Source organism: Clostridia bacterium (assembly GCA_024653205.1).
GTDB lineage: Bacteria > Bacillota > DSM-521 > Neomoorellales > SLTJ01 > JANLFO01.
This window is the reverse complement of record JANLFO010000011.1, coordinates 1-57,671: the sequence shown is the minus strand read 5'-3', so window position 1 is coordinate 57,671 and position 57,671 is coordinate 1. Positions and strand designations below refer to the sequence as shown.

Annotated in this window: 56 protein-coding genes, 5 pseudogenes and 2 riboswitches (1 of these 63 running past the window's edge); of the genes and pseudogenes, 6 read left to right on the top strand and 55 right to left on the bottom strand. The window is 65.7% G+C overall.

Annotation, left to right across the window (positions count from 1 at the left end; translation table 11 throughout):
* The 41 genes and pseudogenes from NUV99_07250 to NUV99_07050 all read right to left on the bottom strand — a co-directional run.
* Positions 1–84, bottom strand: the start of a protein-coding gene (locus NUV99_07250) for a MinD/ParA family protein (protein ID MCR4419903.1). It extends 759 nt beyond the left edge of the window; 84 of the gene's 843 nt are visible here — the first part of the coding sequence; the start codon lies at positions 82–84; its stop codon lies beyond the left edge, outside the window.
* Complete coding sequence (locus NUV99_07245) at positions 84–1,130, bottom strand: flagellar biosynthesis protein FlhF (GenBank protein ID MCR4419902.1); 1,047 nt, start codon at positions 1,128–1,130, stop codon at positions 84–86. Before NUV99_07245 ends, NUV99_07250 begins: the two co-directional genes overlap by 1 nt.
* Positions 1,127–3,190 carry a flagellar biosynthesis protein FlhA gene (gene flhA / locus NUV99_07240; GenBank protein MCR4419901.1) on the bottom strand — a complete coding sequence of 688 codons (2,064 nt, stop codon included), beginning with the start codon at positions 3,188–3,190 and terminating at the stop codon, positions 1,127–1,129. Before flhA ends, NUV99_07245 begins: the two co-directional genes overlap by 4 nt.
* An 84-nt stretch (positions 3,191–3,274) precedes the next feature.
* Positions 3,275–4,372 (bottom strand): flagellar biosynthesis protein FlhB, encoded by a 1,098-nt coding sequence (gene flhB, locus NUV99_07235; GenBank protein MCR4419900.1) that lies wholly within the window; start codon positions 4,370–4,372, stop codon positions 3,275–3,277.
* A gap of 1 nt (position 4,373) precedes the next feature.
* Positions 4,374–5,138, bottom strand: coding sequence for a flagellar biosynthetic protein FliR (gene fliR, locus NUV99_07230; protein MCR4419899.1), 765 nt, complete (start codon positions 5,136–5,138; stop codon positions 4,374–4,376).
* Positions 5,139–5,148: 10 nt separating this feature from the next.
* Positions 5,149–5,418 carry a flagellar biosynthesis protein FliQ gene (gene fliQ / locus NUV99_07225; protein ID MCR4419898.1) on the bottom strand — a complete coding sequence of 90 codons (270 nt, stop codon included), beginning with the start codon at positions 5,416–5,418 and terminating at the stop codon, positions 5,149–5,151.
* Positions 5,419–5,465: 47 nt separating this feature from the next.
* A complete protein-coding gene (fliP, locus tag NUV99_07220) occupies positions 5,466–6,218 on the bottom strand; it encodes a flagellar type III secretion system pore protein FliP (protein MCR4419897.1) in 753 nt (250 codons plus the stop codon).
* A complete protein-coding gene (gene fliO, locus NUV99_07215; protein ID MCR4419896.1) occupies positions 6,208–6,573 on the bottom strand; it encodes a flagellar biosynthetic protein FliO in 366 nt (121 codons plus the stop codon). Before fliO ends, fliP begins: the two co-directional genes overlap by 11 nt.
* A 3-nt stretch (positions 6,574–6,576) precedes the next feature.
* The gene (locus NUV99_07210; protein ID MCR4419895.1) at positions 6,577–6,915 is read right to left on the bottom strand and encodes a FliM/FliN family flagellar motor switch protein; all 339 of its coding nucleotides are present in this window, start codon (positions 6,913–6,915) and stop codon (positions 6,577–6,579) included.
* A gap of 12 nt (positions 6,916–6,927) precedes the next feature.
* Positions 6,928–7,404: a flagellar basal body-associated FliL family protein gene (locus NUV99_07205; protein ID MCR4419894.1), complete on the bottom strand. Its 477-nt coding sequence runs from the start codon at positions 7,402–7,404 to the stop codon at positions 6,928–6,930.
* Positions 7,388–8,164, bottom strand: a complete 777-nt coding sequence (locus NUV99_07200; protein MCR4419893.1) for an OmpA family protein — start codon at positions 8,162–8,164, stop codon at positions 7,388–7,390. The genes NUV99_07205 and NUV99_07200 overlap by 17 nt, the downstream gene beginning before the upstream one ends.
* Positions 8,165–8,256: 92 nt before the next feature.
* Positions 8,257–9,075 carry a MotA/TolQ/ExbB proton channel family protein gene (locus NUV99_07195; GenBank protein MCR4419892.1) on the bottom strand — a complete coding sequence of 273 codons (819 nt, stop codon included), beginning with the start codon at positions 9,073–9,075 and terminating at the stop codon, positions 8,257–8,259.
* Between the two features lie 35 nt (positions 9,076–9,110).
* Positions 9,111–9,335 (bottom strand): flagellar FlbD family protein, encoded by a 225-nt coding sequence (locus NUV99_07190; protein ID MCR4419891.1) that lies wholly within the window; start codon positions 9,333–9,335, stop codon positions 9,111–9,113.
* 62 nt (positions 9,336–9,397) lie between these two features.
* Positions 9,398–10,318, bottom strand: a complete 921-nt coding sequence (locus NUV99_07185; GenBank protein MCR4419890.1) for a flagellar hook-basal body complex protein — start codon at positions 10,316–10,318, stop codon at positions 9,398–9,400.
* A gap of 81 nt (positions 10,319–10,399) precedes the next feature.
* A complete protein-coding gene (locus tag NUV99_07180) occupies positions 10,400–10,774 on the bottom strand; it encodes a flagellar protein (GenBank protein ID MCR4419889.1) in 375 nt (124 codons plus the stop codon).
* Positions 10,774–11,271 (bottom strand): hypothetical protein, encoded by a 498-nt coding sequence (locus tag NUV99_07175; GenBank protein ID MCR4419888.1) that lies wholly within the window; start codon positions 11,269–11,271, stop codon positions 10,774–10,776. Before NUV99_07175 ends, NUV99_07180 begins: the two co-directional genes overlap by 1 nt.
* A 48-nt stretch (positions 11,272–11,319) precedes the next feature.
* On the bottom strand, positions 11,320–12,471 hold the full coding sequence (locus NUV99_07170) for a flagellar hook-length control protein FliK (protein MCR4419887.1): 1,152 nt from the start codon (positions 12,469–12,471) through the stop codon (positions 11,320–11,322).
* A gap of 2 nt (positions 12,472–12,473) precedes the next feature.
* Complete coding sequence (fliJ, locus tag NUV99_07165) at positions 12,474–12,932, bottom strand: flagellar export protein FliJ (protein MCR4419886.1); 459 nt, start codon at positions 12,930–12,932, stop codon at positions 12,474–12,476.
* Positions 12,933–12,943: 11 nt separating this feature from the next.
* On the bottom strand, positions 12,944–14,218 hold the full coding sequence (gene fliI / locus NUV99_07160; GenBank protein MCR4419885.1) for a flagellar protein export ATPase FliI: 1,275 nt from the start codon (positions 14,216–14,218) through the stop codon (positions 12,944–12,946).
* 19 nt (positions 14,219–14,237) lie between these two features.
* Entirely contained in the window at positions 14,238–15,008 is a 771-nt protein-coding gene (locus NUV99_07155; protein MCR4419884.1) for a FliH/SctL family protein, read from the bottom strand.
* A complete protein-coding gene (fliG, locus tag NUV99_07150; protein MCR4419883.1) occupies positions 15,001–16,017 on the bottom strand; it encodes a flagellar motor switch protein FliG in 1,017 nt (338 codons plus the stop codon). The genes NUV99_07155 and fliG overlap by 8 nt, the downstream gene beginning before the upstream one ends.
* 15 nt (positions 16,018–16,032) lie before the next feature.
* Complete coding sequence (gene fliF / locus NUV99_07145) at positions 16,033–17,592, bottom strand: flagellar M-ring protein FliF (protein MCR4419882.1); 1,560 nt, start codon at positions 17,590–17,592, stop codon at positions 16,033–16,035.
* A 23-nt stretch (positions 17,593–17,615) separates the two neighbouring features.
* Positions 17,616–17,912 (bottom strand): flagellar hook-basal body complex protein FliE, encoded by a 297-nt coding sequence (fliE, locus tag NUV99_07140; protein MCR4419881.1) that lies wholly within the window; start codon positions 17,910–17,912, stop codon positions 17,616–17,618.
* Between the two features lie 36 nt (positions 17,913–17,948).
* Positions 17,949–18,362 (bottom strand): flagellar basal body rod protein FlgC, encoded by a 414-nt coding sequence (gene flgC, locus NUV99_07135; GenBank protein ID MCR4419880.1) that lies wholly within the window; start codon positions 18,360–18,362, stop codon positions 17,949–17,951.
* A gap of 25 nt (positions 18,363–18,387) precedes the next feature.
* The gene (gene flgB, locus NUV99_07130) at positions 18,388–18,795 is read right to left on the bottom strand and encodes a flagellar basal body rod protein FlgB (protein MCR4419879.1); all 408 of its coding nucleotides are present in this window, start codon (positions 18,793–18,795) and stop codon (positions 18,388–18,390) included.
* 60 nt (positions 18,796–18,855) lie between these two features.
* Positions 18,856–18,944, bottom strand: a riboswitch (cyclic di-GMP riboswitch).
* Between the two features lie 269 nt (positions 18,945–19,213).
* Positions 19,214–19,426 (bottom strand): annotated as a pseudogene (locus tag NUV99_07125) (hypothetical protein).
* A gap of 97 nt (positions 19,427–19,523) precedes the next feature.
* Positions 19,524–19,943: a flagellar export chaperone FliS gene (fliS, locus tag NUV99_07120; GenBank protein ID MCR4419878.1), complete on the bottom strand. Its 420-nt coding sequence runs from the start codon at positions 19,941–19,943 to the stop codon at positions 19,524–19,526.
* 230 nt (positions 19,944–20,173) lie between these two features.
* On the bottom strand, positions 20,174–20,536 hold the full coding sequence (locus NUV99_07115) for a flagellar protein FlaG (GenBank protein ID MCR4419877.1): 363 nt from the start codon (positions 20,534–20,536) through the stop codon (positions 20,174–20,176).
* Between the two features lie 92 nt (positions 20,537–20,628).
* On the bottom strand, positions 20,629–22,176 hold the full coding sequence (locus tag NUV99_07110) for an S-layer homology domain-containing protein (protein MCR4419876.1): 1,548 nt from the start codon (positions 22,174–22,176) through the stop codon (positions 20,629–20,631).
* A 1,843-nt stretch (positions 22,177–24,019) separates the two neighbouring features.
* A pseudogene (locus NUV99_07105) lies at positions 24,020–24,487 on the bottom strand (S-layer homology domain-containing protein).
* Positions 24,488–25,322: 835 nt separating this feature from the next.
* Positions 25,323–30,176: pseudogene (locus NUV99_07100) on the bottom strand (IPT/TIG domain-containing protein).
* 137 nt (positions 30,177–30,313) lie between these two features.
* Positions 30,314–30,553, bottom strand: coding sequence for a carbon storage regulator CsrA (csrA, locus tag NUV99_07095; GenBank protein MCR4419875.1), 240 nt, complete (start codon positions 30,551–30,553; stop codon positions 30,314–30,316).
* 20 nt (positions 30,554–30,573) lie between these two features.
* Positions 30,574–31,041: a flagellar assembly protein FliW gene (fliW, locus tag NUV99_07090; GenBank protein MCR4419874.1), complete on the bottom strand. Its 468-nt coding sequence runs from the start codon at positions 31,039–31,041 to the stop codon at positions 30,574–30,576.
* Between the two features lie 17 nt (positions 31,042–31,058).
* Complete coding sequence (gene flgL / locus NUV99_07085) at positions 31,059–31,958, bottom strand: flagellar hook-associated protein FlgL (GenBank protein ID MCR4419873.1); 900 nt, start codon at positions 31,956–31,958, stop codon at positions 31,059–31,061.
* Between the two features lie 16 nt (positions 31,959–31,974).
* Positions 31,975–33,756 carry a flagellar hook-associated protein FlgK gene (gene flgK / locus NUV99_07080; GenBank protein ID MCR4419872.1) on the bottom strand — a complete coding sequence of 594 codons (1,782 nt, stop codon included), beginning with the start codon at positions 33,754–33,756 and terminating at the stop codon, positions 31,975–31,977.
* Between the two features lie 19 nt (positions 33,757–33,775).
* Positions 33,776–34,261: a flagellar protein FlgN gene (locus NUV99_07075; GenBank protein ID MCR4419871.1), complete on the bottom strand. Its 486-nt coding sequence runs from the start codon at positions 34,259–34,261 to the stop codon at positions 33,776–33,778.
* Positions 34,262–34,308: 47 nt separating this feature from the next.
* Positions 34,309–34,599 (bottom strand): flagellar biosynthesis anti-sigma factor FlgM, encoded by a 291-nt coding sequence (locus NUV99_07070; GenBank protein ID MCR4419870.1) that lies wholly within the window; start codon positions 34,597–34,599, stop codon positions 34,309–34,311.
* A gap of 141 nt (positions 34,600–34,740) precedes the next feature.
* Positions 34,741–35,322, bottom strand: a complete 582-nt coding sequence (locus NUV99_07065) for a CheB methylesterase domain-containing protein (protein ID MCR4419869.1) — start codon at positions 35,320–35,322, stop codon at positions 34,741–34,743.
* Positions 35,319–37,370, bottom strand: a complete 2,052-nt coding sequence (locus NUV99_07060; protein MCR4419868.1) for a chemotaxis protein CheA — start codon at positions 37,368–37,370, stop codon at positions 35,319–35,321. Before NUV99_07060 ends, NUV99_07065 begins: the two co-directional genes overlap by 4 nt.
* A gap of 38 nt (positions 37,371–37,408) precedes the next feature.
* Positions 37,409–37,894 carry a chemotaxis protein CheW gene (locus NUV99_07055; GenBank protein MCR4419867.1) on the bottom strand — a complete coding sequence of 162 codons (486 nt, stop codon included), beginning with the start codon at positions 37,892–37,894 and terminating at the stop codon, positions 37,409–37,411.
* A 53-nt stretch (positions 37,895–37,947) separates the two neighbouring features.
* Entirely contained in the window at positions 37,948–39,858 is a 1,911-nt protein-coding gene (locus NUV99_07050) for a FapA family protein (protein ID MCR4419866.1), read from the bottom strand.
* A gap of 40 nt (positions 39,859–39,898) precedes the next feature.
* Positions 39,899–39,984, bottom strand: a riboswitch (cyclic di-GMP riboswitch).
* A gap of 128 nt (positions 39,985–40,112) precedes the next feature.
* Here NUV99_07050 and NUV99_07045 point away from each other — a divergent pair.
* The gene (locus NUV99_07045; GenBank protein ID MCR4419865.1) at positions 40,113–41,219 is read left to right on the top strand and encodes a type VII secretion protein EccE; all 1,107 of its coding nucleotides are present in this window, start codon (positions 40,113–40,115) and stop codon (positions 41,217–41,219) included.
* Positions 41,220–41,231: 12 nt separating this feature from the next.
* Here the strand turns inward: NUV99_07045 and NUV99_07040 are convergent, their stop codons facing one another.
* The 7 genes from NUV99_07040 to NUV99_07010 form a co-directional block, all read right to left on the bottom strand.
* The gene (locus NUV99_07040; protein ID MCR4419864.1) at positions 41,232–41,771 is read right to left on the bottom strand and encodes a molybdenum cofactor guanylyltransferase; all 540 of its coding nucleotides are present in this window, start codon (positions 41,769–41,771) and stop codon (positions 41,232–41,234) included.
* A 114-nt stretch (positions 41,772–41,885) separates the two neighbouring features.
* Positions 41,886–42,059, bottom strand: coding sequence for a 4Fe-4S binding protein (locus tag NUV99_07035; GenBank protein MCR4419863.1), 174 nt, complete (start codon positions 42,057–42,059; stop codon positions 41,886–41,888).
* 141 nt (positions 42,060–42,200) lie between these two features.
* Positions 42,201–42,962 carry a prolipoprotein diacylglyceryl transferase gene (locus tag NUV99_07030; protein MCR4419862.1) on the bottom strand — a complete coding sequence of 254 codons (762 nt, stop codon included), beginning with the start codon at positions 42,960–42,962 and terminating at the stop codon, positions 42,201–42,203.
* Between the two features lie 60 nt (positions 42,963–43,022).
* A complete protein-coding gene (locus tag NUV99_07025) occupies positions 43,023–43,976 on the bottom strand; it encodes a DUF4340 domain-containing protein (protein MCR4419861.1) in 954 nt (317 codons plus the stop codon).
* Positions 43,973–45,370: a GldG family protein gene (locus NUV99_07020; protein MCR4419860.1), complete on the bottom strand. Its 1,398-nt coding sequence runs from the start codon at positions 45,368–45,370 to the stop codon at positions 43,973–43,975. Before NUV99_07020 ends, NUV99_07025 begins: the two co-directional genes overlap by 4 nt.
* A gap of 12 nt (positions 45,371–45,382) precedes the next feature.
* Complete coding sequence (locus tag NUV99_07015; protein ID MCR4419859.1) at positions 45,383–46,093, bottom strand: ABC transporter permease subunit; 711 nt, start codon at positions 46,091–46,093, stop codon at positions 45,383–45,385.
* A gap of 3 nt (positions 46,094–46,096) precedes the next feature.
* Positions 46,097–47,062 carry an ABC transporter ATP-binding protein gene (locus NUV99_07010; protein ID MCR4419858.1) on the bottom strand — a complete coding sequence of 322 codons (966 nt, stop codon included), beginning with the start codon at positions 47,060–47,062 and terminating at the stop codon, positions 46,097–46,099.
* A gap of 345 nt (positions 47,063–47,407) precedes the next feature.
* Between NUV99_07010 and NUV99_07005 the strand changes: the two genes are divergently transcribed.
* Complete coding sequence (locus NUV99_07005; protein MCR4419857.1) at positions 47,408–48,124, top strand: glycosyltransferase family 2 protein; 717 nt, start codon at positions 47,408–47,410, stop codon at positions 48,122–48,124.
* On the opposite strand, the gene NUV99_07000 is transcribed toward NUV99_07005, so the two are convergent.
* Together NUV99_07000 and NUV99_06995 are read right to left on the bottom strand one after the other, a co-directional pair.
* Entirely contained in the window at positions 48,084–48,710 is a 627-nt protein-coding gene (locus NUV99_07000) for an indolepyruvate oxidoreductase subunit beta (protein MCR4419856.1), read from the bottom strand. The genes NUV99_07005 and NUV99_07000 overlap by 41 nt on opposite strands.
* A gap of 20 nt (positions 48,711–48,730) precedes the next feature.
* Positions 48,731–49,447, bottom strand: coding sequence for a thiamine pyrophosphate-dependent enzyme (locus tag NUV99_06995; protein ID MCR4419855.1), 717 nt, complete (start codon positions 49,445–49,447; stop codon positions 48,731–48,733).
* A 2-nt stretch (positions 49,448–49,449) separates the two neighbouring features.
* Between NUV99_06995 and NUV99_06990 the strand changes: the two are divergent.
* Positions 49,450–49,551 (top strand): annotated as a pseudogene (locus NUV99_06990) (peptide-binding protein).
* A gap of 598 nt (positions 49,552–50,149) precedes the next feature.
* Here the strand turns inward: NUV99_06990 and NUV99_06985 are convergent.
* The 3 genes and pseudogenes from NUV99_06985 to NUV99_06975 form a co-directional block, all read right to left on the bottom strand.
* Positions 50,150–50,635, bottom strand: a pseudogene (locus tag NUV99_06985) (indolepyruvate ferredoxin oxidoreductase).
* 22 nt (positions 50,636–50,657) lie between these two features.
* Positions 50,658–51,740 (bottom strand): Coenzyme F420 hydrogenase/dehydrogenase, beta subunit C-terminal domain, encoded by a 1,083-nt coding sequence (locus NUV99_06980; protein MCR4419854.1) that lies wholly within the window; start codon positions 51,738–51,740, stop codon positions 50,658–50,660.
* Positions 51,741–52,084: 344 nt separating this feature from the next.
* Positions 52,085–53,206, bottom strand: a complete 1,122-nt coding sequence (locus NUV99_06975) for a hypothetical protein (GenBank protein MCR4419853.1) — start codon at positions 53,204–53,206, stop codon at positions 52,085–52,087.
* Between the two features lie 130 nt (positions 53,207–53,336).
* On the opposite strand from NUV99_06975, the gene NUV99_06970 reads away from it, so the two are divergent.
* From NUV99_06970 to NUV99_06960, 3 genes are all read left to right on the top strand, one after another.
* Positions 53,337–53,897 (top strand): phosphatidylglycerophosphatase A, encoded by a 561-nt coding sequence (locus NUV99_06970; protein MCR4419852.1) that lies wholly within the window; start codon positions 53,337–53,339, stop codon positions 53,895–53,897.
* Between the two features lie 144 nt (positions 53,898–54,041).
* Complete coding sequence (locus tag NUV99_06965) at positions 54,042–54,608, top strand: sigma-70 family RNA polymerase sigma factor (GenBank protein MCR4419851.1); 567 nt, start codon at positions 54,042–54,044, stop codon at positions 54,606–54,608.
* A gap of 34 nt (positions 54,609–54,642) precedes the next feature.
* Positions 54,643–55,536, top strand: a complete 894-nt coding sequence (locus tag NUV99_06960; protein MCR4419850.1) for a hypothetical protein — start codon at positions 54,643–54,645, stop codon at positions 55,534–55,536.
* On the opposite strand, the gene larC is transcribed toward NUV99_06960, so the two are convergent.
* Positions 55,478–56,716, bottom strand: coding sequence for a nickel pincer cofactor biosynthesis protein LarC (larC, locus tag NUV99_06955; GenBank protein ID MCR4419849.1), 1,239 nt, complete (start codon positions 56,714–56,716; stop codon positions 55,478–55,480). The two genes, NUV99_06960 and larC, sit on opposite strands and share 59 nt — an antisense overlap.
* A 17-nt stretch (positions 56,717–56,733) precedes the next feature.
* On the bottom strand, positions 56,734–57,483 hold the full coding sequence (gene larB, locus NUV99_06950) for a nickel pincer cofactor biosynthesis protein LarB (GenBank protein ID MCR4419848.1): 750 nt from the start codon (positions 57,481–57,483) through the stop codon (positions 56,734–56,736).
* Between the last annotated feature and the right edge of the window lie 188 nt (positions 57,484–57,671).

Below are 57,671 nucleotides of genomic sequence, written 5' to 3'. Positions count from 1 at the left end.
CTTGCCGCTGGCCACGGCCAGGGCCCGAAGGGGCAGGACTCCGGTTGCCACCAGTTCTCGCAGTCGGCCGGCCTGGTCGCTCATCAGTCCACCCCCAGAATCAGCCGGGCCAGCCTCTCCGGACCGGTCCGCACTATGTCGTCGGGCACGTTCTGACCGTTGGTTATGTAGGCCACCGGCAACCCGGTACTGGCCACGGCGTTCACAATGGCACCCCGGCAACGGGTTTCGTCCAGCTTGGTGAAAATGAGCCAGGAGGGCCGGAGCTGGCCGAACCTGGCCACCGCCTCCTCCAGGTCCCCGGCCCTGGTGGTGCAACTCAGAACCAGGAAGCTGTCCACCTGCTGCAGCGTATCCAGGAAGGCACGCAGTTCAGCCAGCCGCAGGTCGTTCCGCGGCGAGCGGCCGACGGTATCGATCAGCACCACGTCGCGGTCGCCGAACGCCTCTACCTTCTGCCGGAGCTCCTGGGGGGTAAAGGCCGTTTCCACCGGGACCCCCAGGATCTCTCCGTAGATGGCCAGTTGCTGCACCGCCCCTATGCGGTAGGTATCCATGGTTACCAGGCCCACCTTCTTCTTCTCCAGCAGGCAGTAGCGCGCGGCCAGCTTGGCCAGGGTGGTGGTCTTGCCCACCCCGGTGGGGCCGATGAAGGCCATGATCCGGCCCGGGGGTTTGCCCGGCCAGGCGGGAGCCAGGAATCGGGCCAGCCTTTCGGCCATTTCCTCCCGCCAGAGATTGCCGTCTTCGCCCCCTGACCCACGGAGACTGTCCTCCATACCCTCCAAGAGCCTCTCGGTAATCTCGGTATTGACCTCAATTTGCTGTAACAGGTCCCGCCAGCGCAACAGGGCGTCGGGTTCCGGCTCGGCCAGGCCCAGGTGGCCGCTCACCTTCTGCAGGAGGCCCTTGATCTCCTCTACCTCTCGCTTCAGCGCCGTGGACGAGGGCTCGGGCGGCCGGGTGTCTGCCGCCGCCGTCACCTCCAGCCAGGGAGGCGTGAACCACCCCCGAACCCCCCGCTGCCGGACCCTCCGGGTACCGATAATCACCGCCTCTGTGCCCAGGTCGCGGCGGATTTGCGCCATGGCCTCGGGCATACTCTTCACCAGGTAACGTTTGATCTTCAATCCGCCACCACCGTCCCCAGAGACTCGATTTCCAGATCCGGCAGCAATTCGGCCAGGGATAGCACTACCACCCCGGGAATGAAGCGCTCGAGCAGGCGCCGCAGCGGCAGGCGGATCCGCGAGGATACCAGCACTACCGGCTGCAGATTGCGGCGCACCGCCTCCTCCACCAAATTGCCCAGCCGGTCCAGCAGGCGCCGGGTGACCTCCGGCGGCAGCACGGGGTAGCTTCCCTGCTGGGTGGGCTGGATGCTTTCCGCCACCGTTTCCTCGAGCTTGGGGTGCAGGGTAATGGCTACCAGCTTACCTCCCGGAGCGTAGAGCCGGGTTAGGGTGCGCCGCAGGGCCTGGCGCGCCGCTTCCGTAAGATAATCCGGGTCGCGGCTGCGCGCTGCGTGGTCGGCCAGAGCCTCCAGGATGGAAACCAGGTCCCTTATGGGCACTTGCTCCCGCAACAGGTTCTGCAACACCTTCTGCACCTCGCCCAGAGAAAGCAGCCCCGGCACCAGTTCGTCCACCAGGGCGGCGTTGGTTTCCTTTATTGCGTCCAGAAGCTCCCGCACCTCCTGGCGGCCCAGAAGTTCATGGGCATGCCGCTTGACGAACTCCGTAAGGTGGGTAATCAAGACCGTGCCGCAGTCCACCACCGTGTAGCCGGCCGCCTCCGCCCCCAGCCGCTCGGACTCGGAGATCCACCAGGCGGGGAGGCCGAAGGTGGGCTCCTTGGTGGCCACGCCCCGGACCTCGCCCTGGACTCCCGGCGGCGCCATGGCCAGGTAGTGTCCGGGCATCAGCTCGCCCCGGGCGGCCTCCACTCCCCGGAGCCTGAACACGTAGCCGTTGGGCGGCAGCCTGAGGTTATCCCGCACGCGGATGGGCCGCACGTATATCCCCAGGTCGGTGGCGCACTGGCGCCGCACCGCACCCAGCCGGTCCAGGAGATCGCCACCCTGGGACTCGTCGGCCAGGCCCACCAGATTGTAGCCGATCTCTATTTCCAGCGGCTCTACCTGGAACAAGGGCAACACGTTCTCCGGCTCCCGTTTTCTCACCGCCGCCGCCTCCGCCGCCGGCCGCAGCTTCTCCCGCTGCTCCTCCTTGGCCAGGGTATAGGCGCCGTAGGCGCTGGCCGCCGCCAGGATGAAGAAGGGCCAGGGCGGCACCGCCGGCACCAGACCCAGGCCGGCCAGTATGACCGCCGCCAGGCCCAGGACCTGCGGGAAAGCGGTAAGCTGGCCGGAAAGCTCCCGGCCGAGGTTGGCCGAAGCCCCCGCCCGGGTGACCAGTATGCCGGTGGCGGTGGATACCAGCAGCGCCGGTATCTGGTTGACCAGACCGTCGCCCACGGTCAGTATCGTGTAGCGGTCCATGGCTTCCTGCAGCGCAAAACCCCGCTGCCAAACCCCTACCGCCAGCCCGCCCACGATGTTGATCAGGGTGATGACCAGCCCGGCAATGGCATCCCCGCGCACGAACTTGCTGGCGCCGTCCATGGCTCCGTAAAAGTCGGCCTCCCGCTGCAGCTCCCGCCTGCGGGCACGGGCCTCTTCCTCGGTAATGAGACCGGTGTTGAGGTCGGCATCGATGCTCATCTGCTTCCCCGGCAGGGCGTCCAGGGTGAAGCGGGCCGCCACCTCCGCCACCCGGCCGGCGCCGTTGGTGATGACGACGAACTGTATGATGGTAATGATACCGAAGATCACCAGACCCACCACCAGGTTGCCGCCCACCACGAAACTGCCGAAGGCGTCGATAATCCGGCCGGCGTAGGCCTGGCTCAGGATCAGGCGGGTAGAGGAGATGTTCAGGGCCAGGCGAAACAGGGTAGCCACCAGCAACAGAGACGGGAAGACCGAGAACTGCAGCGGGTGGGTGGTAAACATGGTGTTCAGCAGCACCAGGACGGAAAAGGCCAGGCTGGAGGCCAGAAGAAAGTCCAGCAAGGCCGTGGGGATGGGAACCACGATGAGAATCACAATGGCCACCACCAACCCGGCCACCAGCACGTCCCGGTAGGCGGCGAGGCGCCTGCCCAAAGGTGCGCTCCACGGATCGGCCACTGCTATCCCCTCCCCCGATTTCCGAAGTTACTCGTCCACCCGACCCGAACTGCCGGTCTGCCCGGCGCCGTTGCCGCCTTCCCGCTATCCGACCGCGCCGCCCAGCCGGCCCTGCGCCCGGTAGAGCGCGGCGAGGATCTCGGCGACGGCGTGGTAAAGCTCGGGCGGTATCTCCCGGCCCACCTCTACCGTCCGGTAGAGCGCCTGAGCCAGGGGCGCGTCGGGAACCACCGGTACGCGGTGCTCCCGGGCCACCTTCACAATCTTTTCCGCCAGCCAGTTAACCCCCTTGGCCACCACCACCGGCGCCCGCATTACCTGCTGGTCGTAGCGCAGGGCCACCGCCAGGTGGGTGGGGTTGGTGATGACTACCGTGGCCTGAGGAACCTGGCGCATCATTCTCTGCCGGGCGATCTGCCGCTGCCGCTGGCGCACCCGGGCCCTCACCTGGGGATCGCCTTCGGTCTGCCGCAGCTCTTCCTTGAGCTCGAACCGGGTCATGCGGATCTGCTGCAGGAACTGGCGCCGCTGGAAGGCGTAGTCCCACACCGCCACCGCGGCGTAAATCCCGGCCACGACCAGGCCCAGCCGGAGCAGGAGGCCGCTGACCACCTCGTAAAGCTGCCAGCCGCCGGTATAGACCAGGGTGAAGAGGTCGTCCAGCCTGCCCCGAACCGCAAGGAAAACCACGGCTCCGGTGAGACCCACCTTCAGGAGCGACTTGGCCAGTTCCATGAGAGCGCGCCGCGAGAACATGCGCTGCAGGCCGCGCACCGGATCCAGGTTCTCCGGCCTGGGCTTGAGGGGCGCAAACGACACCGTCCACCCCACCTGGGCAAAGCTCACCACCAGGCCCGCCGCCAGGGCTGCGACCACCAGCGGCAGGAGTCCCCGCACGGCCGCAACCAGCTCCCCGCTTACCAGGTTCACCGCCGCCGGCACGGTCAACTCCGCCACCCCGCGACTCCAGGCGCCGCGGCTCTGCAGGGCCAGGCCCTGCAGGAAGGCGTGGTGCGCGCTCCACAGCACCAGGATTCCCGCCAGCAGTACGGTGGCCGCGTTGAGATCGGCGCTGCGGGCCGCCTGGCCCTGGCGGCGCACCTCTTCCCGCCGGTGCGGAGTGGGTTCCTCGGTTTTCTCCTCGGCGGCGAAAAGCTGGAGATTAAGGCGCCACGCCTCCATGTCACGCCCCCACCAGATAGCGGCTTACCACCGCCATGCTTTCTTCCATCATTTTCACCACCGGACCGAAGGCCTGGGCCAGAATGGGAAGCACCAGGATCAGGCCCAGCAGCCCCAGACCCACCTTGAGGGGAAACCCCATCATGAACACGTTGAGCTGGGGCACGGTCCGGGAGATCAGGGCCAGGGCCACGTCGCTTACCACCAGGACCGCCATGACCGGCGCCGCCAGGCGCAGGGCCAGGCCGAACATGGCGGCAAAACGCCGCCCTATCTCCGCTGCCAGGGCACCCTGCCAGGCGGCGGTTCCCGGCGGAACCAGCTCAAAGCTGTCCGCCAGGGCGCGCAGCAGGCTGTGGTGGCCGTCCATTTGCAGGAGAAGCCACAGCCCCAGGAGGTAGAAGAACTCACCCAGCAAGGACACTCCCGCACCGGTCTCCGGGTCCAGAAGGTTGGCCATGGCCAGGCCGGTCTCCAGGTCCAGAAGCTGGCCGGCGACCCGGAAGGCGTGAAAGAGCAGACTGGCGGCATATCCCAGAGCCAGGCCCACCAGCACCTCGCCGAGTATTGCCAGGGCGTAGACCGGCGCCTGAAGCGAGCCTTCCGGCAGCCGAACCACGGGAACGAGCAGACTGGCCAGTATCAGGGCCGCTCCCGCCTTGAGTAGCGGCGGTACCGGGCGGAGCCCGAAAAGCGGCCCCACGGCCATGAAGGCACTTACCCGGGCGAAGATCAGGAGTGCGGACTGCCAGGTTCCCGGATCCACGGCCGCCCTCCTATCGCACCCAGATTCCCAGGTTACCGAACAATTGTTCGGTAAACGCCAGCAGTTGATTGAGCATCCAGGCGCCGAAGATCAGCATGGCCACCAGCACGGCCACGATCTTGGGCACGAAGGTCAGGGTTTGTTCCTGAATCTGGGTGGTGGCCTGGAATATGCTGATCGCCACCCCCACCACCAGGGCGGTCACCAAGGCGGGTGCGGCCAGCATTAGGGCCACGGTCAAACCCTGCCGTGCCAGCCCCAGGACGAACTGCTCGTTCAAGGCCACTCCTCCTGACTAACCTCTCCTCTTTCCTTCCCGGCATTCCCCTAGCCAAAGCTCTCCAGCAAGGACTTCACCACCAGGTACCAGCCGTCTACCAATACGAAGAGCAGGATCTTAAAGGGCAGAGAAATCATGATCGGCGGCACCATGAACATGCCCATGGACATCAGGGTGCTGGCCACCACCAGGTCGATAATCAGAAAAGGCACGTATAGCAGGAATCCCATCTGGAAGGCGGTCTTCAGCTCGCTAATGGTGAAGGCCGGAATCAGCACCCGCAGGGGCACGTCCTCCCGGGTGGGCGGCGCCGGGAGCTGTGCCATGCGCACGAACAGGGCCAGGTCCTTCTCCCGGGTATGGCGCAGCATGAATTCCCGCAGGGGCCGGGCGGCGGCGTCCATGGCGGTAGCCTGGTCCATGCTTCCGGCGAGATAGGGCTCCACCGCCTGGGTCCGGACCTCCTGCCAGACCGGGTACATGGTGAAAAAGGTTAGAAAGAGTGCCAGACCGACCAGCACCTGGTTGGGCGGAGTCTGCTGGGTGGCCAAAGCATTGCGCAGGAACGACAGGACCACCACGATGCGGGTGAAGGAAGTGACCATCACCAGAATGGCCGGAGCCAGGGCCAACACCGTCAGCACCATCAGGAGCCGCAGGGTATTGACTACCCCGGCGGGTTCTTCCGTAGGGGTGATATTCAGCTCCAGGCCCGGCCAGGTCTGCGCCCAGGCCGCCCGCAGGGAGATTGCCAGGCCCAGCCCTGCCAGAGCCACCACCAGAGCCGCCTTAGTCTTCAACCTTATCCTCCTCCGCCCGAGGTCCCAGTCGGAGCCGGTTTAGAAACCGGGGAAGCGTCAGCCGCGTGCCCGGTCTTCCGGACTGGGGCGGTGCAGGATAGTCGGATAACTCCCGAAGCAGATCCAGGCCCTTCTCGCTAACCCCTAACAGGCAGTACCTGGTGCCCATCCGCACCACGTACAGTCCGCACCGCGGCCCGATCATAAGCCGCTCTACCACCTCCAGGTAGGAGCCGCTCCGGGCCCGGATGTGCCCCCAGGCACCCACGTAGCGGGTTACCAGGTAGGCCCCCGCTATTACCAGAGGGAGGAAAATCGCCAACTGCAGCAAAGCCCACAGGAACTGGCCGTCCACCCTCTAGTCCTCCTTCTCCCGAAAGGTACGCAGGCGGAAGGCCAGGCGCTCGTTGACCACCACCACCTCGCCGCGACCCAGTAGGCAGCCGTTGATCAGGACCTCTGCCGGCTCGCCCGCCACCTTGTCCAGCCGCAGCACCGATCCGGGCTCCCACTCCAGAACCTCCCTCACCGGCACCCAGGCCCTGCCCAGCTCCACGGTGATGTCCACCGCCACCGGGCCCAGGGTCTCCAGGGGGGCCTTGTTGGGCCGAAGCCCGCCCGCCGGCGTTAACTGGCCGAATTCGGCCTCCCGTACCGGGAGCTTGCCAACCGGTCGCTTTTTGCCCTCGGCTGCCACCGATCCTCCCCCCTACTGGATAATGAATTCCTGAAAGTATAACCCCGTGATCCGGCCCGAATTCAGGTAGCCGTTCACCGTATCGATCAGTTCCGTCTTGAGCGGCTCCGTCTTGTCCGGTGATAGATCGGCGGCGGTTTTGGACCGGAGCACCCGGATGACGGCGTCGCGGATCTTGTAGCCGGTCCTCTCCAGCTCCTTCTCCACCCTGGGATCCGAATATTCCAGGGTAATGGTTACTCGCAGGTAGCGCCTCCCGCCGGCGTCCGCCAGATTCACCACCAGCGAATCCAGGGCCATCTGATGGAGCTGGGCCGCCTCCGCCTGAGCTTGAGCGGGCTTCTCCTCTTCCCCCCGATTCTCTCCCCAGTTTAGGAAGGGCAAGCTTCCTCCGCCCAGGAAAGCGTAGCCCGCCCCTCCCGCCACCAGGGCCAGCACCACTACGACTGCAAAAAGCTTCTTTCCCCCTAGACTAATGCCTTTCGCCAACCGCGCTCCCTCCAGTTTCTGCCGCCTCTGCCACCAGAATTACCATGACCACTCGTCGGTTAAGGGCCATGTGTTCTTCGCTGTCGTTAGGCACCAGGGGACGAAACTCACCGTAACCTACGGCGACGAACCTCCGGGGGTCCAGACCGTGCATCTCGGTGAAGTACCGCACCACCCGCGCCGAGCGTGCCGTGGAGAGCTCCCAGTTGGTGGGAAACTCCACGGTATGAATGGGCCGAGGGTCGGTATGGCCCTCCACCTGGATCTGGTAAGGCAACCGGACAAAAAGCCCGGCCAGCCGGTCCAGCAGCACCCTGGCCTCCGGCTTGAGGTCGGCCTTGCCGGTGTCGAAGAGGATTCGTTCCTTTACGTCCAGGGCCACGCCCCGGTCAGTATAGCGCAGCTCCACTTTGTCCTCCAGTCCGTACTCCTGCAAGTAGGCCTGAACCTGGGAGTATATCTGCTCCAAACGCTGCTGTTGCCGGCGCGCCGCCTCCAGAATTGAAGGGTTAGGCTCAAACAGCGTTATCTGCTCCTGTTCCTCCGCTTCCCCGCCCTCCAAAGGCTGCGGTCCCTGGCTGAAAATGCTCACCCCTTGAAAGGACGCAATAAAGGTGCGGAACTTCTGGATGTCAAGGTTGGAAAAAGAGTAAAGCAGCACGAAGAAAGTCAGGACCAGGGTGATGAAGTCGGAATAGGTAAGCAGCCACTCCCCCGATCCTATGGTATCGTCTTCCCGGCGTCGGCTGCGCCTCAACACGCTCTTTCCCTCCCGGGTCATCTTCTGGCCTCACCTGCCGGCGCCCGCGATCGGCCGCTTCCCCGCTCCCGCACGCGGTTCCCCCGTATGGGCTAGAATGCGGGGCGACGGGCTTCCTCGCCCACCGCGCTCCGGGCTTCGGACCGGGCCGCTTCCCTCACCTTGGGCGGCAGGAACGACTTGAGCTTCTCTTCCAGCAGCCGGGGATTCATGCCCGACTGGATGGAAATCAGCCCTTCCAGGATGAGCCGCCGCACCAGCATTTCCTCCTCTCCCCGCAGGGCCAGCTTGCCTGCCAGGGGGGTAAAGAGGAGGTTGGCCATAATGCTGCCGTAGAAAGTGGTGATCAGGGCCACCGCCATGCCCGGCCCCAGGGCGTCCGGATCGTTCAGATTGGCCAGCATCTGGATCAGGCCGATCAGGGTGCCGATCATGCCGAAGGCGGGAGCCAGGCCGGCCCAGGCCCGGTAGACCCGCTGGCCGCGCTGGTGGCGTTCTTCCGTGAACTCTATGTCCGTCTCCAGGACTTCCCGGATGATCTCGGCGTCGATGGCGTCCACCACCATGCGCAGGCCTTTCTGGAAGAAAGGGTCCTCCACCCGGTTGATGTCGTCTTCCAGGGCCAGAAGCCCTTCCCGGCGGGCCTTGCGGGCCAGGTCGGTCAGGAGCCCGATCAGTTCCCACGGCTTCCAGTCCGGGGCCCGGAAGGCGTGGCCGGTTACCGCAAAGACGTTCCTTATCTCCTCGATGCCGAAGTGGATCAGTATGGCGGAGAAGGAGCCCACCACGGTGATCAGCACCGAGGGTATATTGATGAACATCTTCAGGTCCCCGCCCATCTCGATCGCCAGGATTATGGCCGCCACCCCGCACATTACGCCCAGGATGGTAAGTGCATCGGTTTTACGCAAGGAATCTCACCCCGTAACCTTTCCGCTCCGCCCGCCTAGGCCTGAACCTCATCCCGGCATCCGGCCAGGGGGACGGGCTGGCTCCCCACCTGCCGCCGGTAGGACATCACCTTACCCACGACTTCTTCTACCGTGTCCCGCACCAGGATCTTCTTCCCGGTTACCAGGGTGATCACCGTTTCCGGAACGGTTTCCACCCGCTCGATCAGCTCGGCATTGAGTATGATTTCTCGACCGTCCAGGGTGATGACCTTGATCACCTTACTGCCCCCTCATATCCGTCTAGGGGCAGGGGCCCGAAGGCCCCCGCCCCCGAATGAGCCTAGCGCTTGAGATTGACCAGTTCCTGCAGCATCTCGTCCGAGGTGGTGATGGTGCGGGCGTTGGCCTGAAACCCCCGCTGGGTGGTGATCATCTCCGTGAACTCCAGGGCCAGGTCCACGTTGGACATCTCCAGCGCCCCCGGCACGATGGTGGTGTTGCCCAGCCCGGCATTGCTATCGCTTGCGGTACCGGCCTGAGGGCTGCCGGCCGCCGGATCGTAGACGAAAAGGTTTTCACCCTTCTTGAGCAACCCCTCGGGATTGGGGAACTTGGCCAGGGCCACGACGGCCACCGGCTCTCCGTCCACCACTACCTGCCCCTGGGAGTTGATGGTGATCGTGTTGGCATTGGCAATAGTCCATGTATCGTCTCCGGTCAAATCTCTCATTATCTCTTCCAACCGAATGGCATCACAATCATTGCCAAGATTGCCCCCGGAGTCGTAGGCGAGGCCCAATACGTACATGCCGTTCGACTTGTTGACCAGGTTGCCCCAGGCGTCGAAGCCGAAGACCCCGGCCCGGGTGAAGAACACGGTGTCGTCAGTCTCTGTCAAGTTGGTGCCGTCTTCCGATACCGTAATATCAGTATCAGGATCGGGCGACAGTATAAACAGGCCGTCGCCTTGAATCATCAGGTCGGTAAAGTTGCCGGTGGGCAGCACCGCGCCCTGGGTAAACATCGTATCGATGGTGTTGATGGCCATGCCGATGCCCACCTGCCTGGGGGTGGTACCTCCGATACCGTTCTGGACCGGGGCAGCGCCCGATCTGATCAACTGGTAAAACGTGTCCTGGAAGGTAACGCGGCTGGACTTGAAGGCCACGGTGTTCACGTTGGCGATGTTGTTGCCGATCACGTCCATGCGTATCTGGTGGTTGCGCAGGCCCGACACCGCCGAGTACATGGAACGCATCATAGGAAATCGACCTCCCTCGTGGTCTGGGCGGGCTTCGGTCGATCCGCCCGCCCCGGGGCCCCTCGACAGAGGTCCGCCCCGCTAGATTATCACCGCGCTGTCGATGTTGGTGTACACCCGCTCCCGGTTCTCCGTCCCTTTGAGGGCGGTAATCACCGTGCGGTTAGAAACGCTCACCAGTAGGGCCAGATCGTCCATCAGCACCAGCGATTCCCTGGCCCCCTTGGCCGCGGCCAGGGATACCGCCCGCTCCAGCCGCGCCAGGTGCCCGGCGGAAAGCTCGATCTCCCGGCTTTCCAGCCGGGCCAGGGCGTGCTGGGAAAAGCGCACCTCCCCGGGGGCCAGCTTCTCGCGCAGGATCTCCGCGAAACGGCCGCGCCCGTCTATGCCCTCAGGCCGGGAAGGCCGGACCGTGCCCGCCTCTGCCGGCCTCAACCCTTGAATCCGCTCTACCACTACGCTCCCTCCGCCGTCCCGTCTGGGCTTTCGGTTTCGGAAACCGGTTCGACCGAGGCCTCGCCTGCCGCGGGTTGCCGCACCTCTATCACGCCGTCCAGCCGCACCGCCGTCTCGCCCAGCAGCAGATAAACCGTTCCCTCGTTCAGGCGCACCCCGGTCACCACGCCCTGCCGGGTGTCGCCGGCGTCGTCCCGGGCCACAACCTCCATGCCTATCAGGGTCAGGGCCCGGTGCGCTTCCTGTTCCGCCGCCGAAGCCTGCATTAATTCTTCCAGCTGCTGCCTGGTCTCTTCCATCTCGGAACGCAGGGTGATCAGCTCCTGCAGCACCGCGAACTGGGCGAGTTCGGTCATGAACTGGAGATTGTCCATGGGGGCCAGCGGGTTCTGGTAGCGCAACTGGGTTACCAGAATCTGCAGGAAGTCCTCGCCGCTCAGCCCCAAGGTACTGCTAACGCTGGATTGGCTCGAACTGCTGCCGCTTACCAAGCTCACGCTCTCTACCCCATAGAGCTGCCCCCTCTCGGCTACCTCAAGATGAACTCACGCCAGGCAATTTACCAGAGAGCGGAAACTCTCCGGCGTCCCCGGTTCCGCCGCCGGACCGAACTCGGGTACCGACGGATAATAATGGTAATAGCCGGAATCCCGGCCCTCGGACTGGGCGGCGCCCGACCCGTATCCGCCCACCTCCACGCTTAACCGCTCGAGGTTGAGGCCGTACTGGGCCAGGTTGTCCCGCAGGTGGGAAAAGCTGCCCTGCAGCAACTGCCGCGCCGCCTCGTTTTCCACCACCACCTGGGCGCTCAGCCGGCCCAGGTGACTGCTCACCTGCACCTCTACCCGGCCGAGAAAATCGGGCTTGAGCTTGAGCCGCACGTACCCGTAGCCGTGCTGCCACACCGCCAGGCCCTGCTGCACCAGCTCCCGGGCCACCGTGACCTCCGCACCTTCGGCCCGGGCGCGGCCCACAGGTCCAAAGGCCTCTTCCCCGGCTACCCTGCCGCCGGCCGTCTCAGACACCCCGGCTCCCGGACCCTGCAGCCCCGAACTCTCTCCTCCGGTTCCGGCGGTGAAGCGCAGGGCCTGCACCGCCTTCTCCGGACCGTCTGCCCGGGAAACGGCCGGCAAGAAATCCGCCCTCGCTTCACCGTCCGGATTCACCGGCGCCGGAGCGGCCCTTGGCTCGGACGGCTCGGCCCCGGCCGACTTCGCCTCCGACCGGCCCGGAGCGTCCGGGCAGGCGGGCCGGTTCCCGCTCTCCGCCACCCTGGCGCCGACGCCGGCCGGAACCGTCAGTTCCACGCCGGCGGCCTCCGCTTCCGACGCCAGGACCGGAGGCGCGGAAGCGGGCGCGTTCTGCGCGGCGCCCTCAACCGGAGCAGGTGCGGCTCTGGCAGCCGCATCGGCCAGACCACCCTGAGGGCCGTCCACGGGCACACCGGGCTCGGCGCCGCCCGCACTCCACGCTGCCCCGGAACCGACAGGCGCCTGTTGGCTCCCCTGCGCCCCGCCTTCTACTGCCGTGCCCGCGGCGAGAGGCACTGAAGAAGGAGCCTCCGCCTGCGCGGGCACCGCCAGCAAGGCCAGCAGCAGGGCCAGAAGGTTGCCGAACTCCGGCCCCTCGATCGTCGAGGCCCGTCCTCCCTCCTGCGTTTCTGCCGGCCGCGCCGCCGGGTTTACTTCCGTCACCACCGTCAATACTCCTCACCTCCTTCCTCCCATCGAGAACCGCCGTAGCGCAGAAGTACCATTTCGTCCGCCTCCCGCTGGCTACACCTCCCTTCTTCGTACTGCCACTGTTCCCGCCGGTGATCCCTTAGCCGTTCCAGGGCCCGACGCTCCTGCGAGGCCCGGGCGGCGCAACCTTCCAGCTCTCTAACCTCGCGGCGCAGCCCTTCCAGTTCCTCCCGCTGCCGCCTCACCCTCCCGGCCAGAAACTCCAGGTAGACGGCCGTATGAAGCCTCTCGCCCAGGTCCGCCCCGGAACCCCCCGCTTCCTCCTGCCGCCGGGCCAGTTCCCCCCGCCAGGCGGCAAGCTGCGCCTCCGCCCGGCGCTCCCGGCGGTACCCCTCCGCCAGCCGCCGCAGTTCCTGCTCCTCGCGGAAGCGCCGGTAGCTCAGCACCGATTCCAGGGAAAAGCGAAACCGCGCCACGATCGTTCCCCCTAGGCCACCAGCGTCTCCAGCCCGGCCAGCGCTTCTTCAAAGGAGCTGTATTCCTCCAAACCCTGGCGCAGAAAGGACATGATGGCCTCGTGCTTCTCCACCGCCCGGTCCACCCGGGCATTGCTGCCTTTCTGGTAGGCACCGATGTTGATCAGGTCCTCCACCTGCTCGTATGCCGCCAGCAGTTCGCGCAGGCGGCCGGCAGCCTCCCGGTGTTCCGGGGAAGCGACCTCGCCCATGAGCCGGCTCACGCTGGCCGTGACCTCGATGGCCGGAAAGTGGTTGCGATTGGCCAAACGCCGCGACAGCACGATGTGGCCGTCCAGGATGGCCCGGGCAGCATCGCTGATGGGCTCGTTGAAGTCGTCGCCGTCTACCAGCACGGTATAGAGCCCGGTTATGGATCCCTTTTCCGTCTGACCCGCCCGCTCCAGGAGCTGCGGCAGCAGGGCGAACACCGAGGGGGTATAACCGCGCGCCGTAGGCGGCTCGCCTACGGCCAGCCCCACCTCCCGCTGGGCCATGGCCAGACGGGTCAGCGAGTCCATCATCAGCATCACCTGGGCGCCCTGGTCGCGGAAGAATTCCGCAATGGCCGTGGCCACCAGCGCCCCCTTGACCCGGACCAGCGCCGGCCGGTCGGAAGTGGCCACCACCACCACCGACCGCTCCCGCCCCTGCGGCCCCAGGTCCCTTTCCAGGAAGTCCAGCACCTCCCGCCCCCGCTCGCCGATCAGGGCGATCACGTTCACGTCCGCCCGGCTGTGGCGGGCGATCATGCCCAGAAGGGTGCTCTTCCCCACCCCGCTCCCGGCAAAGATGCCCATCCGCTGGCCCCGGCCCAGGGTAAGCACGGCGTCCACCGCCCGCACCCCCGTAGGCAGGGCCTGGGTGATCCGCCGGCGGGAAAGGGGATTGGGAACCGTACCCTGTACCGGGTACCAGGCCTGCGGCGGCGGCAGGGGCCGGCCGTCCAGGGGCTGTCCCAGGCCGTCCAGTACGCGGCCCAGCAGGTTCCACCCCACGCCTATCAGGTGGGCGCGCCCGGTAGGAACCACCTTTTGCCCCGGCGCAATCCCGCCCAGCTCCCCCAGGGGCAGCAGCAGGGTGGTCTCCTCCCGGAAACCTACTACCTCGGCCACCACCGCCGTCTCCCCCGTACCTACCCGGCAAAGCTCCCCTACCGGAAGCTCCAGCCCCGAGGCCTCCACGGTGAGCCCTACCACCCGGATGACCCGGCCGGCAACCTCCAGGGGGTCAAAACCCCGCACCATGTCCCGGTAGACCGCCAGACTAACCACTGCCGCCTGCCTCCGCCTCCGGCTGCTTCTCCTCCTGCTTCTCCTCCGGAGCGCGCTCCCGGGCCAGCTCGCGCAGGGCCCGGCCCAGCCGCTCCAGCTGACCTTCTACCGTAGCCTCCACCTGGCCGGCCTCGGATTCCACCCGACACCCGCCCGCCGGGATGCCCGGGTCGGACAGGACGTGTATCGTGGCTTCCGGGCCCAATTCGGCGCGAAGCTCGGAAACCCGGGAGTGCACCAGCGCCGCATCCTGAGGATTCACCAGTACCACCAGTTGGCGCCGACCCCGCAGCCGCAGGGCGGCCTCGCGCACCACGTTCGCCACCGTTTCCGGCTCCACCGATAACTGCCGGTGTACCACCTGCCTGGCAATGTCCAAAGCCAGCTCCACCAATTCCGGCTCGGCGCCGGCTATCATCTCTTCCCGCAACCGCCGGGCCTCCTGCAGCACCGCCTGCGCCTGAAGCCTGATCTCCTCCGCCTCCCGGCGGGCCTCTTCCAGCGCTGCAGCGTATCCCCGGCGGTATCCCTCCTCGTAGGCCTGCTTTTCTATCTCCGCCCTCCGGGTCTCTGCCTCCCGCAAGAGGGTCTCCGCCTCTTCCCTCGCCCGGGCAAGCAAGGCTTCTGCCCGGCCGATTGCCTCCTGTACTAGTTGCCGGGCCTCTTCTCCGGACCCCTCGGTCTCCGGTTCTGCCACCGTCCGCACCGCCAGCAGATACCGGCCGTCGGGCATAACCTGACCGGGTTTGAATACCCTAGACAACAATGGCATCTTCTCCACCCCGCGAGATGATGATCTCGCCGGTTTCGTCCAACCGCCGGATTATTTGCACGATCTTGGATTGCGCCGCCTCCACGTCCCGCAGGCGCACCGGGCCCAGCATTTCCATGTCCTCGCGGAGCATCTCTCCCGCCCGCTGGGACAGGTTGCGGAAGATGCGCTGGCGCACTTCCTCGCTGCTGCCCTTGAGGGCATAGGCGAGATCCTTCATGTCCACCTCGCGCAGCACCCGCCGGATGGAGTTGTCGTCCAGGGTGACGATGTCCTCGAAGACGAACATGCGCTTGCGCACTTCTTCCGCCAGCTCCGGGTCTTCCTGGTCCAGGGCTTCCAGGATGGTTTTTTCCGTGCCCCGGTCCACCCGGTTGAGGATGTCTACCAGGGCCTTTACCCCGCCCACGGCGGTGAAATCCTGCCCCACCAGCGTGGAAAGGCGACCCTCCAGGGCTTTTTCCACTTCGCGGACGATCTCCGGCGAGGTCCGCTCCATCTGGGCGATGCGCTTGGCGATGTCAATCTGCTGCTCTTCCGGCAAGGCGCCCAGGATCACCGCCGCCTGTTCCGGATCCAGGTAGGAAAGGATCAGGGAAATGGTCTGGGGATGCTCGCCGGTGATGAAATTCAGCAGTTGGCGCGGATCGGTCTTGCGCACCAGGGAAAAGGGCCGAATGGCCGAGCTCTCCGTCAGCTTGCGGATGATTTCCTGCGCCCGCTGCGGCCCTACGGTACGCTCCAGCACCTCCCGGGCATACTTGACCCCGCCGCGCAGGATGTACTGCTGCGCCTCGCTGAGCTCCAGGAACTCCTCCACGACTGCCTGCTGGATTTCCGGAGACACCGCCGAGGTATTGGCGATCTCCGAACTGATGCGCTCGATGTCCTCCTGAGGAAACTGCTTCAGGATCGCGGCCGAAAGCTCCGGGCCCAGCGTTATAAGCAATACCGCCGCCTTACGCAGGCCGCTCAGCCTCGACAGTCTCGCCGCCGGCATACTCATGACCCGGTCCTAATCCTCCCCCAGCCAGGCCTTAAGCAATTGCACGGCCTCCTCCGGCCGCCGCCGCACGATATCCCGCACCTTCTCCACCTTGTCCCGCGCCTCCCGCTCCGCCGCGGCTACTGCCGCCTCTTCCGGCGGTGCGGAGGGTTCTATGGGGACCACCGCCTCCAGCGCCGGAGCCAGTTCCACCGGCACGGGCGCCGGACGGCGCCGCAGCGCTATCAGGCCCAACACCAGGGCAACCAGGAGCGCCGCTCCCACCGCCCCCCAGGTAACGTACTGCTCTATCTGCTGTCGCCGCTTGAGCGTGGCCTCGGCCTCGGCCATTTCCTGCTCCATCTGGGCCTGCAGGCTGCGGTCGAAGGCCATGCTGGTAAGGGCGATCTGATCCCCCCGCTGGGGGTCGCATCCGGCGGCCGCGGCCACTATTTCCCGGATCTGCTGCTCGGTGGTGGTGTCCAGGGGGCCGTTGATTACCACCGCCGTGGCCAGCCGCTCCACCCGCCCGGGGGCGTACACCACCTTTTCCTCGGTCTTACCCAGCTCGTAATTCCGGGTGGTCTGAGTGCGGTTGTAGGAAGACTCGCCGCCCGAGGTGCTTTCCAGATAGGTTTCCGGCTGACGGTTCACGTCCCCTACCGGCGGAAGGGCGGCCCCTCCCGAACTGCTGGCCTGCTCCTGAAGCACCTGCTCGCTGCGCACCGCGCCGGTGTCGTCGTACTCCAGCCGCGTGACCTCGCGCCGGCTAAAATCGAGATCCGCGGTCACCATAACCACGACGTTGCCCGGCCCCAGCACGGTCTCGAGCTTCTGCTGGATGCGGCGCTCCAGCTCCTGCTCGAAGCGGCGCTTCAGCTCCTGCTGGTCGGCTCCGGCCGCAGCCGCCTGGCCTTCCTCGCCCTGCGGGAGTACCCCCTCGCTCAGCACCCGGCCCTGAGTATCCACCACCCGCACGTTCTCCGGCCGCATCCCCTCCACGCTGGAGGCCACCAGGTACATGATGCTCCTGACCTGCTCGGCATCCAGAGCGGCCATGGGCCGGAGTTTGAGCAGCACCGCCGCCGAGGCCGGCTGGGCCTCCTCCAGAAACACGCTGGGCTGGGGTATAACCAGGTGCACCCGGGCCTGCTCTATCTGGTCGTACTGCACGATGGTCCGCCGGAGTTCCTCCTGCAGGGCCCGCTGGTAGTTCAGGTGCCACTGGGTATCGGTCATGCCCAGCTGGGTCTTGTCAAAGAGCTCGAACCCCACACCGCTGCCGGCCAGAAGCCCGCTTCCCGCCACCTCCAGGCGCAGGTCGTAAACCCTGCTCTCCGGCACCAGGATGGTGGTGCCGTCGGCCACCAGCTGGTAAGGAACCTTGTCCTCCTTGAGCCTGGCCACGATTTCTGCCGCTTCCGACAACTCCAGGTTGGTAAACAGAGGCACGTAGCGCTCTCTTCCCGCCCACTGGAGGAGCAGGATCACGCCCGCCAGCACCGCTGCCGCTGCCAGTACCAGGGCCACTCGCCGACCCGCAGGCACATTGTTCCATTTTTCTCTAAGCTTACCCAGCCACGCCGGCACCTAAGGCTCCCGCCCCTTTCCGGCTAGAGCTGCATCCTGGCCACTTCCTGGTAGGCCTCGATCACCCGGTTGCGTATCTCCACCGTAAGCTGCAATGCCAGCTCCGCCTGCTGCGCGGCCAGGATGACCTCGTGCACGTCCGTGACCTCACCGGCAAGGAATCCTTCCAGCATTTCCGTCGCCCGCTTCTGCAGGGCATCTACCTCGGCCAGCTTTTCCGCCAGCACGTCGCCGAAGGAACGGGGCGCAGCCGCACCCTCCTTCCCCACTCCTTCGGCTGGCGCCGGCGCCAGCATGCTGGCTACCGCTTCCACCCGCATCTGCGCTTCACCTCTCCCTTCTGGTCGAGTTGCGGTCTACGCCCGGCCGATCTCCAGCGCCTTCAGAGCCATAGACTTGGCCGCGTTGAGCACGGTCACGTTGGCCTCGTAGGCTCGGGTGGCAGTCAGGAGGTCTACCATCTCGTTCACCACGTTAACGTTGGGCAGGGCCACGTATCCCCGGGCGTCGGCGTCGGGGTGGTTCGGGTCGTAAACCAGCTGGGCGGGTGAAGTATCCTTCCAAATGCCCACTACCCTTACTCCCCGGCCGGCAAACCTCCCCGCGGCTTCGAGCTTCTCCGCAAAGAGGGCCACCCGGCGCCGGTAAGGGCCGCCGTCCGCCGCCCTGGTGGTATGAACGTTGGCCAGATTGGTGGCCACCAAGTCCAGCCGCAGCTGTTCGGCCGCCATTCCGGACGCGCTGATGGCCCACGCCGGTAAAAGCCCCACGGTCTCTCTCACCTCCTGCCGGCGGCTAGCGCCGCCCTCCGGTTATGACCAGGCGCAGCCGGGCCAGGTATCCGCTCGCCGACTGAGCCGCCAGCTGGTAGTAAAACTGGTTCATGGCCAGCTGAACCATCTGCTCGGTCAAATCCACGTTGTTGCCGTCCGGCCGGGAAGAGGTGGCGGTTTCCCGCACCACTTCCGGCTCTGCCTCCTCCGGAGCGCGCCGGGGGTCGAGGTGCTGGGGATGGGTGCGGTAGAGCGGCAGGTCGGACCGTCGCCTGGCCTCCTGCAGTTCCTCCTCAAAACGCACCCGGTACTTCTTATAGCCCGGCGTATTCAAATTTGCCACGTTATGGGCGATTACCCGCTGGCGTACGGCGAAAGCATCCAGCGCCCGGTTGAGCAGTTCCCAGCTACGCCCTCCGATGAGATCCACGTCACACCCCTCCAAAAAACAAGACCCCCCGTCGGGCGGTCGGAGACTCGTGAAGCATTCTCCGGCAACCCGGCGGTCCTAGCCTTGAGTTCGGCCTTAGACCCGTGGCTTTGCGCCCCACCCTTTCGAGTGGTTTGCCCTTAGCGGCGAATGTTGGCCCTTTTGGTATTTTCGACTAAATATTCCACGCCGAAAGGGAGAATCCTCCAGACGGATAAAAAAAATTGTGCTTAGAGGGAGATAATGTCGAGAAAGGCAAACCGGCACACCCGGAGGAATGGCCAGTTGCGGCCATCCCTTTGTAAGCAGTTATCGAACCGTGTCGACCCGGCCGCCGGAGCCGGAGCCCGCACTGCGGACCGCGGCAAAAACGCTCTGCATCCGTCGCCGCCAGGTCAGGAGGTCCGACCGCTGCCGTCCCGTTTCTTCCAGCAGAACCCTCAGGGCGGCCTCCTGCCGCCTTACCTCCTCGAGGGCCAGGGCCAGCGCCCGGGCCAGATCCTGGCGCTCCTCCTCGGTTGCCTCCGGCACCGCCGAGGCCAGCCGGCCCTCCAGTTCCTCCTGCAGCTCGACAGCCCGTTCCTGCAGCCGCCGCGCCGCCTGCCACCGGCCCGCCCGCAAGGCCTCTCCCTGTTCGGAGACCAGGCGCGCGAACTCCTCCACCCGCCGTGCCAGGGTTTCCCCGCCTAACGGCACCGCTCCCGCTCCCCTCCGCTCACGCCGGCGCCTCAGCGGCGGCCTTCCAGCCCTCCGGGCCGGGTGAGGTAGTTGTGGCTGTGGTAAATGCGGGTCGCCTCCTCCCAGGTCTGGCGCAACTCGCTCAAGAGCCGGTAAACCTGGGCCATCATCCGGGCGTCCTTCTTGAGGTTGGCCTGAACCAGGTGCCCGTACATGAAATCGTAAAGCGCGTAAAGCCGGTGGGCAATTTCGCCCACCTCCAGGTTCAGGGTGAGCATCAGTTCGCTCAGAATGTCCTGCGCCCGACCGAGATAGTAGCTGGTTTCGTCGTATCGCCTGGCCGCCACCGCGTCTTGAGCCTGGCGGATGAAGCGCAGGGCGCCATCGTAGAGCATCAGCACCAGTTTCTCCTGGGGTTGGGTCTGAACCTGGTTCTCCTGATAGGCCTGATAAGGCTGTGAAGCGTACACGCCGTGCCGGCCCGCCGGACGGAAAGCCCAAGGCGGAGCCGTTCCCTCCCTTTTCTAGAAGTCTGCCGCTCGGATCGCCCCCTGCCGATTCGGTCCCGCCCAGCTTAAGCGCGACCTGGTCGGGGTGGCCGAACCGGACAGGGCCTGCGGGGGCCGCGGGCGAGGCCGCTACAAGCTCAAGTCCGTCGCGGACGGTGTCGGGTACGACGGGAAACCACCCCGCCTTCCCGTCACACCAGTTCGTCCAGCAGAAGGCCGATCATGTGCTGCATGCGGGAGGCCATCTCTATCACCTTTTCCGGTGGAATGCGGCGGATGATCTCTCCCTTTTCCCGGTCGATCACCAGCACGTAGATCTCCCCGGTTTCCCGGTCCAGCTTGAAACGCAGCCGGATGTTGAAGACCTCGGTGGCCTCGTTGAGCTGGCGCACCGCCTGACGCAGTTGCTCCTGAGGCTCCTGGGCATGGCGGCGCTCCTGGTCCTGCTGTTCCTCGCTCCGGATGCGCAGATCCCGGGTCTGGGTTACTTCCGCCTGCTCGGCCCGTGCCCGGATCTGCTCCAACACTACCCGGTCCACACCCTCTACCTTCAATGCCCTACCTCCTCGCCCGCAGGGTAGATCTATACTGGGTTATCGGCCCGGCGCCGCCTTTCTTTAGCGCCGCCAGAGGCCGGGCCAGACGGCTACCGGAACCGGACGAGGGTCTGGTAATCCCGCCGGAGGCCGTCCTGAAGGTAACTCAGGGTGCGGTTGAACAGGGCGGCGGCTTCTCCCCGGGTCATGCGGCGCTGCGGCTGGAAGTACCCGCCCGAGGTGCCCCCTGCCAGCCCCAGACGCTCCGCCACCCAGACAGCGCGCTTGAAGCGGGAAGGGATGGCGTAGTCATCCTGGAAGGGGGTCTGCACCAGTGCGGCCGGTGCCAGACCTTCCAGGCCCAGAGCCCTGACCACCAGGGCCACCGCCTCGGCTCTGGTCAGGGCCTCATTGGGCCGGAGGTAAAGACCGGCGCTGTCCAGGATTCGTCGCTGCTGCAGGGCCTCTACGGCCGCGTAGTAGGGGCTGTCCTCCGAAACATCCAGGTAGGGAGGGGAGGCGGTGGTGGTGGTCTGCCGGGCCGGATTCGTCAGCGCCAGGATCGGAACGGGAACGGCCGGCGCCGCCTTCGCCGCTTCCAGCTCCAGCAGCCGGGCCAGCCCCAGGCAGAAGTCGCCCCTGGTTACCGGCAGTTCCGGGCCGAAATACTCCCCGGCGGCGAGCACCCCCAGGCTGGCCAGACGCAGGACTTCCTGCCAGGACCAGTGCCCCTGCAGATCCCTCAGCGGCGGTACCGGCAGCCGGGCGTAGGTGGGGGTCGACTCCAGTCCCAGGGTCCCCTCCTCCCGGACCCGGCCCCCGCTCACCACCCGGCCCAGAGAATCCAGCACCGGGAGATCCACCTCGTACTTGAGGCTGGCCTGCTCGCCCCGGCTCTCCAGGTAGCCGCCGGCAAAGCTGATCGGGACCGCCTCGTTTTCCACGTAGTCCAGCCGGCGCCAGCGCGTGTAGGTCAGATCCAGTGAAGCCGAACCGCTCCACTCCACCTTGTAGGTGGTTACCTGCCGGTCGGCGCCCTTCTCCTCTATCCGGCCCTCAAAATCCAGGATGAGATCCAGATGCTGCGTTTCCGTGCTGCCCCACGCGTGGTCGTAGCCCACTCCCCGCCCCCACACCTGCACGGTCAGGGTCCCTTGATCGCTGTTAAAGTCGTAGACCTTGGTCCCGCTCCAATTGCTGGTGAAGTACTCCACGCCGCCCGCCCGGTCGGTGAGCCGGGTGTAGGAGAAGTCTCCGCGCCGCAGGGTATAGCGGTTACTCCCCGCCCGGATGCTTTCCGTGAAGCCGGTAGCGGTGAGGCTGGTGAGCACCTGGCGGCCGTCCAGAGCCTCCTCTTCCTCTCCGGCCAGAGTCAGGCTGCGGGAGAGGGTGACCTGGCTGGCCTCGTTCTTCAGGTTGTAGCTTATCCGCACCTGAGCCTTGCCATTGCGGGCCGCGCTGCTGCTCACCTTCGCCTGGCCGGTCAGCACCACCGGCCGGCCGCCGAAGAGGTAAAGCTCCCTGTACTCGCTCCCGGCGCCTATGCCCCCGGACACGCGCTCCTCTCCCCGGGCCAGTGCCGGACGAACCGGGAGGAATGCCGCCAGGGCCGCAACCAGCGCCACCAGGGCTGCCACCCGCAGCTGCCGCCCAGCCATACAGCCTCCACCTGCCTCCTTGCGGTTACTGAAGAAAGACGATCAGCGCTTCCTCGTAGTCGTGAAGCAAGTACACCGGGTCGCCCTCGGCCAGGGCCGCCGGGCCCACCCAGTATCCGTTTCGGAACACTAGGGCCTTCGAGGTATCCAGCGCCAGCGAGGCCCCCAGTTCCCGCCAGGCCCGGTACTCCGGGCTCCAGGACAGTACGTCGGCAAACTCGCCCGAACCGCCTACCGTGGCCAGGGAGGCCACCTCCGGGCCGCGCTCCTCGTCGCGCAGCACCACCGCCCGCACCCGGTCCGAACCGTCGGCCACCACATAAACCTGCCTGCCGTCGAAGGCGCCGGTGTGGCGCGCCTGCAGGAAGGAATACAGATCGAGCACTCGCGGCGGCGCGCCCGTGGCGTCCACCGCTACCGTATCGCCGGTTAGCGTCAGTTCCTTATCGCGATATCGGGTATCGGACCAGTAATCACCGTCAAAGCGGCTCCAGCTGTCCAGCACCAGGCACCGCTCTTCCACTTCCTCAACCTCGCCCCGGTAGAAGGACCAGGAGGAGGGGTAGTACTCGGTCTGCTCCACGAAAACCGCGCCGGCATCCGCGGCCACGGCCACCAGGGGCCGATCGGTCTCCAGGCCGGCCGGATCCACGGCCCGGCCGGCCGCCAGTACCCGCGCCTCCTCCGGCAGGGTCAAACGCGTTCCCCCGCTCAGGGTGAGCACCCGGCGCCCCGCGTCCCAGTCCGCCAGGCGGTCCTGGTAGATCCAGGGCTCTCCTTCCCGGAGGGCCAGCCAGGCTGCCTCTTCCCGTCCGAACGGCTGCCCCACGCTCAGGAATACCTGGCTGCCCATCAAGTTCCTCAGGTCCTCCAGTTCGGCCGCCGTTGCCCCCCGATAGACCCGTGCCTCCGGCGAGAGCGCAAAGGCCCGCTGCCCGCCCTGGGACAGCCAGCGGCCGAAGTACAGCCGCCGCGGCTGGGAAACCAGCACCACCCGGTCCTGAACCAGCACCCCGGCCAGCCGCCCGTACCACAGTTCCTCCCGGGCCGCTCCGGCCGCCACCTCCACCCGGGTGGCGGTACTCGCCGGCGTGTCCGAAATGGTAATCCGAAGCAGGTCTCCCACCCGCAGTTCGGAAGGCGCCACGGCCCGGCTGCCCGAGACTACGGCCGCCGCCGGGGAAAGGTAGTAGCTCTGTTCCTGCCCCCCGGCCAGCACCACCCGCAGCCGGCTCCCATCCCACCCGGCCAGGTACCCGGTCACCACCCGGCCGGGCGTCTCGGCGTAGGCGGCCAGTTCCGGAACCGGCAGCTCCGCCGCCAATTCCTCCACCATGCCGCCCCGGAGCGAGAGCTCCACCTCCTGACCCGGCAGGAGATCGGACAGCCGGGCGGCACTGCCGCCCACGCTGATCCTGGCCCCCGGGTGCAGGGAGAGAACGGTCGACCGGCCGTTAATCAGCACCGTGATTTCCCCCCGGCCGGCATCCACCGCGGCCAGCGTGCCGCTGCTTCGCTGCGACTGCCCGGACAGAACCTCTGCCATCCGCACCGTGGGAGGAGTAATCCACACCCGCACCACCTGACCGGCAGACAGGGCGGAGGCGGTGCCAACCCTGCCCCCGGCTACCACCGGCCAGTCCGGGCCGGCGGCGGTTCCGGCCCCCGGCCCGGCCACCAGTTCCACGCTGTCCCCTCCGGCCGCAGCCACCTGAACCGTCAGGCGCAGGCCCTGGGCGGTCCGCACTTCATCCACGGCCGCGACCACTCCCTGCAGCACTTCCCAGCCGCGCGCGGGCAAAACCTCCGGCAGGGCACGATAAAGCAGGCTGGCCGCCTCCGCCCGGGTAATGGAGGCCTGGGGTGCCAGCGTTCTGCCCCTGCCGGCAAGCCAGCCTCTTTCCAGCAGGAACTCGAGCCCGCCCCGGTACTCCGGCCGGACCCTGGCGGCATCGGAAAAACCTGCCAGGCGCAGATTGCCCGGGCCCGCAGCTTCCGCAAGTCCCGCGGCCCGGGCCAGCCAGGCGCCGAACTCCTGCCTCTGCACCGCAGCCGCCAGATTGCCCTCCAGCCCGGCCCTCTCCTCCCGGGTCACTATTCCCGCTCCTTCTGCCCTGTCCAGCAGGCCGGTGCCGCGCGTCCCGCTGCCCGACAGGGAAAGTAACGCGGTCAGGGCCTCCTCCCGGCTGAGCGCCGCCTGGGGCCGGAACCGGCCGCCCTCGCCGGTGAGGACTCCCAGCGAAGCCACCCGCAGTATCGCTTCCCTGGCCCAGTGGCCGGAAAGATCGGAGTAGTTCAGCCGGGACGCCACCCGCGCCGCTCCGATCCAGCCCGAATAGGTCCGGGTCTGGGCCACGGCCTGCACCGGGAGGAAGAAGTAAGAGGCGAGGAGCAGGAGGAATCCCGCTATCAGACACCGCCCTTGGACCGCTCCAAGGCAACGCCTTACCTGCGCCACTCCGTTCCCTCCCCTACCTGGTCTCGGCCACGGCGGCGAAGATGCCGGTCAGGTTGCCCGCGCCGATTACCTGGGGCCAGCCGGGCGAGGGCTGCCCGCCCAGCCGCTCCCAGCCCCTTTCCGGGCGGTACCGGTACAGGCCCACCGTGCGGCCCCGGGCGAGGTTGGGATCGACGGCAACCGTAACCGGCGCGTAGCTCCCCAGATCAGAAAGCACGCTTCTGTTCCCTGCGCCCTCCAGCCTCAGAGTCAGGCGCAGCATCCGCGAGATCACCCGGCCCGGCGCCTGCCGGGCCAGATCGGCCGCCTCGGCCGCCGGCACCTCCTCCAGCTGCAGCACCAGCGCCGACTCTGCCCGCTCCGCCGAGCTCAGGCGGCGCGCTTGTGCCGGCGCGAACACGGCCGACGGGATCTCCACCGAATAGCGCAGGCCCACCACCCTGAGGCTGCGGCCGTAGGCGAGGGCCACGTCCACCGGAACGCGAAGCAACAGCCCGCCTGCGCCCGCGTGGGCGGTCTGCGTCAGGTCCAGCGTGCTGCCCAGGTTTCTCCAGGCGTAGCCGTTGGTCAGGGTAACATAAAGGATGTTCCCTTCCAGGCGCTCCTCCGGCACCGAGGCCTCATCCTCTTCGTCTTCCTCCGCCTCATCGGTCCAGGACCAGGTTTCCTCCGACAGCACCGAAATGCCTTGGTCGTTCACCGCCCGCACCCGGAAGAAGTACTCCTGGTCGGGAACCAGCCCGGTGGCGTAGTAGGTGGTGGCGGTGGTGCGGTCCAGGAAGGCGTACGGCCCGCCATCCTCCCTGGCCACGAAGATCTCGTAGGCGGTGGCAAACTCCACTTCCTCCCATTCCAGCTCCACGGTGCGCTCGTCAACCGGACTGGCGGAAAGCCATCCCGGCTCCTCCGGCGGCCCCAGGTACAGGAAGCCGTCCTCCAACACGGCGTAACCGCCATCGGGGTTCTCCACCCTCACGTCCTGCCGCCCCGGTTCTCCCGGAGGGGTGACAGCAGTGATCTGGGTCCCGCCGGCTACCCTGACTTCCAAGGCCTCCTTGCCGCCGATGCAGACCCTGGCCCCGGAGGCAAAGCCGGTGCCGGTGATGGTAATGGCCGTGCCGCCCTTTTTCGGGCCCCGGTCCGGCTCCACCCCGGTGATGGTGGGCACCTCGACCTCCACGTAGGTGAAGGCGTTCGGGGCGGTGTAGGCGCCGTAGGCGTCCTGGTCTGGGTTGACCACGGTGACATCGACCTTTCCCGGCTTCCCGCCGGGGGTCACGCAGGTGATCTCCTTGTAGCTGACCCACACGACCTCTTTCGCGGGGACGCCGTCGATGTACACCGCCGCCCCGCTGCGAAAGTCCAGGCCGTAGATGGTGATGCTGGTCCCGCCCACGTGCGGCCCCTTATTGGGTACCACCCGGTCGATATGGGGGCTGGATACGGGGGTAACGTAAGTAAAAGGCTTGTCCCAGGTATCGGTGCCGCCGTCGTAGTTCACCACCGTCACCGCCACCGTCCCTTCCGGGTGGGCGGGGATGAGGACGAGCAGGGTCTGGTTGTCGATGAAGCGCACCCGGCTTGCTTCCCTGCCGCCGAAGTACACCCGCGCCTCCTCCCGCAGGTCGGTTCCGCTGATGGTCACCCAGATGCCGCCGGTGGTTGGACCCTTGTCCGGCGTGACCCCGGCAATGGTGGGATTAGAAGCCGGGCTGGTGTACGTGAACCCGTTCTTCAGCACCGCCTCGGCGCCGTCGGGGTTCACAACCCGTACGTCTACCCGTCCGGCGGTACGGTGTTCATCTCGATAGACGTACACCCTTACGCTGCATAGGTCCTCTGTGATTGTAATCTCCTCCACCCTGAGTCCTTCCTGACCAAAGTAGACCACCAGTCCCGGCCGGAAATCCTCGCCCAGGATGGTTACGCGGTAGTCCCCTTGCTTTGGTCCCTGATCGGGATTCACCGCCGTAATCCTGGGAACCGAAGCCTGGTAGACGAAGTATCCGTCCCAGACCGCCTCGCCGAAGTCGGGGTTCACCACCCGCACCTTCACCTTTCCGGCGGGCAGAGCCGGAGCGACACACACAATGGTGTCGTAATCAACGTTTTCTACTCTTGCCGGGGTGTAACCAAAATATACCGTGAGCGGGTTCTCAGGGGTCCCCGGCTGGAAGTTGCGGCCATAGATAGTAACCCTAGTCTCCTCCATGGCCGGGCCTTCCGGGGGGTCCACCTTGAGGATCTCAGGTGGCGTGCCAGCTAGGACGTAGGTAAAGGCGTCGGGCTTCGTAGCCACGCCGCCGTCCCAGTTTACCAGGGTCACGTCCACCCGACCGGGCGGGTGGGGCGGAGTTTCGGCCACCACCCGGTCGAACTCCTCGCCCTCGATCACTACTTTGTCTAGGAGTTCTACCGAACGCGCGGGCAGCCCGTCGAAGTATACCTTTACTCCCGTGAAGAAGTTCTTGCCGGTGATCACCACCAGGGTACCGCCCTCGGTAGAACCCTTATCGGGGGTGATGTTCGTTATCTCCGGCAAGTAGGCGGGCCTCATGAACGTGAAGCCGCCCTTCTTCAGCGCCGTGCCGCCGTTGGGATCTAGCACGTACACGTCCACCGTGCCGAGATATTCGGGAACTACGGGGGTGTAGACCTTGAGCACGGTGCTGTCCCGCCACTCTACTTCGGCGGCGGGGTACGGACCGAAGAAAACATCCGAATACGGCAGAAAGTTCTTGCCCCGGATGATCACCGGGATGGACCGGTCGTTTGGCCCCTTGTCGGGGTAAATGGTGTCAATAACCGGCTCCGTCTCGGGCTCCAAATACTGGAAGCCAGATTCAAACACGGCGGCCCCACCATCAGGGTTCACGACCGTTACGGGGTACAGGTCCTTCGGCTGCCCCGGTATTTCTCCCACCTTGATGAGAGTAGAATCCTCTACCTGCACCTCTTGAGTATCGACTTCCTTCCAGCCGATAAACACCCGCGCACCCTTACGAAAGTCGGAACCGAGAACCAGTATCGGTATCCCCCCCTCCGTAGGGCCACGGGGCGGCACAACGGACTTGATTTCGGGGCTTGTCCGCGGACAGCAGTAGGTGAAGCCGTTAGGCAATTCGCCCCTGCCGCCGTCGAGGTTCTCCACTACCACGTCCGCCAAGACCCGTTTGTCCAAGTCTAACTCTATCCCCGCCGGAGGGAGGCGGAAGAGAAGCTCGTTGCGGCCCTTCACCTCAACGTCGTTACCTTCCGCGTACACTTCTTTCGTTACGGTATCGCTGACCTTTATCCGCAGCACCACCTGGGCGCCGGGGTAGAAGTCCTCGCCGGTCACGGTGATGATATTGCCCCCGTACACGCTGCCCGTTGCCGGGCTGACCCGGGTGATGCTGGGCTCGCTGTAGACGGTAAAGTACCTGTCTTTCCAGATGCCCTCTTTTCCGTCGGGATTGATCACCCGGACAAGGTACTTGCCAGGAATGAGATTGGGCGTCGTGAAGTTTATCACCGTAGGGCTCGTTACCTCGACGTTACTGAGGACATTGCTCAGATCACCGCTCTCTAACTTGACGACCGCCCCCTTACGGAAGTTTTCCCCCCTGACCGTTACTTTCGCCCCACCCCTCGTGGACACTCGAGAGGGCGAAACCTCCTGGACTTTTGGCGGGGGAAAGCCCGAAAGGACGGTAAACTCCAAGGGGTTGGAAACTCCATAAGGGGTTTCTATGCGCACCACCGCGGGGCCCGGCCTGACAAGCTTTGGCACCTGGGCCTCTACCCGCCAGGCTCCGGCGCCCAGGTCGGTAAGATTGACTCCTTCCATAGGGTAAAAAGTAAGGTTAGACTCATTCTCGGGCAAGCCGTTCGCGATTTTCGGCCGGACGAGGCCGATGTCCTCCGGACGGTAGGCCAGGTTGGTGGCATAAAGGTACACCGTCTCTCCCACGGTTCCCGATTCGGGCAACACGCTCTGCAGCCACGGCGGGCTAGAAACGTAGACGAAACCCCCGGGAAGCACCGCACGGGCGCCGTCCGGGTTGATCACTTCCACGTCCACCGCGCCAGCCGTGCCGGCCTTAGGTGTCACCACCTTGATCTCCGTCGGGCTGACCACCTGGACCTGGGACTTGTCGGCTTCTTTTCCGCCGAACCTGACGACGATCTCCTCCCCTTCGGCGGGGGAGCGGAAATCGGAGCCGTATATGGTCACCAGCGTTCCGCCGCCGGGCGACCCGAAGTACGGGTCAACCTTTTCGATCCGAGGCCGACTGGCAGGAATGGCGAATCGAAAACCCTGAGGCAACACGGCCACCTGCTGCTTGATTTGGCCGGATTGCTTGTAGGTTACCTCCAGGGTAACGTTGTAGACCCCCTCGGGCATCTGGGTGGGAGTGGTCACGGCGATGGTGTTGGCGTCCTCCTCTATTGGCTCAATCCCCGGGGTGTCGCCGAACTTCACCGCTACCACACGGGGGAAATCGCTCTCGGTTGACGGCAGGTTAACCACCTTCAGGGTGACCCTAAGCCCGCCCTCCACGCTGCCCACGTTGGGGGTGATGCTGAGGATGCGCAGGGCCTGCTCGGAAGGAACCACGGTCAGAGCCGCGGCCATGGTGGTCTCCCGGCCATCGGGGTTGCGCACCCTCACCCGGTAAAGGCCCGACGAAAGCCCGGAGGGCGCGCGGACCAACATGGCGGTACAGGTGAGGCGCCTTACCTCGCAGGTGTAACTGGCACCATCCTTTTCGAGGTACACAGCGGCAAAAACGGGTACATCGTCCGCCCCCAGAGAGCTACGGAAGTCCTGGCCGTAGACGGTCAGATCGCCCCCAGTGCTGGCTATCACGTTGGGCGAAACCGCGGTTACTTTGGGAGCGCTCTGAGCGGTACTGTATCGGAACGCGTCGGGCAGTCGCGCCTCCACGTAGTCATTCCCCTGGTAGACCCGCACGGTTACGGGCACGGGATTGCCGGTGTCGTACTCCGTTGCCGGATGGTAAACCTTGATCCAGTGACCGTTATCCGAGTCCACGTCTACGATTTGGGCCTCCTTCGCCTCGCTCCCATCACCGAAGAGGACCAGCAAATCTTGAGACTCTTGAAGCGGAAAGTTCTTACCGGCAATTACGGTAACAGTACCGGTGGACGCACCGCCGGCAAGGCTTCCGTAGTTGGGCGCCACATAATCGATGACCGGCCCGGCCAGATAGGCAAACTCCGGCTGTTGGGCGGCGGGGTAGCGTTGGCCGTAGATTATATTGGTTACCAACACCGGCACCGGCGCCGTGGGCAAGGGATCGCGGGGCGGGACTTCCACCTTAAGTTCGTTCTCGGAACGCTCCACTACCCGGGCGACCACGCCACCAATGGTGACTTCCACCTGCCCTTGAGCTTCGGTGGCAAAGTTGGAGCCGGTGATGGTCATTATGTAGCCGCCACCCATACCGCCTTGCTCAGGCTCGATGTCGGTCACTTCTGGCGTATGGTCTTGTGCCCGCACCGGCGAGGCGGGGATAAGAAGCAGGTTGGCCAGCATAAAGAAGAGCAACAGCAGAGCTTTTGACCGGGCCCCCCCGCGTATTCGCATTTCCTCCGGCACCCCTTCGCTGCCCCAACTAACCCGTCTGATCCCGCACTACACGTGAGGGCTTCCCAACTCTCCTGCCGTCCGCACTATTCTTCCTCCGGCGAGGAAGGCCGGGGGAGTTCCTGCCCCTCCGGCAGGGCCGAAGTGTGCGCCGCCTCCAGGTTGGCGCGCCTGATGGCCTCGTAGATTTCCTCCCGGTAGATGCTTATCCCTTTCGGCGCCTCGATGCCCACCCGAACCTGGTCCTCACCCAGGCCCACGATGGTGACGCGGATGTGCTCGCCTATGAGGATGCTCTGGCCCCGCCTGCGCGTCAGTACCAGCATGGCCGTATCTGCGCGCCCGGTCAGCGGCCGCACGCGCGGCCCGCCTCTGCCGCCCTGTCGACCTGGCGGAAGAGGCGGTGCCGGGTGGAATAGCCGCTGCCGTCCAGGATGGTCTGCAGGCCCAGGCGGGCGCGGAGGTTCAGGACCACCGGCGCCAGGAGGTTGGCGGTCATCTCCCGCACTCCTTCCGGCGGGATGGTGGTCACCGCGTAGACCGCCAGTTCTTCCGGCCCGGAAGCCTCAAGGAACCGGGTTTCCGACTCGCCTAATTCCACCGCGTAGTCGGGGAAGAAGGGAAAGGGATCCACCAGGAGGAAGGCCACCGCCGGATCTTGCACGGCCTGCAGCCAGACAAAAAGAGGATTGCCGGGGACGGGCAGCAGGAAGAATTCTTTGAGATGCTCGAAGCCCGGCACTCCCTGGGAGAAGCGAAGCAGGTCGCTCTCGGCGACCTCCAGTTCTCCGAAACGCTCGGTAACCACCCGCACTTCGCGCCGCCCCTTCTCTAGGTAAGATAGTCTACCAGGCTGGGCTGGATCACCTTGGCACCGGTGGCCAGAGAGGCCTGGTACACGTACTGGGCTATGCTGTAGTTCATGGCCAGCTCGGCCAGGTCGGCGTCCTCCAGGCGGGACAGCAGTTCGGTCATCTTGATCTCGCTTTCGCCGTTGCGCTCCACCGCCAGGTTCAGGCGGTTGCTCTTGGCACCGTAGATGGCCCGCATCTGGAGGATGTGGTCTATGTGTCGATCGACCTCGCCCAGAAGGGTACCGCTCAGGTCCTGCAAATTGGTGCCACTTTCTAGGGTCGTCTTGATCCTGAAAAGGGTATCGAATAGCTGGCTTTGCACGCCGCTAACCTTGAAGATCGTGCTTCCGGTCACGCCGATCTCCATGGTGACGTCCGGCGAGACTTCCCACACCAGCGCCGAGCCGTTGCCCCTATACTCTACCGCCCCGTTGACTCGTTCCAACGGCGCAACCGTAGTCTCCTGCCCGCCGAAAAGGAACTGGCCGGCGTAGGCGGTATTCCCGGTCTGCACCAACTCGTCGATCAGCTGGTCTACCTCCTTGGCCAGGGCCTGGCGGTCCGAGTCGGAAAGGGTGCCGCTGGCGCCGTAAATGGTTAGCTCCCTAACCCGCTGCAGGGTATCGTTGAACTTGGCCAGGGCGCTTTCCGAGGCGTCCAAAAACCCGATGGCGTCCTCCATGTTACGGGTGTGCTGCGCCTGCTCGGCCAAACCCGTGCGCAGGGCCATGATGCGGGAGAGGGCCATGGGATTGTCCGAGGGCCGGCGCACCAGCTTACCCGAGGACATCTGGTCCTGAAGCTTCTGCAGGCGCCCCAGGTTCGCCTGCACGTTATCCAGCACGGTGGTGGCCAGCATCCGGTTGGTAACCCGCATCGTCTCACGCCTCCTCTTACTGTGCCATCCGGTTGATGATCGTGTCCAGCATCTCGTCTACCACGGTGATGACCCGAGCCGCCGCCTGATAGGCGTACTGGTACTGGATGAGGTTGACCATTTCCTCATCCAGCGATACCCCGGAAATGGACTCCTTGCGCTGGTTCAGCTGCTCCACCAGCACGTTCTGGTTCTCCGCCATGCGCTGGGCCTCGTTGGAGGCCACCCCCAGCCGGGCGATGAGGTTCTTGTAGTAATCGTCAAAGGTGAAGCCGTCCAGTTCCGCTATCTTCTCTCGCCGAAGCTGGGCGATGGCCAGGGCGTTAGTGCCGTCACCGGAGGCCACCTCGTTTCTGAAGGTCACCGCGTAGGTGCCATCGGCTGGAGCACCGGACCCGCAGAGAAAGCTCAAGGTCTCGCCGGTTTCCTGATCCCCTACCGTGACCTGTTGGTCTGCCTCCCAGGTAGTGCTTCCGCCTACGTACTGCCAAGTAGTACCGCCGTCGGAACTCTCTTGTAACCGCAGCTGCCCTCCCGATACTTCCACCCGGTACAGGAGGCTGTGTTCAACGCCCGGACCCACCTGAGCGTCGCCGGCCAGGGAGTCTATCTCGGCGCGCCAAAGCCCAGCGGCCAGTTTCGCGGGGTTAGCGGCCAGATCCGGGTTAACTTCGATATTGCTCGCGTCTACGCTACCTCCGGTGCCGGCCACAAAAAAGTCACGATCACCCAATTGGTCTAGACCCAGGCCTCGCCGATGCTGCGTGTTTACCACCCCGGCTAAACCCGATGCGAACTGGTTGAGGTCAGACAAGTACCCCTGCACTAAGATGTCGCGGGCGTACAACAGCCCCTCCAGTTCCCCGCCGAGTGCCCCCGCCACGTCCTGGGGCAATCCTACGTCATTTCCCGCAACATCCTTTTTCTGCCACTCGATCCCGCCATCCTCGCCCACTTGCAACTCGTGGACGAACGCCTTTGCACCCCAGTCCACAATCGTCACTTCTTCGCCGGGGTCGTAAACGCTGTCGGCATCCGCGTCTATATATCCGGATTGGAGTCTAACCCTTACCGCCCCGGTGTCAACGGTTTGGCCTCCGTGATCAATGGTCACCGGTTCCACGGTGATGGCGACGATCTTGCCCAACTGGTCCAACAGCAAATCGCGCCGGTCCAGGAGGTCGTTGGGGGACATGCCGGCCGCCGTGATGGTGAAGATCTGCTGGTTGAGGTCGGCGATCTGCCGGGCCAGGGTGTTTATCTCTTCCACCTTGAGATCGATTAGCTCGTTGAGGTCGCTCCTGAGGGTAGTAAGCTGCTGGTGGGTGTGGCGCAGGGCCTCGGCCAGGGCCTGGGCGGTCTCGATGACCGTGGTGCGCACCGGCATGCTCTCGGGGTACTTGCTCAGTTCCTGCCAGCTATCCCAGAACTGGGAGAGAAGGGTGGACAGGCCGGTCTCGCTCGGCTCCATGAACACCACTTCCACCTGCTGCAGGGCGTCGCTGCGCTGCTCCCAATGCCCCAGGGCCTGCAGCTCGTTCCGGATCTGCCGGTCCAGGAAGGTATCGCGGATGCGCTCGATAAGTGCCACTTCAACGCCGGTGCCGATCTGCCCGGCACCTACGGGCATATTCACCGAGGGCACCGGCCAGGGAGTGGTGGTCTGCATCACCGCCCGCTGGCGGCTGTAGCCCTCGGTGTTGGCGTTGGCGATGTTGTGGCCGGAAGTGTTCATCGCCGCCTGCTGGGCGGTCAATCCCCGGCGGGCAATGTTCAGGGTAAAGAACAGAGAAGGCACTCCTTTTTCACCTCTACCCCTAGACTACGGTGTTTACCCGGGTCTGCTCGGGGGCCACCTTTACCTGCCCCTCGTGGTCGTAGCCTCCGGTACCCGCGCCCAGCAGCGCCAGCACCCGGTTGATGTAGGTCAGCGCCTGCTGCACCAGGGCCCGGTTTATCCGGTTGAGCTCCTTGAGCTCCTCAAAGCTCCGGCGCAGCCGCTTCACCGCGTTCACCAACTCTTCTCCCCCCGGACCGACCCGCTCCGCCAGCCCCTGGAGGGAGGATTCACCCTCTACCAGGCCCAGCTGTCGGGCCAGCTCCAGCTGGAGGGACAGCCGGCGCACCTCCAGTTCGCGCAGCTTGCGCCCGCACTGCTCCTGCTCCGCAATCAGCGCACTCAGACCGGCCAGATCTTCTGCTTTCAGGGCTCTGGTCTCTTCTCGCCCCAGCTCGATAAGGCGCCGGATCAGGGCTTCCTGTTCCTCCAGGAGCCCCATCAGCCCCCCCAACAAATCCGGCAAGGTTTCCAACCTCCCGTCCCCAAGGCGTACCGCCGGGAGCCCCGGCTCTAGCGCCGCTGCCGGGCGATTTCCTCCAGCATGGTCCCGGCCAGCTTCTCCGGCTCCACGGCGTACTCTCCTTCTGCCACCTTCCGGCCCAGTTCTCGCACCACTTCGCTGCGGACGTCCGGCAGCCCCTTCAGGCGGGACAGCATCTCCTGACGCAGCCGCGCCTCGGCCGAAACCCGGACTTCGTCTGCCTGGGCCCGGGACCCTATACCCCGCGCAGACTGAGGCCCCGTCTCCTCCACCGGATAAACCTGCTTGGGCTTCACCGGGCCCCGCCCTTCGATCTTCACCGTCGTCACCTGCCCCGGTGCGTTCTCCCCCGGCCCCGGCCGGCGGCGGGCGCCGCACCCCGCCGCTTCACGGCTCCGGCCTTTTTCCCCGTACTAAATGTGCCGCCGGCCGAGCCTTCTAGTAAGGTTATCGGCCGCCCCCTAAGTCTTCTTTAGCACCAGGGAGACAATTGCGGCGGCCATTTCTTCCAACCCCATCACCAGGTCGGCCAGACCGGCCTCAATTGCTACCCGGGGCATACCGAAAACCACCGACGAGGCCTCATCCTGGGCCAGTATCAGGCCGCCTTTCTCCTTAACCCGGGCCAGGCCCTTGAGGCCGTCCTTGCCCATTCCGGTAAGCACCACGGCCAGTACTTCCTGCCCGTAGGCTTCCGCCAGGCTGTAGAAGAGTACGTCGGCCGAGGGACGAAAGGCGCCGGGCACGGGGCCGGCCTCTCCAACCCGCACCTTTACGTCTCCCTCGCTTCGTACCACCCAGGTCTGGCGCCCGGCGGGGGCAACCAGCACCTGCCCGGGCAGTACCGGCTCGCCGTCCACCGCTTCCCGCACCGGCAGTTCCCCCAGTTCACCCAGGCGGACCGCCAGCCCGTGCGTGAACCCCGGGGGCATGTGCTGGACTACGAAAACGGCTGCCGGAAATCCAGCCGGCAGCCGGGGAACTATCTTCTGCAGGGCGGTCGGGCCGCCGGTAGAGGCGGCGATGGCGACCGCCCGGATCATGCTGCCACCGGCCCAAGGCGGCCGCCGGTCTGGGCCAGCAATCCCCGCACGTCCAGGATGAGGGCCACGCTGCCGTCCCCCATGATGGTAGCCCCGGCCAGGCCGGGGATACTGCCCACGTACCCGCCCAGAGGCTTAATCACGATTTCCTGCTCCCCGATGAGTTCGTCTACCACGAACCCCAGCCGCTTCTCGGAAATGGCCGCCACCACTACCGCCATTTGCTGACGCTCCATCTCCGCGCCGTTCTTCACGCCCAGCACCTCGCCCAGCGAGAAAAGGGGCAGTACCTCTCCCCTTACCACCACCACCGGCTGCCGGTGCACGTACTGGACCTCGCTCCCCGAGACCTCCAGGATTTCTACCACGTTGGCCAGGGGGAAGGCCAGCACCAGACCCTCCACCCTGACCAGGAGGGAGCGGTTAATGGCCAGGGTAAGCGGCAGCTTGATGGTGAAGGTGGTGCCCCTGCCCGGCCGGGTGGAAATATCTATGGTGCCGTTTATGCGCTCCAGGTGATTGCGCACGATGTCCATGCCCACGCCCCGTCCGGAAACGTCAGTAACCGTCTCGGCGGTGGAGAAGCCGGGGAGGAAGATAAGGTTGAGGACATCGCGTTCGCTCATCCGCGCCGCCTGCTCGGCGGTGACCAGGCCGCGGCCGATCGCCCGCTCCCGAATGGCGCCCGCGTCCATGCCCCGGCCGTCGTCGCTCACGGTGATCACGATCTGGTTCTCCTGGTGGTAAGCCTTGAGCTCTATGGTGCCCCGCCTGGGTTTGCCCAGCCTTTCCCTCTCCTCCGGCGGCTCGATGCCGTGGTCGATGGCGTTGCGCAGAAGGTGGATCAGCGGGTCTCCTATCTCTTCGATTACCGTCCGGTCCAGTTCGGTTTCCCGGCCTTCCACCACGAAGTTGACCTCCTTGCCCGCCTTCTGGGCCAAATCCCGCACCATGCGCGGGAAGCGGCTGAATACCTGCTCCACCGGGAACATGCGCGCCTTCATGATTTCTTCCTGCAGTTCTCCGGTTATTCGGCCGATATGCACCGAGATCTCCTCCAGGGTTTCCAGAAGGCCGCTGCTTCCCAGGCGCCCCTGCAGCGAGGCCTCAACTTCGGCCAAACGGGTACGGTCGATTACCAGTTCGCCCACCAGGTTCATTAGGTTGTCCAGCCGCTGCACATCTACCCGGACGGTTTGGCCGCTGCGGGCGTCCTCCGCCCGTCTGGCCGCAAGTTCCTCCTTCCCGGACGGGGAAGCCTGGGCCACGGTCGGAGCCTCTACGGCCGCCGGCTTCTCTTCGCCCGCTTCCAGGTTGACCGCCTCGACCGCAACCGAGGCTATCTCGGAGGTGGACTTGACCACACTGGCCGCCACGTCGGCATCCTCCCGGGTAACCAGCACGAAGGAAAGGGTGCGGTCGAACCTCTCGGCCTCGATGTCCTCGGCCGGGGGCACGGTCTTAATGATCTCTCCGATCTCTTCCAGGTTCTTGTAGACAATGTAGGCCCGGGCCGCCTTCATGAGACAGCCCTCCTCCAGCGTCACCACCAGATGCCAGACGCGGAAACCCTTAAGGTAGGCCGCTTCTACCAGATGCCGCTCCACGTCGTTGAGGTCGAGGTCCGCCCGCGTACCGGCCGCCGACTTGGCCACCGGCCGAATGTCACCGCCCGCACCGCCGGTCAGGGCGCGAAGCCGCCCTACCAGGTCCTCCACCTCCACCGTCTGCTCCCGGCCGCCGCTCACCTCTTCTTTCAGCTCTCGCAGGACGTCGAGGCAGGCCAGCAGCACGTCGACTACCCGGCTGGTAACCGCCAGCCGGCCCTGCCGAAGCTTGTCCAGTACCTCCTCCATGGCGTGGGTGAGCCCGGCCAGCCGCTCGAAGCCCATGGAAGCGGCTGCCCCTTTAATGGTGTGGGCGGCCCGGAAAATCCGGTTCAGAAGCTCCAGATCCTCCGGGTGCTCCTCGAGAAGCACCAGGTTCTGGTCCATGAGCTGAAGCTGCTCCTCGGTTTCCTCCAGAAACAGGCTTAGGTACTGGCCCATATCCGTTCCGGCCAAGGACTCCACCCCCAAAGTCCGGGCTAGAGCGCCTGCGCGGCTTCGGCCAACTGCTCCTGTTCGGCCTGACGCAGCACTCTGTCCAGGTTAAGCAGTATTACCAGGCGTTCCTCCCACTTTCCCACGCCCTCCAGGTAGGCGGTATCGATGCCGTGCATCATCGGCGGCGGCGGCTCGATGCTTTCCGCCGACAGCCGCACCACTTCGGAAACCGCGTCCACGATCATGCCCACCGTGACCCCGGCCATCTCCACGACCATAATCCTCGTATCCGGGGTCTGCTCCTTGGGCGGTAGCCCGAACCGTTTGCGCAGGTCAATCACGGGGATGATCCGGCCCCGAAGATTGATTACCCCCTCGATGAACACCGGGGTGCGCGGCAGCCTGGTAACCGCCTGCATGCGTATGATCTCGTGCACCCAGTTGATGTCCACGCCGTAGGTCTCCCCGGCCAGCTCAAAGGCCACAAGCTGGCGTTCGACCCCCTTGATCCCCTGGCCTGCCTCCATGAATCTCGCCCTCCCCAGAGTGATTTTTTCCCCGCAGAACCAAGACTCCTCCGCTATTCTCCCAACAGGTTTACCGCCATGTGGGCAGTGATTTTCTCCACCCGGCTGCCCGCCTTGAGCAGTACCCCCGGAAAGGCCTCAACCGCACGAATCGTAAAGTGCTTGGGCACCTGCACGAAGGTCCTGACCTCCGCGGGGCTGCCCAACTGCTGGACCCGCACGTGGCCCTTGCTGATTATCTGACCCCCACGGAAGGCGCCCGGGACCCCGCCGATCACCACCCCGTTGCCCGCGTAGACCGAACAATTGTAGCAGCCCTTACCGTTAACTACCACCTGGCCGGTGGTTTCCAGAACCGAGTTCTGCACGTAGAAGGCGGTAATGTTGGCGTTCTTACCGGCCTCCAGCGCCGACTGTTGCAGCGCCTGAGCTTCTTGCCGGGCAAGCTCAAAACGTTCTGCCAGTTCCCGGGCGCTGGCCAGGGCCATGTGCCCCTGTTCGGCCAGGTAGTGGCAGAGATAGCCGAGCGCTTCCCGAAAGGGGTGCTCGGCCTCCAGCCCCGTGGCCTCAAAGAGTTCTTCCGTCGCCGCCCTGGCCTTCTCCAACTGCTGGGGTAGCTGCCGATACCTGGTGTCCAGGAGCACCTTGATAAGGGCTCCGTTGGCGATACGCCGTTCCTCCTCCGGCCTGGTCTTCTCCCACTGTTCCCGGAGCTGCTCGAGTGCCAACAGGAAATCCCGTACGTTCTCATCGATCTCCTGCCAGTAGGACCACCACTTCTCCCATACCAGCGCCATTCCCCCGGCCTTGAGCTTGGATCCGACCACGTTTCCCTCCACCAGGATGCTGCCGCCGGCGGTGAGAGTGGCATTGGCCACCAGACCTTTCACCCGCAGGTTTCCTCCGGCCTCGATCACCGTACCGTCCAGCGCGTCGCCCTGGACCACGATGTCGCCCTTGAACTTGATCGGCCCTTCCCGAGGGTCGGCGTCGCCTTCCACTACGTACACCGGCACTACGGTTATGAGGCTCCCCCGCCGCTCCGGCCTTCCCACCGTGGTGGCCACCACCGCCAGGCCGTCCTCTCTCAGCCGGGTACCGTTTCCGGCCCGCAGCGGAGCGTCCCGGGGCGGTGGAGGCTCGACTGCCCGACCGTGCACGTCCTTGCCGGGCGTGCCGGCGACCGGCGGCTTCTTCACCGCCAGGACCTCCCCGGGCTCAACGGCAAAAACCCGCCGCCGTCCCGGAGCCTGGCGCTCGAACTCTTCCTGCCTGGCCAGGAACAGGTACTCTATCTGGGCGTCTACCGGGGGCGTGGGCGGCGTACCCCGGGCCACCACTACCGGCTCCCCGTCTCCCCGTTCGACCGCCTGCTGCACCGCTTCCCGGTCCACGCCGTAGACCACCTTGGCCGCGGCAAGGCGTGCCAGCACCTCTTCGACGCTGAGGGGCGGAAGGGTGCTCTCCACCACGCGGGCCCGGATCGTAAGGCGGTTCGAGGGCTCGGCATCCTCCACGGCATAGACTTCCCGGGGCTTCCGCCGGACCCTGAGCACGCAGCTCATGCCGTCCGGCGCCACCTCCACGTCTACGGAAACCTCTCCTTCCACTACCTCCGCCTCTACCCGGACCTGGTCCAGGCTGGTTACCGGCCTCGGCTCCCCTACCGGCACCTCGTTAATCCATAACCGGACGTGCGGCCCCGCTCCCAGCACCGCCGGCCGTCCCCCCGGCTCGGGATCGGCGACTGCTACGGTTCCCTCCTCTATCCACACCCGCCCGTCCAACTGCCCCTCTTCCGCCCGGCGCGCCCGGATGCGCACCCGCGCTCGCGACCACAATCCCCCTTTGCCCTCGCTGAGGACCTCCACCTTCAGCTCTTCAACCGAGCACCCCAAGGCGGCGGCCGCCCGTGAACGCGCTTCCTCGAGGCTCGCTCCCTCCACTACCACTTCCTCCGCCATGTTTTCTCCTCCCCGCACGACCGGCCGCCGTCACCCCGATTTCGGCAGCCCGGCGATCGTAGCCCCGCAGGCCTTAGACCCGTAGCTTTGCGTCCCGGCCTTTCGACCGGTTTGCCCCGGACGAAATCGAATTTGCAGTTTACTTCGCCAAATCTCGCCTTAATCCTGCCGCCGACGGCACATCCTTCACCGCAAGGGCAGACTGTGGTATACTGGCGCCGGCGCGCACAACGACGAGCAGGGAGGGGTATGCCGTGCAGGAACTCATCGCCGAAATGAAAAAGCAGGGTCTGCTCTCTTCCCAAGGGCAACCCGAATTGTCAACCCTGGTGGACCTCCTATCCCGGCTACGGCCCGACCCCGAAGCGGTTCGGGCGCTCCAGGCCGCGGCAGAGACTGCTCCCAAGACCCTGGCCAAGGCCGCCCGGCGCCTTCTGCACCGCTGGCGCAGTCAGGGTCTGGCGGCATCCGGGCCCGCCCCCGGCCAGACCTGGACCCTCAAGTCCGTACCCCGGGCACTCGAGGCCCTGGTCAGTCACATCGATCGGCGCGGCGACCGCTTCCTCTTCTACGCCTTCAGCCGGCCCACGGATCCTTACCTGGTGTTGCTGGCCGTGGGCAGGGATACCGCCGGCCTCACCTTCGCCGAGGTCTATCAGCCGGCGAACAAGCGGGACTACGAAACCCTGCGGCAGGGCGTGCGCCGGATGGAGGGCTTCACCTTCGCAAGTGTGGCCCCCGGCTACTGCCGCGCATGGCTGCATCACTACTACCGTCTGAACCGGAAGCACAACCGGCCCGTACCGCGCGATTTCGAGCTCTACCGCGCCAATCTGGAGCCGGAGGAAACTCTTCCCGAACCTCTGGTCTACCGCTACCTGCCGGCCGACGACGTTGAGGCCGAACTGCAAATCCTGTTGGCCGGGTCGGATCAGCTTCTGGAAGAAAAAGAGATGCACTCCTGGGCCCTGGAGGGCCCGGCGGTTGAGCAGGCTGCGGAAAGGCTGCGCCGGCAGCGCGAGAGCAGGCTGGTGATCAGCCCCCTTACGGCCCGGGAGCTGGCCGACAAGGTCAAGACCGAGTTACTGGAAGAAATGTTCTCCCCCGAATTCCGGAAGGTGTACGCCCGGCGGCTGGAGGAAATGGCGTTCCTCTTCTGGGAAACCGGCCGTCCGGCTTCTGCGCGCCGGGCGGTAGCCCTGGCCCGTGCGCTTACCCGGGGCGAGAAACCGGCCTTCATTCCCTTCTTCCGCCAGCTGGTAGAGCGAAGCCTGGCCGCCGGGCCGGCGGAAGCGGCAGAAATGCAGATCTCCGGCCCCCGCCTCTACCTGCCCGGCCGTTCGCCCGTAGCCAGACCTTAGTCCTTAAGGGGATCAGGCCCAAAGGCCGGCCCGGGCCAGATCCGCCGGGGTATTAATGTTAAAGAAGGCCTTGCGCACGTCCGTCCATTTGGCGACCTCGGCCTCCGGCACGTAGCACACCCTCACCCGGGAGAAGAAATCGGTCACCTTTGGCCGTTCGCTCAGGGAAAGAACCTCCTCTACGGCCGGCAGGCAGTCCCGAGAGTAGACCCCTACCAGGGGTTCCGGGTAGCCCCTGACCACCGGCACCGCCACGTCAAATCCGCAGGAGGCCTCCAGCAGGCCCCGCAAGAGGGGAGCCTCGAGAAACGGCAGGTCGCAGGCCAAGACCAGGCTCCGATCCCAGGTTGCGGCCAGCAGCCCGGCATGAATACCGGCCAGGGGGCCGCGTCCGAGGAAGCGATCGGTGACCACCGGCAGCCCGAGCCGGGCATAGGCTCCGGGCTCGTTGCTCACCAGCAAGACCTCCCGACACACGCCGGCGGCCACTCCTACTACCCGCTCGATTATGGTGTTGCCGCCCAGCCGCAGCAGTGCCTTGGGTTGCCCCATCCGTTGGCTCCGGCCGCCGGCCAGGATAAGGCCGCTCACCGGGTGCATGGCTTACCGAAAAGGGCAGCCGCCCCGGCTGCCCTCGAAGGCTCGTTACCCTCCGTTTCCCTACGACTAGTCGGGCAGACTGATGGCCTCGTTCACGCACTCATCCACGCAGGTGCCGCACTCGGTACACTTATCCGCATCTACCGTAGCCACGTCCTCTACGGTAATGGCGCTCTCCGGGCACACGTCAGCGCAGCTGCCGCATCCGGTGCATTCGTCCACGTTAATGATGACCGCCATTCTTCTCATGCCTCCCCCTTGCTAGTATTACCCCTTCCGCATACCTCCGGCTTCCAGAAACATTACCACCCCCAAGGACGGGCTGAACTGTGGTCCCAATATTCGCCGCCGCCGGCGGGCATTCCTACCGAACCCGTAAATTTAAATTTTCAAATCCCCGGCTCGGGCCCGCCGCAAGAAATATGCGGCCAGCAGCAACACCGGCGGAGTGGCCACCTGGGCCAGGGTGAAGAAGCCCAGGCCCCAGGGCTCCACCACCCGTCCCCACAGAACCAGGGGCATGTCCCTGATGCTCTCCTCTATTACCGCCCGTAACAGCTGGTGATAAAACACGAAGGACCAGAACTGGTAACCTGCGGGCACGCCCTTACGCTCCAGGTAGAAGTAGCGCGCCAGCAGAACGAGTACCAGGGCCATGGCCACCGGCTGGGCCGGCCAGCGGCCGAACCAGAACTCCGTGGGACGGCCCAGCACCTCCTGGTTAAAGATGTTGGCCACCCGGATCGCCGCGTAACCCAAGGTTATCCCCGGTACGGCCAGGTCGGCCAGGGCGTGAATGCTTGTTCCCCGGCTTCGGGCGTAGCCCCAGGCGGCGAGCAAGCCTCCCGCCAGGCCTCCGTGCCAGGCCAGGCCTCCCTCCCAGACCTTGAAAACCTGTAACGGCTGCTGCCAAAACCAATGGGGAAAGTTCGCGGCTACAAAGAGCAGCCTGGCTCCGACCACCCCGCACACTATGACCAGCAGCGCCAGGTTGAGCAGGAACTCCTCGCTCCATCCCCGCCGCCTTCCCTCGCGAAGGAGATACCAGGTCCCTATCAGGAAACTGGCGGCCATAAAGAGCCCGTACCAGCGTACCCCGAAGGCTCCTATCCGGAAGACGTAAGGGTCGAGGTCCAACAGCAACTTGTCACCCTCCCGGGTTATCTTTGCCCTATCCGCCCGGCAGTCCCGGTTGCGTTCCTCCTAGGCTCCGAGCTCCTTGGCCGCGTTCACCAGGTCTTCTACCGCTTCGGTATCGACCGCATAGACCCACGGCCTGTCGGCCAGCCGGGCATAATAAAGGTCTTTATCCGCCAGTTTCTGGCCCACCAGCAGCCTGCGGGTCAGCGGCTTTTCCCCGCCGGTGGCCAGGGTAGCCGTCAGCCACGGTCTATCCAGGCCCCAGGAGGCCAGCTCGGCCGGGGAGGGCGCGTCGGAGACGAACTCTTCGGCCTCCATGAGCGTCACCTTGCGGATCAGGTCGCGCATTTTCTCCGCTTCCAGGTCCCCGGGACGGGGGAGGGTGCGCTGCCACTTCTCCCCTTCCCGCCGGGCTGCCAACCGCGAGCCGTTCCGGTTCAGCTCCACCCGCACCACATCCGGAGTGGGCAGATCGCTGAGGTAACGCTCCCGCCAGCCGTCCAAATCCCCGCGGAGCTGTTCCATCAGGGTTTCGGAAACCGTGAATACCGGGTCCCGGCCGTTGGCCCGGGCATAGTAGGACATTTCCCCGCCTACCCGGGTGACCGGTACCTGGTCCCCTATTTCCAGCCGCCCGAGCCTCGCGTCTCCCTGGTAGACGTCAACCCGCCAGGCAGGCCGATCCAGGCCCACCGTTCCTGCCGCCGGCGCGGCCTCGGGCACTGCCGCCCGCAGGTCGCCGAGCAGCAGGAGCAGCGATTCTACCCGGCTTCCGTTGGCCGGCAGGCGCTGGGGCTGCAGCCACCACTCGTACCCGTCCTCCGACCGTTTCACGACGGAAAGCTCCACTTCCGGCCCTCGGATCTCCAGCCGGTCGGCCTTCTCGGCGTCAAAGGTCAGGACCGGGGTGCTCTCGGGCTCTTCGGTCGAGGGCTTGGGCCGATCAACCCCTACCACGTAGTACAGAAGCAGCCCGAAGGCCGCCACCGCAACCAGGGGGAACAGCCAGCGCCTCAACGGCCCCGCCTCCTCAGCCACACCGCCAGTCCCACGGCCAGAAGTGCCGCCGGCATGGCGAAGGTAGTTCCGTAGAATACCGCCGCCGCCTGAGCAGCATCCATCTGCACCATGCGGATCTCTTCCGCCTTGGGACGGATGGTCAGCATCTGCTCCTCGCCCAGCAGCCAGTTCACGCTGTTGACCAGGAAGTCGGCGTTGCCCTGGAAGCCCAACGCCTGGTTGCGGGCCAAGCCGGAGTTGCCTACCACCAAGGCCACCGGCCGTTCTTGAGTCTCGGCACCCTCGCCCGAGGCCGGCTCGTCCGCCGCCCGGGTCACCGCCAGGGCGTAGTTGAGGGGACCGGCCAGATCGCGCTCGTCACGGCCGGCCTTCTCGGCGGTCAAATCCGTTTCGCCCCAGGCGGAATCGCTGGAACGCAGTAAGGGCTTAACCCGGAGCTCCTTCTCACCCTCCGGAACCGCCGCCGCCAGGCTCCTGGCCCGGGGCAGCACCAGGTTTACCTTTTGCTCCAGCATCTTCTCCGTGATAGGGTGATATTCCAGAACCGGCACCGGGCTTAACGCGTCGAGGAAGAAAGCCCGCTGTGGATCCACCACCACATCGGCGTGCAACCCAACCCCCAGGCCGCCCAGCAAACCCTCCAGCTGGGGCAGAGCCCGGGGCAGGGGGTCGATTAGCGCCAGCAGCCGTCCTCCGCCGGAGATGTATTTCTTGAGCGCCTCGGCCTCCGGAGCGGTCAGATCCTGGCGCGGACCGCCCAGCACCACCACCGAGGCATCCTGGGGCACCGTCCCGGCCGTAGCCAGGTTCAGGGTCTTGACCTTGTAGCCGTCGCCTTCCAGGAAGTCCCGGAAATCGCTGAAGTCCTGATCCAGGCTGCCCTCGCCGTGCCCTTCGAGGAAATAGACCACTGCCGCCGTCTGGTGCACCAGGTCCACAATGGCGCGGGTCACCGCCTGTTCGCCCTTAAACTCCGTTTCGTACATGCCGGCGCCCATGCCGAAGATGTTGAAGGGCTCCACCTTGCGGCTCTGGTTGCCCACCTCTACCACTACCGTGTTGTAATACTGCACGCCGTAATGCTGGGTGAGCGCCGGCTCGGCCACCGGGTCTACGACCTGGAGGCTTACCTTGGGCGAGGCGTAGTCGTACTCGTGCAAGAGGTCCTCCAGCTTTTCCGCCTCCTCGCTCCCTTTTTCCAGGAAGGCAAAAAGCCGGACCGGCTGCTCCAGCCGGGCCAGGACCTCTTTGCTCTGCACGGAAAGCGAGTACTGCTTGTTCGCGGTCAGGTCCAGCCGCCAGTGGTGCCGGGCCCCCAGCACGTTGCCCAGCACTACCAGCCCCACTATGGCGGCCGCCAGTATCCACCGCTGGCTGGTCTTCTGCCACACGGCGTTCACCCCCTAGGCCCCGTGGCGGGATTTCAAGCCTTCAACCGCCAGGAAGATGAAGATCCCGATGAAGCTGGCAAAGTAGATGAGGTGCGTGGTATCGATCACGCCTTTCAGGAAGTCTTCGTAGTGACCCACCACGGTCAGCGCCTTGGCTACCTCCCCCAGCTTGCCGCCGAAAGCCTCGGACAGCCAGCCCACCACCCAGAAGGCCAGCAGCAGGCCGAAGCTCAGGACCCCGGCTACCACCTGGCTGGAACTCATGGCCGAACCGAAGAGCCCCACCGCCAGGTAGGCCAGGCCGAAGAGAACCAGGCCCAGGTATCCGCAGGCAATCGTTCCCCAGTCCGGCTGACCCAGGCCGCCCAGGATCAGGGGATAGACCAGGCTGAGGCCCACTCCGATGAGGAATACCGCCGCCGAGGCCAGGTACTTGCCCACCAGCACCTGGCCCAAGCCTACCGGGGCGGTGAGCAGGAACTCCGCCGTTCCCCGCTGCTCCTCTTCCGCCCAGAGGCGCATGGTCAGCACCGGCACCAGAAACAAGAGGATCAGGCCTATGTTGCTGAAATACCCCCGCAGCTCGGCCGAGCGGGTGGCCAGAAGCACCACGCTGAATATATAGCCTCCGATGGCCAGGTACACGGCCAGAATCACGTAGGCCAGGGGAGAGTACAGGTAACTCTTCAGCTCGCGGCAGAAGATGTGCCATATCCCGGCCATTGATCAATTCACCCCGCCCTCTTGCGCTTCTTCCTCGGTCACCAGCTGCAGGAACACTTCCTCCAGAGAAAGCTGGTGCAGTCGGGCCTCCAGTAACGGCCAGCCGCGGCCGGCCAGGGCAAAGAACAGGTCTTCCCGCACGTCCCTGCCCGGCTCCAGCTCCAGGGCGTATTCTCGCACTTCGGCCGCCCCGGCCGAAGCGGTGTCCCCGGTATGAACCGTCCGCACCCCCTCCAGCCTTTCCAGCAGGGCCAGCACCTCCGGGCCCGGCCCCTTGATCTTGACCCGCAACTGGCCGCCGCCCAAGGCTGCCGCCAGGTTGGCCGGGGTATCCTGGGCCAGAACCCGGCCCTGGTTCATTATCACCACGCGGTGGCAGATCTGGTTGACCTCCGGTAGGATGTGGGAGCTGAGCACCACCGTGTGCCGGCCCGCCAGATCCCTGATAAGCTGCCGGACCTCGGCGATCTGTACCGGGTCCAGGCCCACCGTGGGCTCGTCCAGAATCAGGAGCTCGGGGTCGCCCATGAACGCCTGGGCCAGCCCCACCCGCTGCCGGTAACCGCGGGAAAGATGCCCGACCAGTCTATCGGCCACCTCCTCCACACCCGCCCTGGCCATGGCTTCCGCCACCTGCCGGCGGGCCTGCGCCCCGCGCCAGCCCTTGACCCGGGCCACGAATCCCAGGTACTCCTTCACCGTGAGTTCGGGATAAAGCGGCGGCTGCTCGGGCAGATAGCCCAGCCTCCGTTTCACCGCCAGGGGATCGGCGGCCACGTCTATGCCCGAAACCGTGATCCGACCCCGGGTAGGCGGCATGTACCCGGTAATGAGCCGCAGCGTGGTAGTTTTGCCCGCACCGTTGGGGCCTAAAAGCCCCAGGATCTCCCCCCGTTCCACGCCAAAGCTTACGTCCTGCACCGCGACCTTGGGGCCGAAACTCTTGCTTACGCCTTCGACTCTTACCACCTTGCCACCCCCCATAGTCGAAGAATATCTTATCAGCCCCCGAAGCCTTTGTAAAGCAGGAATTGGCAGCCAAAGGAGAACAGGAGAACCGGACCGGGGATAGAAAGGTAAGAGAAAGACAGTCCTAGCCTCGGGGCGACCGACTCCTGAGTTGTCAGCCTCCGCCGGCAGTCCTGGTTTCACCGCGTACCTGCCTGCCGGCAGAGCCCCGAGCCGGGGCCGGTACGGGAGAAGACCCGGGCCGGCAGGATACAGACTGAGCCCGGCTTAGCTCCGGCCGCGGCCGGGCCGGCGCCGCCGTTGAGAAAAGTCGCCGAGAGACTCTACGATGGAGAGGGGATGGGCGTGCGCATAGGAGCCGTGGTCCCGGCCTACAACGAAGGTCCCCGTCTGGGACGGGTGCTGGAGGTATTGAGCAAGGTAACCTGGTTGAAGAGGGTGGTGGTGGTCAACGACGGTTCCGGAGACGATACGGGGGAGGTGGCCCGGCGTTATCCGGTATTCCTGGTGGAGCACGGCCGCAATCTGGGAAAGGGGGCGGCCCTGCAGACCGGCCTGGCCCGGCTCCGGGACATGGAGGCGGTGCTGTTCCTGGACGCCGATCTCGTCGGGTTGAGGGAAAAGCACCTGCGCGTGTTGCTGGAGCCCCTCCTGCGGCGCCGGGATCTGGGCATGGTGGTGGGCACCTTTCGCGGCGGGCGCTGGCACGTGGACCTGCAGCAGCGCTACTTCAGCGTGCTCAACGGCCAGCGCGCGCTCTCCCGGCGCTTCCTCGACTGCCTGCCCGACCTCTCCTGGTCCCGCTGGGGAGTAGAGGTGCTGCTGAACTCCTTTGCCGCCCACGCGGGCGTGCCCTTTACCGAAGTGTTCCTTGACGGGCTTACCCACGTTATCAAGGAAGAAAAATTCGGGCCCCTCCTGGGCTTCGGCCTGCGCCTCAAGATGTATCACGAGGTCCTGCGGGCGGCCGGCGTGTGCCGGCGGCGCTACCCGGCTGCGCCGGCAGCCACCCCGTCCGGGCCTAACCCCCAGCCGCCGCCCATTGCCGGCATTCTCGAGTAGCCGCCACTCCCAGATGGAAGGCGCGCAGGTTAGACTCCAGCACCGCCCCGGTGAACAGGGAGCGCAGCACCTTTTCGAAACTGGCCAGGCCCAGCGGGAGCCAGCCGCTTCCGGCCAGGGCCCCGGTCATGACCACGTTCTGGGTTAGCAGGCTTCCGGCTTCCGCCGCCAGCCGGTCCGCCGGGACCTCCACCACCGCAGCACAGTTGGCGCACATGGCGGCCAGCAGTTCGGATACGGCCGGATACCGAGCGGTACCGCTCAGTACCGCCAGGGGATAATTGGGCCGGGTGTTCACCAGCACCCGGGTATGGCGGTTGCCGAAGCGTTTGAGCACCCGCACCGCTTCCATGGGCTCCAGACCCACCAGAATGTCGGCCTCGCCGGCGCCGATGAGCGGTCCGCACGGCCGGCCCTGGGCCAGGCGAAGGTGGCTCATTACCGCCCCGCCCCGTTGGGAAACGCCGAAGGTGTCGGCAGCGCTTACCTGCCACCCTTCCTCCACCGCCGCCATGCCAATGATCTGGCAGGCCAGTACGTTCCCCTGCCCGCCGACGCCGGCGATGACCAGATTGAAACCTTTCACAACCATCCCCCCGGAAAAATCTAGACCGAGCCGGTAGCCATCAGGGGCTGACCTTCCACCCGGATGGCCCCGGCGGGACAGAGCGTGGCACACACTCCGCAGCCGTTGCAGATGGCCTCATCGATCCGCGCCCGGCCCGCCTCTGCATCCCAGATGTTGGCCGGGCAGGAGAATACGCGGCTGCAGAAGCGCTCACAGCCGCAGGCGTCGCCCCGGCAGCGTTCCGGATCCACCCATACCCTTACCGGCGCCCGCTTCTTGACTGCCACCAGGGCACAGGCCCGCCGGAGGATAAGCACCTTGGGACCGGGAACGCGTAACAGGTCTCGCACCAACTCTATCGTTTCCTCCACCCGGTAGGGGTCGGCCACCCACACCGGTATGCCCAATCCGCGTACCACGGACTCCAGTTCGACCGGGGTGCAGGGCTGGCCCATGGCCCCTACCTCCAGGCCCGGATGGGGCTGGTGGCCGGTCATGGCCGTAGCCTCGTTATCCAGCACCACACACAGGAATTCTGCCCGGTTGTACTGGCCGTTAATCAGGGCGGGAACCACGGCGTGGTAAAAGGTAGAATCGCCCACCAGGGCCACCACCGGCTGGGTGAAGCCGAAGCGGGAAAGCTGTCCCAGACCGCAGGCCAGGCCGACGCCCGAGCCCATGGCGTGGAGGGTCTGCAGGAGATGGTATCCGGTGCGGCCCTTACCCAGGGTGTAGCAGCCGATGTCGCCCAGCACCACCCCCTGGCGGCCGTCCAGCTCCAGGGCCACCTTCACCGCCCAAAAGGAGGTGCGGTGCGGGCAGCCCGGGCAGAAGGCCAGTTCCCGGGGCACGGGTTCCGGCCAGGGCAGGGCCGGATCCTCGGCCGGGGGCGGCCGGCGGCCGGTAATCGCCGCCAGCGCTTTCAGCACCTGCTCGGGGTTCATCTCTCCCAGCCCCACGCCGTTGGCTCCGGCCACGTGCCCCGACTTCTTGCCGTAGAAGCCTGTCGGCCCCACTTCCTCCCCGTACTGGGCGGCCAGGGCCTTGATGTTTTCCTCCAGGAAGGGCTCGACTTCCTCCACGAAGACCACCTGCCTGGCCGTCCGCAGGTGGGAGAGGAGCAGGTTTTCCGGTAAGGGCCACAGGGTTCCGAGCTTGAGAATTCCCGCCTCTTCGGCAAGACCCAGCTTCTCCACCGCCTCCCTGGCGTAGTAGAAGCTCGGTCCGGAGCAGATTACCAGGAGCGGAGCTCCCGGCGGGCCCACGTAGCGGTTAAAGGGAGAGGCCTCGGCGAGTTCGGCGGCCTGCGCGAGCTTCTCTTCCTGTACCTGGTGGTATTCGATCCAGGTGAAGAACTTTTCTTCCGGGGGGAACTGGGCCTTGACCGGCCGGCGCCGGAACTCGCCGAGAACCGCGTTGCCGCTGCCGTGACATACCCGGGTGACCAGCCGCAGCATCACCGGCTGCCGCAGGGCTTCGGAGAGGTCGAAGGCGTGCTTAACCATTTCTTTGGCTTCGCCGCTGTCCGCCGGCTCCAGCACCGGTATGTGGGCCACCCGCCCCAGGTAGCGGGAGTCCTCTTCCTTGGCGCTGGAGTGGGCGCTGGGATCGTCCCCGACTACGATGACCATGCCGCCGCGGCAGCCGGCCATGCTGAAGCTGGTCAGGAAATCGAAGGCCACGTTCAGGCCGTCGCACTTCATGATGGTGATGGAGCGCAGACCGGCAAAGGAGGCTGCGGCCGCGCCCTCCATGGCCACCTTCTCGTTTACCGACCATTCGGCGTAGAGTCCGAACTTCTCCGCTCCGGCGGCGATGCACTCCAGGATCTCCGCCGTAGGCGAACCGGGATAGGAGGTAGCGTAGTGCACCCCGGCCTCAAGCGCCCCCCGGGCCACCGCCTCGTTGCCCGTGAGCAGCGCCACCTCACCGGGAGCGTCCATTACCACCCGCATGGTATTCATGTTACTGCCCTTCCCCCGCCCGCCGGATCACGCCGGGATTTGCCGCCGGTACCGGTTCCTTCATGCCGGCCAGCACCCGTTGCTTCTTGTTGGCAACCGCCGTCCGCAGGAGCGGCAAGCGCTCCTCGGGATAGAGTCTCAGTTCCAGTCTCCGCTCCGCTACCGCCGTTTCCACCAGTTCCTGCCCCCGGGGGGTACGCACGATCAACGTGTTCCACTGCGGGTCGGCCTCGGTGGAGCCTACGGAAAGGTCCGCGCCTTCGGCAGTAGGATCCCCGCAGGACTGGCAGGCGGGCTTTATGTACGGCCGTATCTCGGCCAGGGGCAGGCTCACCTCTCCTTGGGCGGTCCGGACCACCACCCGTTCCGGGGGTATATCCATCCCGAGGACCGGCCCCTCTACCCGGCGCTCCAGGTAATTCATGACCTCTCCGCTCAGGGACCAGAAGCAAAAAAGCCCGATAACCAGCCCCGCTTGGGGCAGCCAGGCGTCCTTCTCCGCCTCCTGCCCCCGCCAGTTTCGCAGGGCCTGCACCTGGCAGGGCCTGCCCACCACCGCCACTTTCCCGATCCCCTGCCGACGGGCCTCGGCCAGGGCGGCCAGGGAAGGGACGGCCACGTAGCGGGAGCCTGCGGCCGACGCCACCTCCTCCGGGTCCCGGGCCAGGAAGGGCCTCGGCCGCCCGCGCCCGTCGGTTCGCACCACCACCGCTGCCTCCACCGATCCTCGGCCCAGGGCCAGCCCGAGCAGGGCGCTGACCGTTCCTCCGTACTGGGCGCCGGCCGGCCGGTATTCATCCGCAGCCCGGGCCCACCATATGGCCCGGTAGGGACCGAAGTCGGCGTCGCCACCGATAGAAGTCTCGGGGCCCGCGCCGCCCGCCGCCGGTGCCCGGTTCACCCGGGGACAGACAGCGTAACAGGCTCCCTCCTCCCGGCCACAGGGATAGACCACCCGTACCACGTCGCCGGCGTATTTGATGTAAGGACACAGCGCGGTACAGAGCCCGCAGGCCACGCACTCGCCCCTGTCCAGTATTTCTTCCTGGAGCCGGCGGGGGCCACCCCCTGGCGATCCGGGCATACTCCGCTTTCCCCCTCGGTGCAGCTCTATCTCACCCTACCAAAATCTAGGCCGGGGCGTCAAATCTTCCCGCCCGCCCTACGCTGCCGCAGGCAGGAACAATTATAGTCTAGGTCATAATAGCTCGCTATTATAGCCAGGTACTATTTTTTTCTTCGGCACCTGGCTCGGTTGCATTTGCCTCTGGCAGGGGAATATTCGGAGAGGCCGGCGGGCGATCGCGCCGCACTCCAGAAGCGAAGGGACCGCGCCTGGCGCGGTCCCCGGACCGGGTGCCGGCTGCCTGAGGCCGGGACCGAGGCAACACTCGCCTCGGTCCTTACGGCCGGCAGGCGCCGGCGTGCCTAATGATAGGCGTGAAGCTGGGGAGAAACCACGATCTGATTGTCCTGCTGCCAGTTTTTGCCTACCGAGCGGCGTCCCATCTGGACCTGGCGCAGCTCTCGCAGGTAGTCGGCAGCAGGCCGGGTGGACCTCTGGTGGAAGAAGCGCGTCTGGGTCAGCCGGGCGGGATCCTTGCCCTCGTACCGGCTCAAGGCCTGGGCGGCCAGCCGCACGTGCTCCTCCTCGTCGTGACTGATCATTTCCAGCATCCCCCTGACCCGCGCGTCGGGCTCCTCGGCAGCCAGGCGGCAGTAGTGGTACCACTCACTCCACTGCTGGGCCACCAGCCGTTCCAGCACCGTCTCGCCGGGGTCGAAGTACGAGCCCAGGAGACTGGTGTGCACCTCCTCCAGCCGGGCGATACCCGCGAACAGTTCCCTCAACCGCCGGCTGCGTACCCGTAGCAGGAACTGGTGGTAGAGATCAAGCTTGTAAGCCTCCAGGGCCGCAAGGGCGTGCAGGTGGTACCGGGTAATGGGATCGACGGTGTGGCGGTCGTAGGGCTGTTTCACGGTATGGATCGGGGATAGGTGCTGGTGCTCTACGGCTCGGCCGGGTTCAAGCAGCGCCTGGTTTTGGGTGATCAACTCCGCGCTCTTTCCCTCTACCTCGTCCAGGGCCTGGGCAAAGAGACGCAGGTGCTCCAGATCTTCCAGGGCGAGGTACTCAAAGGCGCTGCGCACGTAAGGGTCCGGTTCTTCCATGGCCAGCCGCGACAGCCATTCCACCGCCGTCTGCTCCAGCGCCAGGCCGGTTTCCAGGGGTGTGGTCTCCGGATCGATGTAGGAAACAAGGATGCTGCGGTGTTGGTCCTCCGAGCGCCTGAGCCAGGCCAGAAGCTCCCTCAACTCTTCGCTGACCGTTTCCTGCGCCCAAAGGTGGAGGGCCGACTGCTGCCAACTCTCCACGGCACCCAGGCCCAGAAGGTGCATGCGGGTGACGGCGGGACACAGGGCCTTATTGAGCGGCACCTGTATCAACGACCCGAGATCAGGCGTCAAGAAACGCTCGATGCCGCGGTTGGCCTCGTAGTAGGGGGTCTCGGCAGTCATGGGTAAACGGAGGCCGATCTCCAGGGCCATAAAATACCTCCCCATCCAGGTTCTTCGCTGTTAATGTGCGCCCTATAAGCCTTTTTATGCAATCCCAGACAGGATTCGGAGCACCCCCGTGGAAGTAGTCTGCGTATTTTGCTGGTGAGGAGGTGCCCACGTGCAGACAGAGCAACAGAAACGGCTGGGCGACCTGGCCCGAGAACGCCTGGCCCGCCGGGGGGTAAAGCCCGAGGCCATTGCCGACCTGGTCTACGAATTGCAGAAGCCCTATATTCCCCAGATTACTCTCCAGGAGTGCCTGGCCAGCGTGCAGCGGGTGCTGGACAAACGCGAGGTTCAGAACGCCGTCTTTACCGGCCTGGCCCTGGACGAGCTGGCGGAAAGGGGCCTGCTGGGCGAGCCGCTGACCGGGATGCTCCAAAACGACGACGCCCTCTACGGCATCGACGAAATACTGGCACTCAGCATCGTCAACATCTACGGCTCGATCGGACTCACCAATTTCGGCTACCTGGACAAGGTAAAGAGCGGCATCATCGGCCGGGTCGACCATAAGAAGGGTGCCCGGGTCAACACCTTTCTGGACGATCTGGTCGCGGCCATCGCCGCCGCCGCCGCCGCCCGCCTGGCCCACCAGAGCCGGGACCAGGGGCTGACGGTGAGAATTAGCAAGCCGCAAGACCCTTCCCTTGGATCCGGGGAGGAAGCGCCGGCCTAGCGGCTCCCGCTGCCGTTGCCTTACCCGTTTACCTCTCCGGCAGGAAGGGGCCCTCTCTCCGGCGAATACGGGGAAGGGTGGGCACCGTCAGGGGAACCCGGCGGCGTCTTTTGCCGTCATCTACTTAGGAAAGGCTGCAACGGCATGGACCTTTTAGAAGCCGTTTCCCGCTCCCGCGAGGGAGACCGGGAGGCCATGCATTACCTGTTCCGTACCTTTTATAATGAGGTCTACCGGGTGGCTTTTCTGATTACCCGGCAGGCGCAGCTGGCCGAAGAGGCGACGCAGGAGTCCTTTATCAAGGCCTTCACCCGCCTGGGAGGCCTGAAGGAGGCGGAGAAATTCCCCTCGTGGCTCCGAACCATTGCCGCTCGTTGCGCCCTGGACGTACTCCGGCAGGAAAGGAATTACCGGCCCTATGCCGATCCCACCTGCCTCGAGGATTGGAACCGGGACGCCGCAGCCGGACCGCGCTTTCTCCTCCCTCAGGAGGCCGGAGAAAGGGCCGAAACCCGGGCCCTCGTCCGGCAGGCACTGGCGGCCCTGGAACCGGCCTACCGACAGGTGATCGTGCTTAGGTACTACTGCGAGCTGGATCTCAAGGAGATCGCTGCCGCCCTCGACTGTCCCTTGGGGACGGTCAAGTCCCGACTGCACCGGGGCATGAAGGCCCTGGAGAAAGCTCTTGGCGGGGAACCGGCGGGACTATGAAGACCGCATCCGGAAGAGGAGGACCAACACGCCCATGCCGGCTAACGAGGACGAAAGGATAGCCCGCCTGCTGAGAGAAGTGCTGCGGGAGGAAGCGGAAAGGGTTCCCCTGCCGCCGCCGGAAGTGCTGTGGGAGCGGGTGAAGTCCCGGCTGGCTTCTCCTCCACCCCGGCGGAGGCTGCTTCCGGCCCTGGCCGTGTGTGCGGCGGCGGCGATAGGTCTGCTGATCCTGACCGGCCTGCCGGGGCCCTGGACGGAGTCTGCCCGGCAGCAGATAGCCCTGGGCCCGCAGTCCCAAAGCACCCAGGTGGCTCCCCAGACCTTGTCCGGAGGGCCGCCCGGCTCGGAATCGGCGGCCCAACCGGAAAAGGAATCCGGTTCGGTTCTCCACGACGCCCAATCCGAGCCTCCCGCCGCGGCAGAACCCCGGTTCCGGGAGCAGCCGGAGGGTGAAGCCGGGGCTCCCGGCGAAGGAAACGCTGCCGTGCCGCAGGAACAATACCTTCTGCGATCCAGCACCACCCCCTCGGCCCGCAACCACAAGACGCCGCGCAGCGCCGAGGATACCGGGACTGCGGATCAGGCAGGCAAGACCCTGCCCTTCACCCTGCCGGTAATCTCGGCTCTGCCCGCCGGTCTCTCCGAGAGCGAGCTTACCGTCGAGCGGGAAGAGAAAGGGACCGTGGCCTCCCTGGTGTACCGAGGGGGAGAGAGCTTCCTGTGTCTGCGCGTGAGCGACCGGCCCTGGACCGAGGGGCCGGAGACGGGTGAAGAGGTCACCATAGGACAGGCAGTGGGAAGGATGGGCACAGAGGCCGACCGCACATGGCTGCGGTGGAGTGAAAACGGGCTTTACCTGGAACTCGAGTCTAATCTCCCTCCGAAAGAAGTCCTGGCCGCGGCCCGGTCTCTCCTCTGGTCTCCCTAGCCGAACCCAGCAGCCGGCGGGCTTCCTCCCGGGCACGGAAGTAGACCTCCTTCAGCGGCAGTCCCGATTCCCTGGCCAATACCCGGCAATCCTCGTATTCGGGCGACAGCTGGACGGCGTCCTGGGGGCCAAGCCGGCCCCACTTGACCCGGACCTCCCTGCCGTGGACCGGCACCACCAGGTGGCCCCGGGCTGCGGCCACCCGGTTCTCCAGCCGCCACCGCACTCCCAGGGTGGTGGTCTCGGCGAAAAGGATGCGCACCGTCTCCTCCAGGCGCTCCGGAGGCACCAGGGCGGTAACCAGTATCCCGGGCCGGCCTTTCTTCATTGCCACCGACGTAAAGAATACGTCGCGGGCGCCCTCATCCCGCAGCCGTTCGGCCACGTAGGCGCAGAATTCCGGATTCATGTCATCCAGGGCGGTCTCCAGTACGGCCACTACCTCTTCGGCCGTTTCCCCCGCCGTGGCGGCCGCCCGCTCTCCGACGATTAGACGTAACAAATTGGGTCGTGCCCCTTCCCGCGTGCCCGCTCCGTAACCTATCCGCAGGGGCCGCATGGCGGGTAAGGGTCCGAACCCGGCCGCCAGGGTCACCGCCAGGGCGGCTCCGGTAGGGGTGACCAGCTCCGCTTCTTCCTCCACCCCGTACACCGGCGCGCCGCACAACAGCTCCATCACCGCCGGCGCGGGAAGGGGAAGCGGACCGTGGGCTGCCTCCACCCAGCCTCGAGGGCAGGGAAGGGGAGATGCCCAGAGTTCCTCTACTCCCAGCAACTCCAGCCCGGCCACCGTGCCCACCACGTCTACTACCGCATCTACTCCCCCCACCTCGTGGAAATGGACTTCCTCGGGGGGAAGCCCGTGCACCCTGGCCTCGGCCCGGGCGAGCCGGAAAAACACCTCCCGGCTCCTGGCCGCCACCGCCGGCGGAAGCCGGCTCTCCTCCAGTAGGGCCAATAGCTCCCGCGCCGGCCGGGCGGGTTGGGGCTCCTCCACCTCTACCCGGACCCGGGTTCCGGCCACCGGTCCCCGGTGTACGCGCTCAATATGCAGCCGGTAGCCCCCCAAAGGCACCCCGGCCAGGGCCGCCTCCAGATCCTCGGGCGCCAGGCCGGCATCCACCAGGGCTCCCAGGCACATGTCCCCGCTTATCCCGGAAAAGCAGTCCCAATAGGCCACCCGCAAGGCCCCTCACCTCAATCCCCCAGCCGGTTGATCAGCGAGGCCAGGTAGCCGGCGCCGAAACCGTTGTCTATGTTCACCACCGCCACTCCCGCCGCGCAGCTGTTGAGCATGGTGAGAAGCGCGGCCAGCCCGCGGAAACTGGCCCCGTAACCCACGCTGGTGGGCACGGCAATCACCGGCCGGGCCACCAGGCCGCCCACCACGCTGGCCAGGGCTCCTTCCATACCCGCCACTACCACCAGCACCCGGGCCTGCCGCAGCCTGTCCAGACGGCCCAAAAGACGGTGCAGGCCGGCCACCCCCACGTCGTAAAGCCTTTCCACCCGGCTGCCCATCACCTCGGCGGTCAGGGCGGCCTCCTCGGCCACGGGCAGATCTGCCGTCCCGGCACTGACCACCAGGACCATTCCCCGCGGTTGAACCGGCCGTTCCCGCCAGAGATAAGCCAGCCGGGCGGTGGGACTGTACTCCGCCTCGGGAACCGCCTGTTGGACCGCCCGGTAAACGCGCCGCGTGGCCCGGGTAGCCAGGAGATTAGGGTTAGACACCGCCAGCCGGGAGAAGAGTTCGGCCACCTGGTCCGGGGTCTTGCCGGGGCAAAAGATCACCTCGGGAAAACCCCGGCGCTCGGCCCGGCCGGTGTCCAGGCAGGCGAATCCCAACTCCACGAAGCCCGCTTCTCCCAGCCGGCGCAGGGCCTCCTCTACGTCCAGGCTGCCCTCCCGCACCGCCGTCAGCAGGGCCCGCAGGTTCTCCTCCACTACCGCGCTGCTCCCTCCCAATGGCTCCGGCCCGACGGGTCTTCACTCCGATCGGTTCTACTCCCGCTTCCGGAGTCTCCGGAGCAGGTGCTGCCGCAACGGGCGCAGAACCGCTCGGCCGTCAAGGCACTCTAGTTATCCCCACTTTCCCACGGGCGGTACCGGGTGCTCCCCGTTCGTACTGTCAC

What these genes read in the sequence shown, in the direction of transcription:
- flhB (MCR4419900.1), bottom strand. Translation starts at nt 4,372, where the DNA reads ATGGAGGCGTGGCGCCTTAATCTCCAGCTTTTCGCCGCCGAGGAGAAA.
- NUV99_07185 (MCR4419890.1), bottom strand. Translation starts at nt 10,318, where the DNA reads ATGATGCGTTCCATGTACTCGGCGGTGTCGGGCCTGCGCAACCACCAG.
- fliI (MCR4419885.1), bottom strand. Translation starts at nt 14,218, where the DNA reads ATGGTGCGGGGTTTTGACCCCCTGGAGGTTGCCGGCCGGGTCATCCGG.
- fliG (MCR4419883.1), bottom strand. Translation starts at nt 16,017, where the DNA reads ATGCCGGCGGCGAGACTGTCGAGGCTGAGCGGCCTGCGTAAGGCGGCG.
- fliE (MCR4419881.1), bottom strand. Translation starts at nt 17,912, where the DNA reads ATGCGGGTGGAAGCGGTAGCCAGCATGCTGGCGCCGGCGCCAGCCGAA.
- NUV99_07110 (MCR4419876.1), bottom strand. Translation starts at nt 22,176, where the DNA reads ATGGCTGGGCGGCAGCTGCGGGTGGCAGCCCTGGTGGCGCTGGTTGCG.
- csrA (MCR4419875.1), bottom strand. Translation starts at nt 30,553, where the DNA reads ATGCTGGTACTGACGCGCAGGCGGGGCCAGAGCATCCTCATAGGCGAG.
- flgL (MCR4419873.1), bottom strand. Translation starts at nt 31,958, where the DNA reads ATGCGGGTTACCAACCGGATGCTGGCCACCACCGTGCTGGATAACGTG.
- NUV99_07065 (MCR4419869.1), bottom strand. Translation starts at nt 35,322, where the DNA reads ATGATCCGGGCGGTCGCCATCGCCGCCTCTACCGGCGGCCCGACCGCC.
- NUV99_07060 (MCR4419868.1), bottom strand. Translation starts at nt 37,370, where the DNA reads ATGGGCCAGTACCTAAGCCTGTTTCTGGAGGAAACCGAGGAGCAGCTT.
- NUV99_07055 (MCR4419867.1), bottom strand. Translation starts at nt 37,894, where the DNA reads ATGGAGGCAGGCCAGGGGATCAAGGGGGTCGAACGCCAGCTTGTGGCC.
- NUV99_07050 (MCR4419866.1), bottom strand. Translation starts at nt 39,858, where the DNA reads ATGGCGGAGGAAGTGGTAGTGGAGGGAGCGAGCCTCGAGGAAGCGCGT.
- NUV99_07040 (MCR4419864.1), bottom strand. Translation starts at nt 41,771, where the DNA reads ATGGGGCAACCCAAGGCACTGCTGCGGCTGGGCGGCAACACCATAATC.
- NUV99_07035 (MCR4419863.1), bottom strand. Translation starts at nt 42,059, where the DNA reads ATGGCGGTCATCATTAACGTGGACGAATGCACCGGATGCGGCAGCTGC.
- NUV99_07015 (MCR4419859.1), bottom strand. Translation starts at nt 46,093, where the DNA reads ATGGCCGGGATATGGCACATCTTCTGCCGCGAGCTGAAGAGTTACCTG.
- NUV99_06980 (MCR4419854.1), bottom strand. Translation starts at nt 51,740, where the DNA reads ATGCCCGGATCGCCAGGGGGTGGCCCCCGCCGGCTCCAGGAAGAAATA.
- NUV99_06975 (MCR4419853.1), bottom strand. Translation starts at nt 53,206, where the DNA reads ATGGCCCTGGAGATCGGCCTCCGTTTACCCATGACTGCCGAGACCCCC.
- NUV99_06965 (MCR4419851.1), top strand. Translation starts at nt 54,042, where the DNA reads ATGGACCTTTTAGAAGCCGTTTCCCGCTCCCGCGAGGGAGACCGGGAG.
- NUV99_06960 (MCR4419850.1), top strand. Translation starts at nt 54,643, where the DNA reads ATGCCGGCTAACGAGGACGAAAGGATAGCCCGCCTGCTGAGAGAAGTG.